Here is a 56,459-nt window from a genome sequence, read left to right on the forward strand (position 1 = left end):
GCGCCCTTCTCGAAGTCACGCAGCACGCCCTGGCCGTCGATGAACATCAGGCCGAAACGGTTGAGGCCAAGCGCCGAACCACCGTCCGCGGCCACCCGGAACAGATCGCCCGCGCGGGTCATGTCGGCCTCTGTACCAAGGCCCAGCTCGAACATGCGGCCAAGGTAGAAGGCGCCGTCCGGCTGCCCCGCCTCGAAGGCCGCGCGGAACTGTTCCGCGGCGGTTTCGAAGTCGCTCTTGTCCAGCGCGGCGACACCCGCCGAGATGTCCGCGAAGGACATGGTTGCAGACCCGAAAAGCACCAGACCGGCAAGCAGCGAACGACCCATTTGAAACCCCTTTTTTCCCAAGGTGGAGAAGACAGCCAAAGCGGCCCCTATCCGAGTCTGAGCGGCTCCGCCAAGCGCAATCTTTTTAAGCCGCACACCCGGTTTCATTTCCCGCGGACAGTGGTGCAAAAAAATCTCAATTGCCTGAATCGATTTTTTTGGTTTACGTCGCGATCATGTGAACTCTTCGCCTGCAGGAACCCTAATTGCGCCCGAATCATATTGCCGTCCGGATCCCGCAGCGCCTTTTGAATAAACTACATGAACTTTTTACTGCATTTTTATGTGCAGTGCTGATCGTCCAGCCGGTGATGACGCAGATGGCCTCCGCACAGGAGGTCGTGATCGACCCGAACGGCAACGTAGGGTTCGCGCCCACGTTGAAGAAGTCAACTCGCCCTCAGGTTGTTGACATCGCCAAGCCGGGCAGCGGCGGTGTTTCCCACAACCAATACACGCGCTTCGACGTGACCTCACAAGGGGTGGTGCTGAACAACTCCACCGGATCGGTCACGACCCAGCTTCAGGGAACCATCGCGGGCAACGCCAACCTCGCCGGGACTCCGGCCACGACCATCGTGAACGAGGTGCGCAACACCACCGCCACGACCAGCCTCGTCGGCCCGGTCGAGGTCGCGGGCACCAAGGCACATGTGGTCATCGCCAACCCGAACGGCCTGACCTGTTCGGGCTGTTCCTTCATCAACGCGGGCGAGGCGACGCTTTCCACCGGCGTGCCGGGCGTCAGCGGATCCACCGTCACCCTGAACGTCACCAAGGGCACCGTCACCGTGGGCCGCAACGGGCTCGACGGGGCGGCGCGGGGCGTGGACACGGTCAACCTCGTTGGCCGATTCGTCGTGGTCGATGGCCGCGTGACCGCGCGCGACCTCGTCAACGTGCAGTCCGGCGCGCTGAGCTATTCCAGCGCCTCGCGCGCCTCCACCGGCGCGCTGACCGGAGCCGGGACCACCCGCGACTACGGCGTCGACGCCACCAGCTTCGGCGCGATGGAGGCCGGGCGCATCACCATCGTCGGCAACGAGACCGGCTTCGGCGTGCGGGCGCAGGGCGCGCTGTCGGCCAGCGCCTCGAACATCGCGGTTTCCTCTCCTTCCGACATCATCGTGCGCTCCGCCACGGCGACCGGCGGGGTCAGCGTCAACGCCTCCTCCGGCAGCGCGACGGTGGAACGGGACGTGGTGTCGACCAACGCCGCCGTCTCCGTCACCGGACGGACCGGGGTCACGCTGTTCGATACCGCCGGCGTCTACGGGCGCACCGGGGTCACCTTCTCCTCCTCCCACGGGGCGGTGGACATCAAGGGCAACATCCAGTCCGACAGCTTCCTGACGGCGACGGCGACGAACCAGACGCTCAGCTTCGGCGGCTATGGCTATGCGCTTGGCAACGCCACCCTGACCGGCAAGGCCGGGCTGTCGGTCGAAGGCGCCACGATCATCGCGGACCGGCTCACCGGCTCCTCCACCAACGGCGAGACGAAGCTGGCCTTCTCCGCGCTGTTCACCGGCAACGATGTCGGCGTGACGACCAGCGGGTTCATGCTGGGGCAGGACGTGGTGGTCGAACCGCTCGCCTCCGGCAGCAGCAAGCTCGTCGTCGCCGCCACCGGCACCTTCCGCAACGCCGGCGACCTGAGGCTCATGCCGACCGCGCAGATCTCATTCGGCAGCAGCTTCGTGAACGAGGCGACCGGCGTGATCGGCGCGGACCGGCTGTCCGCCCTCGCAAACAAGACCGTCACCAACCGGGGCGTAATGACCTCCGACGGGTCCTTCTCGCTTTCGATGACCAGCTTCACCAACGAAGCGACCGGCATCGTGCTCGGCAGCGGCATCACCCTGACCAGCGCCGGGATCCTGCTGAACGACGGGCTGATCTCTGCTTCCGCCGACGCGCGGCTGACCGCGACGACCACGCTGACCCAGAACGGCGCGATCCAGGGCAACGGGGTCTACCTGACCGGTGCCACCGTGGTCGCCAAGGGCGCGTCGGACATCCGGGGCACGGCGACGGTACAGGTCTCCGCCTCCTCCGCCTTCACGCAGCAAGGCACCATCGCGACGCCCGGCACCGTGACCGTGACGGCGCCGACCTTCACCAACACCGGGTCGATCACCAGCCAGAGCACCCTGACCGCCACCGTGAGCGGCACCATCCTGAACGAAGGCGCGCTCGTCTCCTCCACGCAGCTCACGCTGAACGGCACTGGGGCGATCACCAACCGCGGCGTACTGGCCAGCTACCGGCACGCGACGCTGACGTCCTCGGGCACGATCGACAACTCCGGCACGATGCAGGTGGACCAGACGCTGACGGTGAACGGGCCGCGCTTCCAGAACTCCGGCCTCAACGCGCTGGTGCGGGCGAAGAAGGGGCAGATCAACACCGACGTCATCACCAACTCCGGCAGCGTCTACCTGATCGACACGCTTACCCGGTCCAACGTCGACCTGTTCGACAACAACGGGATCTTCGCGACCCAGGGCTCCGTCACCATGACGGGCCGGGATTCCGCCTCGCGCTTCGTGAACGGCGCGGATGGCGTGGTGCTGGCGGGGCTGAACCCCGACACGGCCACCCAGACCCTGACCGCCGGGCGCGGCGTGGTGATGACCTTTGCCGGCATGACCCTTGGCGGCAAGGTGGCGGGCAGCGGCAACATCACCCTCTCCGGCCCCGCCTCCCTGACGCTCACCGGCCTGGTGCAGAGCACCACCGGAACCGTTCGGCTCGACGCCCCGACGCTTCGCATCACCTCCACCGGGAAACTGGTGACCGGAGGCATCGCCGAACTGGGCGCGACGACCTCCTTCCGCAACGACGGGCAGATCACGGCGGGCAACCGTCTGCAGCTGCTGGCCAACTTCGTCAGCATCGACAACCGGGGCGGCATCTACACCGGCACCGGGAACACCAACATCGCGATGTCGGGCGCGTTCACCAGCCCCGGCGCCTTCGTGACCGACGGCACGCTGACGATCAGCGCGGGCAGCATCTCCTCCACCGGCGCGCTGCAGTCCGGCGGGGCGCTGTCGCTGACCTCGCAGGCCGGGCTCAGCCTCGGCGGGTCGGCCGTCACCAACAGCTCCATCACGCTGAACGGCACCTCCATCGGGATCAGCAACGACACGCAGGTCTCGGCCACGCAGCTGAACCTGACCGGCACCAGCTTCTCCAACGGCGGCGATGTCGCGCTGACCGGCACCTCCAACAACACCTGGACGCTGAGCGGCGGACTGACGCAGAGCGGTCTGACCTATGCCGCCGGCGACATCCGGATCACCGCGGCCTCCGCAGGGATCAACGCGGGCAGCCTGCTGTCGTCGAACAAGGCGGTGATCTCCACCACCACCGGAAACACCTCGGTCAACGGACGGGTGTCCGGGGCGACGGTGACACTGGCCTCCTCGACCTTCACCGCCTCCGCCGACTCCGTCATGACGGCCACCGGGAACATCACCGTCACCGGGTCGGCCAAGACGCAGCTTCTCGGCGAGGCCAGCGCCGCGTCGCAGCTGATCGTCACCGGACCAGAGATCATCACCAACGGGCGCGCCTTCGCCAATATCGTCACGCTGAACGCCACCGGTACCAGCGTGCAGACCAAGGGCAGCCTGTTCGCCTATGACCGGATCGCCATCACCGCGGCGTCGAGCCTGACCAACACCGGCCTGATCGAGGCGCAGAACAAGGTCACCGTCAACGCCGCGTCGATCTCCAACTCCACCCCCGGCCAGATCACCACGACCGAGATGATCCTGACCGCATCGGACGGCGTGACCAACACCGGCGGGCTCTACGGGGCGAAGGACATCACCGTCACCGCCGACAGTCTCAACAACGCATCCGGTGCCACGATCGAGGCCGGGTCGCTTGGCTTCACCCTCGCGGGATCCTTCACCAACACCGGCAGCATCGACGTCTTCGGCCTGTTCGGCAAGGCGGGCGGCAGCGCCACGATCAACGGGCTGATCGACGCAGAGACGTACTTCGGCCTCGACGCGGCCAGCCTCACCATGGGGACCAGCGGCACCAACATCGGGCAGATCAAATCCAAGGGCCACGTCTACGCCGGCGTCACCGGCGCGATGAGCCTCGGCGTGTCCAACGTCATCGACTCCAAGGGGGTCGACCTGCGCGTCGGTTCCCTGTCCTCCGCCGGGACGCTGCGCGCGACGGACATCATGGCCGTCACCTCCGCCACCGGGAACATCGCCAACACCGGCGCGATCTACGGCAAGACCATCGCGCTGTCCTCCGCCAAGGACGTGACCAACACCGGCACCATCGGCGCGGTCGGGGTCTCCGGCCAGTCGACCACCACGCTCGCCCAGATCCGGGGCGGCACGGTGTCGACCAACACCACCGCCGTGGTCACCAACTCCGGCACCATCCGGGCCGACGACATCTCCATCCAGACGCAGGGCACCGTGTCCAACAACGCGGGCGCCACGATCCACGCCACCAAAACGGCCGAGGTCAATTCGACCAAGGCGGGCATCGTCAACGTCGGCATGCTGCGCGGCAAGGATGTCGACGTGCTCGGCAAGACCGACTTCGACAACCAGGGCACCACGCTGGCGACCGCCACCGTGCGCGCGCAGGCCGGGACAATCCGCAACCGGGTCATCAACGGCAGCGCGGCGAAGATCCAGGGCGACGTGATCTCGCTCGACGCGGACGCGGGCTGGATGGCGAACGACGGCACCATCGCGGGCACCACCGCTACCGGCATCCGGGCGCGTAACGGGTCGATCACCCTCTCGGCGGGCAGCGTCACCGGGCGCGACATCTCCCTCATCGCGGCGGGTGGAGGCGTCTGGGTTCCGATCAACCTTTCCGCCGCAAACTCGATCTATGCCGAGGGCGAAACCGTCGCCATGCGCGGCACCACAACCGGCACCAATGCGGTCACGCTGGTCTCCACCGCCTACAACGTGATCGTCGACAAGACCATTACGACCAAGAAGCTGATCATCGAGGCCGCCAACGACCTGGAAACCAAGGCCGGGCTCATCCGCGGCACCGAACTGGTCCAGGTCCGCGCCAGCGACATCACCCGCCCCGATACCACGGCCACCAACCGCAAGCTGAGCGTCATCTCCGGCACGCTAAAGGACGTGGTCGTCGAAATCCGCAACGGCGACTTCGGCACCTATACCGAGGCCGACAACTCCGGCTACGAACTCGCGAACCTCACCGCGTCGGGCTCCATCAGCCTCGCCGCGACCGGCGGCAAGGCCTACCTGCGCGGCACGATCAATGCCGCCAACGACGTGGTGATCCTGTCCAGCGGAGAGCTTTTCCTGCGCTCCGCCACCATCACCTCGGGCAAGGTGCTGCACCTGGAAAGCAACAACCGGGTGAAGCCGCAGGGATCGGTCACGCTGAACCCCGGCGACGCGCTGGAAATCATGCAGGGCAGCGGCTGGTTCTATACCAGCGAATGGCTGACCACGCAGAACATCAACTACAACCTCGTCGCCTTCGCCAAACGGATCGTGGTCGACACCGACCAGCGCTTTACCGGCCATGACGTGACCTTCCGCGCGACCGAGAACATCGTGCAGCGCGACCACGTCATCTCCGCCCGCAAGATCCTCTATGCCGCCGCCAACGACATCCTGATCGAATGGGACGGTTTCGACTGGCGCGACGCCAATCCGGGCGTGGCCAACACCGGCGATTACTGGAACGTGGCCGACGCGGGCATCCGCGGCCACACCCTGCTGGCCCAGGCCGCCGGGATGACGCTCTACGCGGGCAACGACATCCACCTGATCTCGGGCAAGATCCACACCGGCGGCGACCTCGCGCTGGTGGCGGGGGGCAATATCCTCTCCGAGCCGTTCTACCTGGAAAGCTACGAAGACAGCCGCCCCGGCGGGATCGGCTGGTCCTTCGACAGCAAGTACAAGGCCGTCCTGTCGGGCCACAACATCAACAACGTCCAGCTGACCGAACTGCGCGCCTACGAAAACATCCTCTCCGCCACCGGCAGCGTATCGATCATGGCGACCGGCAACATCGACCTGATCGGCACCCAGGTCACGGCGACCAACGGCGGCATCACCATCCACTCCGCACAGGGCACCATCACCATGGCCGCCGCGCCGGGGTTCTGGATGTACAACCACCAGACCACGACCACGAAGAAAAGCTGGTTCGGCCTGAAGAAGACCACCATCACCACGACCTACGACGCCTACGACGACCTCTACAAACCCACCACGATCAAGGCGCAGAACGGTCAGGTCTACATCGCCAGCGCTGCCGCGCCCTCGGGTGACTACAACCGGATCATCAGCGCCGGCACCCAGATCGTCGCGAAATCCATGCTGCTGTCGACGCTGAACGGCGGCGCGGGCGGCGGGTCGATCACGCTTGGCACCTATGCGGCGGAATCCCGTGTCTCCACCACGACCAAGTCGAAAAGCACCTTCATCGGGATCACCTACCGCAACCGCACCAACTCCACCGCCAAGACGGCGACCTTCAACTCCGGCAACGACCTGCTGGCGGATGACACGCTCACCATCACCTCGGGCAAGAATCTGACGATCCAGGACGGCAACCTCGCCGCCAAGACGATCACCCTCTCCGCGCTTGGCAACCTGAACATCCTCGCCTCCATCAACTCAGAAAAGAGCCAGAGCTACACCAACAAGCAGAACCTCGTCACGATCACCACGATCCAGGAGGGCTACGACCGCCAGACCGCCTCCCTTCCGCAGATCACCTCGCCCAACCCGGTGGTGTTCTCCATCGGCGGGTCGGCACATATCGCGGCGGCCCCGGCGGTGAGCCTGAACTCGCAGCTGCTGACGATCATCGGCTCGCGGACCTTCGGCACGACGCTGGACCCGCTGCACACCACCGCGGCGCGCACCGCTGCGGCGGCCACGGCGGCAACCGTCACCACCGACTACACCCGCGCCTACGCCCTGCCCGGCGCGACGAACGGGGCGCAATACGCCTACCTCGACCAGCTGATGGACGACTACAACGCGACCTACAGCACCATCATGCTGCGCGACCACAGCTGGTACGACAAGCAGGTCCGCCTGACGCCCGCCTTCCAGGCCCTGCTCTCCATCGCCGTCAGCGCGGTGACGGGTCCGGCCGGGCTCGGCCTCTCGGGCTGGCAGGCGGCGGCGGCGAACGCGCTGATTTCCGGCGGGATCGAGGGCGCCATCACCGGCAACCTCGACCCGTCGCAGGTGCTGCGCAACGCGGTACTCGCGGGCGGCTCGGCCTATATCTCCGGCGTCATCACGACGAACTTCCAGCTTGGCACGGCGCTCGGCCTCTCCGACGCAAGCCCCTTCGCCAGCGGCCTCGGCGCGCAGTTCTCGCCCCAGGCCGTGGTGAACCGCCTGAGCGACCAGATCGTCAACAGGATGGTGACCAACGTCGTCTACGGCCAGCCGGTCTTCTCAGGCTTCGACACGCTCGGCCGCACCTTCCTCGTGACCGAAGCCATGGGCGTCGTCCAGTTCGGCATCGGCAACCTCGGCACCGGCACCGCCAGCTGGGAGGGCTCCCTCCCCCATATCCTCCTGCACGGAGGCGTCGGCTGCGTCGCGATCCTGGCTCTCAACGGGAACTGCGCCAGCGGCTTCTTCGCGGGCGCGAGCCAGGCGGTTCTGGCCGGGTCGGGGCTGAGCAATGAACAGAAGGCGGCGCTGGCGCCGCTGATCGGGGGGCTGGCTGGCTTCCTCTGGGCGGATGGCCTGGCAATCGGCGTGTCCTTCGGGTCCACGATCGCCACGTCGGGGCTTGCAAACAACTACCTCCACCACGCGGAAGCACGGCGCAAGGCAGAGATCGTCGCGGCACTGCAGGTCTGCCAGTCACAGAGCAACTGTACCAACGCACAGATCAACGCGCTCCAGCGTGAGCTTGACGAAATCGAAACGCTCGACCGGGTCCGGGACGCCGCGGCGATGGCGGCGTGCCGCAACCAGATTTCTCAGGCGTGTTTCGAGGCAATCCGCGACGTGAGCGCTGCGGTGGACTCCTATCTCGGCACGTCCGACGGCTTCAACCAACTCTGGGCCGATAACCAGCGGGCCGGTCTGCTGCGCGGAACCATCATGTCCGGGCCGGCGTGGAATCCGGAAGCCTTCGGTCTGGGCATGGTCGCAGGCGCGCTCGCCGTGACCAACGTGATGGCCTTCAACGCCACCATCCGGTATGCCGCCCAGATCTGCGCGCGCGAACCGATTTGTACGGCTGCCGTCGCGGGCGAGATGCTGGGAACCGAGGTTCTTGCGGAATTCTCCGGCACCAATGTGGTCGTAAGCAGCGGAACGAAGCGTCTCGGCACCGTCGATCTCACCGTGCAGCCGATCACCTTAACCCGCGTGACGCCGCCGCAGTCCGAACGCGATACCGTCGCCATGCTCGGCGGGCTGAGCGACGACCTGCGGATACAGGTCAGCTACTTCAACGGTCGCGAAGTCCGCTATGGATACCCCGGAAGCGTCCGGCCCGACATTGTGGTGTGCAACGACATCGCCTGCGAAGTGAAGAACTATGACCTGAGCAACGGATACTCCAACCTGGTGAGAAACGTTGCCGGGCAGGCGGCACAGCGCGAAGTGCATCTTCCCGCCGGCATGGTCCAGCAGGTCTACATCGATATCCGCGGACAGACTGTCACCGCCTCGACCCAGGCGGCCATCCGGGTGTCGATTGAAACGCAGACCAACGGTGTGATACCGGCATCCAGCGTGTTCTTCATCCAGTAAGAGGCAGAATCGGTGGCGGCAGACATCCACCCCGCGGTGCGGCAACTGACGAATACCTTCGGCGTCATCGGTCCCGGCCTTCTTAAGGTCGTCGGAGCGCGCTCGGATGTGCTCGGCTTCTTCCTCCTTCTGGACCGGGTCGCCGCACCCGCGGATTTCCCCCTGATCCGGAGCGATTTCTTCAGGGGCTGGGTGTCGTGCGGGGATGAGGCCACGCTGCAGGCCGAAATCGGTGACATCAGGGCTCTGTTCGCAGGTCTGCCCGCAAAGGACGACCTGCTGGCCGAATGCGAATTCACGGCAGAGTTTCTCGATCATACCGGCCGAGGGACACTGCTCGACATATGCGAGATACATCTCGCCGCAGCAGAGGCCGCGATCGATACGATGACCGAAATGGTCAGGCTCACCGGCCCGCGCGACACCTACCGCATCGGTGCTGGCCCGACTTCCATCGTCGCCAACGCGCGCATGAGCAGACTGCCAAGGGACGCCTATTTTCAGCCCGGCCCGCCGCTGTGGCTGTCATCCGAGGTCTGATACCTCAGCCGTGCGGACAGTGGTGATCTCCGTTCCCGTATCGGCCACCGCAATCGGGGCCTCACGACCGGCCCCGGCCGGGTCCAAATACCGCAGCCGATGACCTACGCCATCGGCCTTGTGGTTCCGCCGCTCATGTTAGGAAATGGAACGATTGTTGACTGACCCTCACACATTTGCATCGCTTGTGTCCGACAACCAATGCAAAAGTCTTCTCAGGGATGCTCAGGAAGCGTTGACCCTGGTCCCAAGCATTCCACCGAAGTTCCTGCAAGAGGCTCGTTCCGCTCTCGACATCGCCGAGAGGGTTGCTGGTGGAGAAACCTCGCTCCTGCCTGAACTCATTCGCACGGTGAACGACGTCGACACCGAAAACGACTTCCCGACATGGGCAGGCCTGGTCGGCCATGACACCGACATCGCTGCCGCTCTCGACATCGGCGGATATGCCTGCGGGTTCGTTGCGCGCATTGTGGCGGAGCGGACGGGTTACGACCTGTTGCCTGACCCGGTTATCGAGGCGCGGCCTGAGTATCGCGATTATTTTGTGGCACAGTTGGAACGACTCCGACTTGCAGCTCGCTGATGCTGACTCAGGCTGCAATCTGCATCAGCCGGGCCGACGTCACCAAGTGCGAACCTGTCCGATGGGTCACTCTCAGAGGAACAACCACCTGAAAACCGAAATCCTCGCCATCACCGCCGCCACCGCCCCCCGCGCCGCCGAGGAAGGCTGGCGGTTGCGCAAGTCCGGGACGCGCTTTTCCCGCGATCTCTGCCCGGGCGTGACTTTGCATGTCGAACCGCGGTTCATCTTCCAGCACCAGGGCCTGATCTGCCTGACTGCCCCTGTCGCCCCGGTTGAAAGCCGGGCCGTGGGCCGGGTGCTGAAACAGGTCTTCGGGACCTCCGGTATCGGTCCGGTCTGCCATGACTTCAACGTCATCAATGCCGATCCCGACCGCCGCTCTCCGGGTCTGAAGGCGCGGTTCGATGCCTCCTCCGTGCACTTCATCGACATGGAGGTCCCCGGCTACGACGACTCCAACGGCCACTACCAGACCGAAACCCTGCCCGACTACCTTGCCGAACTGCGCAAGACCGCACTGACCGTGATGCAGGAGGACTACGACCTCAGTTCCGAAGCCGCGTTCCTGCGCAGCCTGCCGACCCGCCGCACTCCGGGGGATGCGTACTACGGCAATCCCCACACCGCACACGTCTCCTTCGCCGTCACCCGCATCCTGTGCGGAGAGACCGACGCCGTCGCCCGCCTCCGCGCCGACCACCCGGACTGGATCGGCGGACAGGCTGCAAAGCTTCTCGACCGGCTGGAGGCCGCCGCGCCCGAAGTCGCGCCGCTTGCCGACGGGGCCTGAGCGACGCATGGGGGACTGGATGAGCGGCCACCTGAAAACCGAAATCCTCGCGATCACCTCAGCCTCCGCTCCCGGGGCCGAGGCGGACGGGTGGCGATACAGCAAGTCCGGGCCGCGCTTTTCCCGCCTCCTCTACCCGGGCGTGACGCTGCATGTCGAACCGGGGTACACCTTCATCGAAAAGGGGCTCATCTGCCTTGCCCAGCCTCTGGCCTGGGTCCGGAGCGATGCCTTCGCGACCGCGCTGAAGCAGGTGTTCGGCAAGACCGGAACCGGGCCGGCACTCTGTTCCCTGCGGACGCCGGACCGGGATCGTCGCCTGCCTGGTTTTCTCCGGCAGTTTCCGACCCCTTCCGTGCATTTCATCGACATCGATGCGCCCGGCTTCACGCCCGAGAAGGGCTATTTCCAGACCGAAGCCCTGCCGGACTACCTGGCCGGTCTGCGGACCACGCTGGCCGCAATCGCGGCGGAGGACTTCTCGACGTCCTCGGAAGCAGCCTTCCTGCACGGACTGCCCGCGGCCTGCGATCCGGTGACGATCGCCACGCGTTACCACTGCGCACCGCACGGCGCGATGGCCGCCTTCGCCCTGACGCGGATGCTCTGCGGCGAAACCGGCGTGATCGACAGGATCCGGGCCGACCATGGTCAGGCCCTGCACTGGCGTGACGCGCAAACGCTGGAAACGCTGGCCGGCGCGCCTGTTCCCCGCGTAATAACCGCGGAGTGACCCGTTCGATGCCCGCTCCACCGGAAAGTCCAAGGATGCCCGCAGCCCCCCGCGCCCCGCACCCGACCATCGCGGAGCGCGCCGACATGATCGGCTTTTTCCGGCTTCTCGACGCACGCGCGGCGGAGGGCGATTTCCCCCTGACACGGGCGGAGTTCTACCGGGGCTGGGTGGACTGCAGGCAGGCGTCAGCCTTGCATGCAGAGGTCGGGGGCATCGGTGCCGGGCCGACCTCCATCGTCGCCGATGCGCGGATGAGCCAACCGTCGCGCGACGCCTACTTCCAGCCCGGTCCGCCACTCTGGCTGCTGAACGACCCATGGGGGAACGGGATGGGCGGACACCTCAAGGCCGAAATCCTCTCGGCGGCCCCCTCCGGCCGCAGTGACAGGTCTGACATGCCGCCCGTTCCGCCCCGGTCGTTCCGCCAGCGCCTCTCCGCCCTGTTCCGCCCCCGCCCTGCCCTGCCGGAGGTCATCGAACTGGGGCCGGAGACCCGGATCACCTCGCGCCGGACCCTGCTCACCTACCTCCGCGACCAGGGGTGGGAGATCTGGCGGTTCTCCGACGGCTCCGTCGCTGTGCGGGACCTCGGCGACCGGCGGCTCAAGCTCGACGTGCGGGCGGGAGCGTCCACCTACGGTTTTTCCGCCGACCTCTACGCCGCCCTCTCCCGTCCCGACTATGACGACGTCATGCATGCCGTGATGCCCGACCCGTTCGAAAAGCGGATGGTGCCCGCTGTCCTGGGCGGCACCGATTTCCTGCTTCCCCCGCAGCCCGAAATCGACGGCCCGCGCGACATCGACCCGCTTGTCGCAAGGGCCGTGGCATGGGCGAAGGCCCAGGACCCGGTCGCGCAGATCCTGCGGCAGGCCGCCCCGCCGACCCCGCACGCTTTGCCGACCGCACCGAAATCCAGCGCCCCTCTCCGCCTGACAGGAACCCTCCGCCATGTATGACCACGACCAGCTTGTCGAAAAACTCCGCCAGTTCCTCACCGCCCCGACCGAGGCCGGGCAGGACCGGCTGGCGGAGGAGATCAGCGCCAACGTCATCGACCCCGCATGGACCGACCGGATTTTCTACTCCGACGCCCATGTGGATGCGGAGGGGCGGGTGAACTACGACACGCTCGCCGCCGAAATCCTCTCCTACCGGGCGATACGGCTGTGAACGGGGCCACCTGGGACAGTTTCATGACTCTGGACGAAGACGCGCAGGCCCGCTTCCTGATCGCAGAGGCCCGCCGGGCCACCGCGCTCGACCTCGACTGCGACGCGGACATCCCGGTGCTGCTGGACGCAACGCTCGACCTGACGGAAAGGGTGCTTGCCGGGGACACCGCCCTGCTGCCCGATCTGATCCGCTTCCTCGACGATCCGGAGATGGAGCGCGATTTCATGGCCATTTTCAACCGCACAGGGACCGGCACCCGGGCCAGTGCAGCCAATGACCTTGTCGCCTATGCCGCCGGGTTCACCGCCCGGATGATGGCCGAAAGGACCGGTTTCGGCTCTGTTCCCGACCCGGTCAACGAAGCCCGGGCCTGGATCTGGGACTACTACCGTGACCAGTCCGCATTCCTCGGTCTCGCTCAGTCCCAGTAGCGCAGGGACGATCCCGACGGCGGCAGGCGGTTCACGTTCCGCTCAAGGTCCAGCACGTATCCGATGATCTCCGCCACCGCCTGCCAGTGCTCCAGCGGGATTTCCTCGTCGATCTCGGCCACCGCGTGCAGGGCACGGGCCAGCGGACGGTTCTCCACGATCGGCACGTCGTGGTCGCGCGCCACCTTCCGGATCTGCCCGGCCATCAGGTCCGCGCCCTTTGCGACGCAGACCGGGGCCTGATCCTTGCCGTTGTCATAGCGCAGCGCCACGGCATAGTGCGTCGGGTTGGTCAGAACGACGGTCGCGGTCGGCACCGTCGTGGTGATCCGCTGCTGCGCCCGCCGCCGGCGCTGTTCGGCGCGCTTGGCCTTGATCAGCGGGTCGCCTTCCGTTTCCTTGTGTTCGTCGCGGATATCCTGCACCGACATGCGCAGCTTCTTCGCCCACTGGAACCGCTTCCACATCACGTCGACCCCGGCCAGCGCCACCATGATGATGGTGATCGTGATCAGCAGCATGGAGGCGTATTTGCCCACGTAGGGCAGCAGCGCCTCGGGGTTCACCTCCTCCGCCTGCCAGAGACCGCGGATCGACAGCTGCGCGATGTAGATGGAGATCGCGCCAACCACGAGCACCTTGCCGACGCTCTTGGCGAACTCCACCAGCGCGTCGGCGGAATAGATCTTCTTGAACCCCTGGATCGGGTCAAGCTTGGACAGCTTGGGCTTGATGCGTTCGACCGCGACGACCACCTCGCCCTGGATCAGGACGGCGGCGATTGCGGCCAGCACCATGGTGCCCGCGACCGGGGCAAGGATCGTCGCCAGCCCGCCCGACAGCTCCATCGTCACCTGGCCGAGGTCATGGATGCCCTGCACGTCCTCCCCGACCCGGATCTGCCCCGCGTTCTCGAAAATCCGCCGCAGGACCCCGGCCATGACCGGGCCAAGCTGCGGGAAGAACAGGATCGCCACGAGGAACAGCGACAGCACCGACATCAGGTTGCCGACTTCTCGGGATGAGGGAACGTCGCCTTTCTCCCGCGCCTCGCGGAGCTTCTTTGGCGTTGCCTCTTCTGTCTTGTTTGATCTGTCTTCGTTCTCTGCCACGCGCGCCTCCTACAGGGTCAGAAGACCCAGCCACTCCACGAAGTGAGTGAGGAAGGTCCGCAGCGCCGATGGAACGGCCAGAACAAGTACGAAAAGCCCGGCGAAGATCAGCACGGGCGCGGCGACGAAGAACACCGGAAGGCTGGGCAGCATCCGGTTGGTCAGGCCCAGTCCGACGTTCAGGATCACGCCCATGACGTAGAAGGGCGCGGACACCGACAGCCCGATATAGAAGGCCGAGGTCGCCGCCTTGGTCATCTGCTGCGCCAGATCCCCGGTCATGATCCGGCCCGGCGGAAAGACCTCATAGCTGTTGATGATCGCCTCGATGATAAGGTGATGCACGTCGGTGGCAAAGATCACCGCCACCCCGCCCAGCATCAGGGCGGTGGCGATCAGGGTGGACCCCTGGAACGACCCGATGTTGGGCGCGAAGGCGTTGGACAGACCCGAAACAAGGCCGATCTGCGCCCCGGCGACCTGAAGCGAGGTCAGCAGCACCCGCGCCACCAGCCCGATCCAGATGCCGAGCGTGACCTCGATCCCGAAGGCGCGCACAAGGTCGAGCGCCCCCTCCGGTACCGGGCCGCGCGCGACCAGCGGGGTAAGCACCAGCGCCAGCAGCACGGCGGTCACCAGCCGGTGACGCACGAAGATGAAGCTTTCCCCGAACCCCGGCATGAACACCATCGCCGCGCCGATGCGGGCAAAGACCAGCGCCACGCCAAGGAACTGGGTGGTGAGCAGCGCGCCGAGGTCCATCACTCCTTCCCGATCGTCGCCAGCGTCCGCAGGTTGGCGTTGCGGTGGATCTCGTTGTGGGAAATCACCTGCGTCATCGGGCTGACGCGTTCCAGCATGTTGCGGATGAAGCTGCGCGCCTCGGGGGCGACAAGGATTGCCGGCCAACGGTCCTCCGCGGCGTGTTCCTGAATGGTCCGCCGCGCCTCCAGCACGAATTCCTGGATACGCTGCGGCGACATGATGAGATTGCGTTCATCCCCCTGCACGCGCACGGAGTCGAGAAACTCCTGATCCCATTTCGACGACAGGGTGATGACCTGGATATAGCCGTTCTCGTCCGTCAGCGCCTTGCAGATCTGGTTGGACAGACGGCGGCGCACGTGTTCGGTGATCGTGACGACGTTGGACGAGGTCCGCTTGGCCTCCGCGATCGCCTCGACGATCAGCGGCAGGTTGCGGATCGACACGCGTTCCGTCAGCAGACCCTGCAGGACGTGCTGCACAAGGATCGCCGGGGACTGGCCGCCGATCTCTCCGACCAGCTTCTGATAATCGCGGTCCAGCCCCTCGATCAGCCCCTGCACGGCGCCATAGGTCAGCAAGTCCGGCATATGTTCCTTCACCACCTCGGTCAGATGCGTGGTGATGACGCTTTCCGGGTCCACGACGGTATAGCCCTGCCGCTCCGCCTCCGCCGCCTGCCCCGGCTGGATCCACAGCGCGTCGAGCCCGAAGGTCGGGTCCTTCGCCGCCTCGCCCGGCATGTCGAGCGGATGATCGGAGGGGTTCACCACCATCATGCCCTGCGGCCGCACCTCGCCCCGCGCGACCTCCACCCCCTGCACCAGCAGCGCGTAGGTGTTGGTCGGCAGCCCCGGCTCGTCGGTGATCCGGACCGAGGGCAGGACGAACCCGAATTCCCGCGCAAACAGGTTCCTCAGCGACTTGATCTTGCCCGGCAGCGCGGCGTCGGCGGCGGACATCAGCGGCACCAGCGCCTCGCCCATCTCAAGCCGCAGGTCGTCCAGCTTCATGGTCGACTGCATGCTCTCCTCCGAACGCGTCTGCCCGGCGCGCTCTTTCTCGATCTCGGCGCGGCGAAGGGCCTCTGCGGCGCGCTCCTCCTGCTGCTGGATGTACCAGCCAAGCGCGGCCATGCCCCCGGACATGATGAGGAACACCATCAGCGGGAACCCCGGCAGCAGCCCCATGCCCGCCAGCAGGCCGGCGGCCATGTACAGCGCCTTGGGGAACTTCGACAGCTGGCCCAGAACCGCCTCGTTCGCCGCGCCCTCGGTCCCGCCCTTGGTGACGATCAGACCGGCGGCCAGCGACACGATCAGCGCGGGGATCTGGCTGACCAGACCGTCGCCGATGGTCAGCGTGGTATAGCTGTTGGCCGCATCCGACACCGACAGGTCGTATTGCAGCACGCCGATCAGGATGCCGCCGATCACGTTGATCAGGGTGATGATGATCCCGGCGACCGCATCGCCGCGCACGAACTTGGACGCACCGTCCATGGCCCCGTAGAACCCGGTCTCGTCCTCCAGCGCCTTGCGCCGCCGCTTGGCCTCCGTCTCGTCGATCAGACCGGCGCCGAGGTCGGCGTCGATCGCCATCTGCTTGCCGGGCATGGAATCGAGACTGAAGCGGGCGGAAACCTCTGCAATCCGCGTCGAACCCTTGGTGATGACGAGGAAGTTGATGACCACGAGGATCCCGAAGATCACGATCCCGATGACGAAGTTGCCCGACACGATGAACCGGGAAAAGCCCTCGATCACACCCCCCGCCGCGCCCGGCCCGGTATGCCCCTCCGACAGGATCAGCCGGGTGGAGGCGACGTTCAGCGACAGCCGCAGCATGGTGACCACCAGCAGCAGCGTCGGGAAGGAGTTGAAGTCCAGCGGCTTCGGAATCCACAGCGCGACCATCAGCACCAGCACCGACACGGCGAGCGAAATCGCCAGACCGAAGTCGAGTATGATCGGCGGCAGCGGGATGAACAGCACCGACAGGACCAGCGTCACGCCAAGCGCAAAGCCGATGTCGCGGTTCTTCAGGCCGAAGGCGAACATGCCCCCGCCCCGGGTCCCGCCGCCGATGAGATCGCTGTTCGCCATGGCCTACGACCCCCGCATGAAGACGGGCAGGATCGGCTCTATCTCGCCCGGACCGAACAGGCTGCGCCCGCCGCCCCCTGCCCCGCGGCCCAGATCGGCGGTCCAGAACGCCCCGCTCGTCGGCATCCGCGGCTGCGGCGCGACCGCGCGGCCGTCACCCGGCCCGACCATGGCGCGGAAACTGTCGAACCGGGTGTTGGCCACCTGCACGTTCTGCTGCAGCCGGGCAAGGTAGGCGCGCCCCAGTTCCTCCGTCGCGGAATGGTACGACGCCGCCGCCCTTGTCCAGTCGCCCTTGGCCCGGTACAGCCGCGCGAGATAGGCCGCCGCGTAATCCACGTTCCGCGCCGGGTTGAACCCGTCGGCCACGGTGTCGAAGGCGTCCGGATGCCAGTGCAGGTTGATCTGCATGCAGCCCACGTCGATGGAGGTCACGCCCTCCCGCCGCCGCTGGTTCACCCAGTCCACGGCCTCGCCCGCGCTGTCGAAATACTTGCCCTGCCCCTCCGCATTGGCGGTATAGGGCCAGACCGTCAGGTCGCCGTCACGATACAGCCCGCTTTCCTGAAGCCCGATGCCAAGCAGCAGGTTGTCGGGGATCTGGTACCGCATCTGCGCCAGCAGGATCTCGCGGATGCAGGCGCCCTTCATCCCCTCGACCCGCGTCACGGGGGCGGAGGTGGGCCGCGCGGTCGGGGTGTAGAACCCCGTCCACTGCGCCAGCGCGGGCCCGCACCAGGCCAGCAGGATCACCACCAGAAGCCGCCACATCAGACGGACCCGCTGGCGATCAGGTCGAACACCTTGTCCGACAGGCCCTTGACGGTGGAATAGATCAGCGGGGTCGCGATCAGCAGCACGACGAAGATGGCCGCGATCTTGGGCACGAAGGTCAGGGTCATCTCCTGGATCTGCGTCAGCGCCTGGAAGAAGGCGATGATCAGCCCGACCACAAGCGCCACCCCGAGGATCGGCGCGGATCCGATCAGCACCGCGAGAATGGTGTCGGACAGGATGTCATATGCGTCCGCCTCGGTCACCCATGGCTCCTTAGATCGGCATCTGCATGACCTGCTGGTAGGCCTCCACCAGACGGTCGCGGACCGATACGGCCAGCTTCAGGGTGGTTTCCATTTCCAGCGTGGCCTCGACCACCTGCTGCGCCGAGACATCGCCGACCAGTCCGGCCTGCTGGACCTGCTCGGCCTGGCGCACGGTCTGGATGGTGTCGTGTGTCGCGTTCTGCACCATCTCCGCAAAGTTGATGCGCGGGCTCTCCGGTGCCGCCCCGGCAATCGCGCCGGGGCCGCCCGTCAGCTTGCTGGACGACCCGTAGGCAGTGTTGACCAGCCCGGTTGAGATCAGCTTGTCCATTCAGCGCCTCACTTCAGCAGGTCGAGGATCTGGGAACGCATCTTCCGCGCCGCCTCGAACATGTTCATGTTGGCCTCATAGCTGCGTGCCGCCTCGCGCATGTTGGCCATCTCCATCACCGTCGACACGTTCGAAACCTTCACGAAACCGGTCTCGTCCGCGGCCGGGTGCGACGGCTCGTAGCGCATGGAGAAATCGCTGTCGTCGCGGTCGATGCTGGCGACATGCACGGTCGACACGCCGGTGTCGCGGTCCAGCAGCTCCTCGAAGGTGATGGTCTTGCGACGGTACGGGTCCTCGCCCGGCGTCATCGCGGTTGACGAGGCGTTCGCCACGTTCTCGGACACGACCTTCAGCCGTTCGCCCTGCGCCAGCATCCCGCTGGCGGAAATCGTGAGGATTGACTTGAGCGGATCCATGAATAGCCCCCTGCCCTACCTGATGCCCGTCGCTGCCAGCGTCAGCATCTCGTGTCCCTTGCGGTACAGTTGCGCCGCCAGCCGGTAGTTCTCCGTCACCTCGGTCGAGGTGATCGTCTGCTGCTCCAGCGCAACCGTGTTCCCGTCAAGCGACGTCTCGTAGGCCTCGCGGTCGTCCTGGATGGAAATGTCGCCGCTGCCCTTGTTCAGACCCGAAATGTGCTTGCTGTTCGTGGTCATGACCGCGCCGCTCGTCCCGCGCAGCACATCGGCAAAGGCGCTCACGTCCTGCGCCCGATAGCCCGGAGTGTTGGCGTTGGCGATGTTCTGCGCCACGACCTGCTGACGCACGCCCAGCCAGTTCATCCGGCGCGAGGCGAGGTTGAAGAAGGACATGTCACTCAGTCGCACAGCAAGGTTTCCTTTACGGATTGCCAAGGATATACTACTCTCGATGCTAAGATTAGCATGATTAAATCCGCAAGAGCAATGGATAGTTACCATGAAAACGGCATTCTCTGAGCTTTCTACCCTTGCTCGCACCTCCGAAGGCGCAAGGATAGCGGGTGAGGTCTCAGCAATCGTCGGGCTCACCCTGACGGTCGTGGGCCTGAACCGCGCGCTCGGGATCGGGCAGCGGTGCACCATCCACGGCAAGAACGGCCCCGTGCTGGCCGAGGTCGTCGCGGTCGACGGCGGCGGCACCCGCGTCCTGCCCTTCGGCACCTGGACCGGCGTGACCATCGGCGACCGGGTGGAAATCTCCACCGGCGGCGAAAACATCCGCCCCGACCTCAGCTGGATCGGCCGGGTCCTCAACGCCCTCGGCCAGCCGATCGACGGGCAGGGTTCGCTGCACGAAGGTCCGACCCCCTGCCCGCCCCGCAACACCCCGCCGAACGCCTATGCCCGCCGCCGCGTCGGCGACCGCATCGACACCGGTGTCCGGGTCTTCGATGTCTTCACCCCGCTCTGCCGCGGGCAACGCATGGGCATCTTCGCGGGCTCCGGCGTCGGCAAGTCCTCTCTCCTCTCCATGATGGCCCGCCGGGCCGAGGCCGACGTGATCGTCGTCGGTCTGGTCGGCGAACGCGGGCGCGAGGTGCAGGATTTCATCCAGAAGGACCTCGGCCCCGAGGGGCTCGACCGCTCCGTCGTCGTGGTCTCCACCGGGGACGAACCCCCGCTGATGCGCCGCCAGGCCGCCTGGACCGCCACCGCCTGCGCCGAATACTTCCGCGACCAGGGTCTGCAGGTCCTCCTGCTGATCGACTCTGTCACCCGCTTCGCCATGGCGCAGCGCGAGATCGGTCTGGCCGGTGGAGAGCCGCCGACCACCAAGGGTTACCCCCCGACCGTCTTTGCCGAACTGCCGCAGCTTCTGGAACGCGCCGGGCCGGGCACCGGAGAGAAGGGCGACATCACCGCGCTCTACACCGTGCTTGTCGACGGCGACGACCTGAACGAACCGATCTCCGACACCGTGCGCGGGATCATGGACGGGCATGTCGTGCTGGACCGGAACATCGCCGAACAGGGCCGCTTCCCGGCCGTGAACCTGCAGCGCTCCATCTCCCGGATGCTGCCGGACTGCCACAACTCCGGCGAATACGCCGTGCTCAAGGCCGCCCGCCGCGCACTCGCCCGCTATGCCGACATGGAAGAACTGATCCGCATCGGCGCCTACCGCGAAGGCACGGATGCAGAGATCGACGCCGCCATCCGTTTCGCCAAACCGGCAGAACGGTTCCTGACGCAGGCCAAGAAGGAAAGCACCACCTCCGAACAGGCCTTCGCGCGGCTTTTCGAACTGCTCGGCCACGCCGGGATCGAGGTCGAGGTCGAAAAGGAAGGCGACGCCTGACGCCGGAGAGTTGACAGCTGTCAACTTCATGCCGCCCGCCGGGGATCGCCGATCCGGGACAGGGACAACAGCAGGGGGAGTGGTGAGTAATCGCCCTCCCCCGCTTTCCTTGCCAGAGTCCGGAAATAGGCTCCGGGATTGCCGATCGTTCCAATTCTCTGCACCATGGCCGCAACGGTGATCGCCGCGTCCCGCGGACCCATGTTGCGGCAGGCCTCACCCCAGACAGCCGTGTCGAGTCCGATCATGGGCACCACCGGACAGATGGCAGAGGTGAAGCTCTCCCAGTCTGTCACTCTCCTGTCGAGATAGGGCAGGACGTCCGGACAGCTTTCCAGGACAAGCGCAAGGGAAACAGGCTCTGTTCTGCGGTTTTGTCTCTTATCAGAAAGATCTTTATCTGATCTCTGATAGTGCCGCTCATTCCGGGTGTCCCTGCCGCTCACTTCCGCCGTTTCATGCTCTGTTGCGGCTGTTTCGACCCTGATCGGTTGCGGAACGTCCGGTTCGATTTGATCCCTGATCTCCGCCACCAGCGCCTGCATCTCGTCTCGCATGACGGTGAGCTGATCGAGGCCAAGCTTCCGCCGCAGATACCGCCGCGCCAGCTGTGTGCGGTCATCCAGCGCATCCCACATTCCGCCAATGGCCTGCCCATAGGCGACGAGTTTCAGGGCGTCGCGGAGCAGCAGGGAAACCTCCTCTCGCAGCGCATCGATCTGTTCCCGCCGGGCGGTTTCCTCCGCTGCCCTGGTGGCGATTTCGGGCGCCAGGACAAGCAGCGGGCGCAGGTCGAAACCGAAGGCGCGGGTGATCTCACCGCCACGGCCACGACGGGCGTAGCGTTTGCCGTTCGGGCTGTCGTGGCGCAGGATCAGACCGGCGTCGACCAGCGCGGCGATGTGGCGGCGGAGCGTGCTTTCGGGCATCCCGTGGGCGCGGTCACAGATGGCGGCGTTAGAGGCAAAGACCACCATCGGCGTGCCGTCGCGCAGAACCTGATCGGGATGAAAGCTCAGCAGGACCTGAAGGACGGAGAGCGTGCGATCCCCGATGCCATAGTCCTTGGCGATCAGACCGAGCGCATTCAGGACCTGCCATTTGTCCATGCTTCCGATAGCCGGTTCCGCCCGGCCGCGCGCCTGATTTTCCATCAGACCAGCCGTCACCGGCCGCGCCCCGAAGGGCGTCGTTGTCACTGTCCTCATTTTTCTTCACGGAAGGCAAATCTTTCCCGCTCTCCGCGCTCTGGCGGAGTTGACAGCTGTCAACCGAAGGGGCTAGATTCGAGGTGCTAGAACGAAAACGGCCTCTCGGGATGATATGTCTCGGGGGGTCTTTTTTATGGAATTTGCCTCGGGTCGTGCCTCCTTGGTTGCTGCTCTCTGCTTATTCTCCGCGGGCCTTCAGCCAGTCGCGGTGAATCTCCGTCATGTTGTCGATCAGCCAGTCCTCGAACCCGTCCGTATGCGTCGCATCGAAGGTGAGGGTGGTTTTCCGACCCGACTTCTTTGCCTTGGCGAGCGGCTGTTCCGCACTGCCGATCAGGGTCGAAAGAGGGGTTTCGGGTCTGTTTTCGGGCTTGGGAGCGGTCAGCGCGGCAAGCGCGGCCTCAAATCGCTGATCGCTCGGCGCTTCGGACTGGGCCGTCAGTTTTCGGATCATCGTGCGCCGAACGTCGTTGCCCGCCGCGGACAGCCGGTCGGCCAGCGCAAGCCAGCGGTCGCGCCCGGCGGAAGGGGCGGGGCCGATCGCCTCGATCATCGACAGGGGGATGGTGTCGACCACGCTCAGCATGCGCGAGATCACCGTCTTGTCGATGTTGAGCGCGTCGCAGATCACCTTTCGGTCAAATCCGGATTCGCGCATCTGCCGGGCGAAGTTGGCCTTTTCGATGAACGTCAGGTCCCGGCGGGCGGTGTTTTCCTGCCCCTGCGCCACGACAAGATCGTGGTCGGAGAGGTCGCGGACCATCGCCTTGATCGGAATGCCAAGGGTGCGCAGCGCGGCGACGCGGCGCCGGCCGTAGACGATCTGATACCGCCCCTGGGACTGCGGGTCGGGGCGAAGCAGCACCGGTACCTGCTGGCCGTAGGTCCTGAGCGACTCGCGCAGGGACGCCATGCCCTCCGGGTCCTCCTCCAGCCGGTCCTTCAGCCCGCCGGGGTCGATCCGGTCCGCCGTCACCTCGATCAGCGCGCGGCTTTTCAATTCGGCGATGGACTGGCTGACGGCGCCGATGGCGCCCTTGGAATAGCGCGGGCGGGCGGGGGAGGGACCTTCGTTGACAGCTGTCAACTTCGCCTCGTCCTCCGGTGCGCCCATCAACCCCTTGAGAAGATCCTTGCGTGCCATGTCAGCGTCCCCATGCCTGCTGGATCAGCGCCTCGATCTCCCCGTTCACCGCGTCCAGGCTTTCGCGGGCCCTGTCGTAGGTGGTGCGGGTGAAGGCGCTTTTTTCCACTTCGTAGAGTGTCTGCTTGGTGATGCCCGCGTCGGAAATCGCAGTGGATTTCAGTACGGTGTGGTTCAGCACATGTTCCCCGAACATGGAGCGCATGAAGCTGACCATCTGGTTCTGCGGCCCGTCGCCGGGTTCATAGCGGGTCACGACATAGCGCATCCAGTCGTAATCCATGTTGCCGCCGGCGTCGGAAACCACCCCGAGAAGGTTGGAGGTCATCAGCAGGAACTGGCACATCGACATGACGTCGAGCATCTGGGGATGCACGGTGACCAGCACGGCGGTGGCGGCGGACAGGGCGGACATGGTGAGGTATCCAAGCTGCGGCGGGCAGTCGATCACGACCAGATCGTAATCGGCTTCGACCTCCGCCAGCTTGTCGCCGACACGGGTGAAGAAAAGGGAACCGGAGCGTTCGGTCATCACGCGCGGGCTGTCATATTCGAACTCCATGAGGTCGAGATTGCCGGGGATGATGTCGAGATTGGTGAAGTAGCTTTTCTGGATCACGTCCCGAAGCGGGCAGGGGTCTTCGTAGCGGATCGCGTCGTAAAGGGTGCCGCCGTCGAGCAGGTCGAATTCCGGCTGGAACCCGTGCAGGGCAGAGAGCGAGGCCTGCGGGTCGAGGTCGATGGCGAGCACGCGGTACCCGTCGAGCGCGGCCTTCTGGGCGAGATGCGCGGCGGTGGTCGTCTTGCCGGAACCGCCCTTGAAGTTGATGACCGTCACAACCTGAAGGTGATCGCCATCCCGACGACCGGGCCTGTAGGTGCCGGGCACCTTGGCGCCCTTTTCCAGCTGGACCCGCAGCGCCTGAATGTCTTCGGAGGTATAGTACCGGCGGCCGTTGCCGCGCATTTCCACGTCCGGCGCCTTGCCGTCGAGGTGGAGCTTGCGGAGATAGCTGTCCTTCACGCCAAGCAGGTCGGCGACCTCACCGGCGGCGAACTTGCGCATCTCTTTCCGGGCGTTCGGGGGAAAAAGCTGGGCGCGGTGCTGCTGGAGCCGCTCGGAGAGCCGGGCGGCATGTTCACCGACAAGTCTGTCGATCCGTTCGTGACGGCGCATGGCTGCTGGCCCCTCTTACGCATCCGGTTGTTACGGATTTTGCCGTTCTTATCGCTTCTTTGCGTAATTTGATGGGCGAGTTTCCAGATTCGGGCAAGAGGAATCTGCAAGGATTGGTGGTCTATCCTTGGTTTAGACACTTATCTGGGGTCGAATAACCACATTCAGCGGTTCCAGCGGAGGATCGTGAGCTCCTCCATCTCCTGCATTTCGCGTTTTTCCTGGGCGCGGCGTTCTTCACGCAGATCCCGCAGTCGGACCGATTCATAGACCTTCTGTTCGCGGTATAGGTCGCGCAGCCGGTCTTCGTGGCGGCGCAGAACAGGGTCTATTTCGCGCATTTTCGCCTCGATCCGCCGGATCTGCTGCGTCACGGCCTGAACGAAGTCGGCGACGTAGGGCTGGGCTTCGATGCTTGAGACCTCGCGTTCGCGCTGCATCTTCTCGCGCAGTTCGTCGCGGGCCTTGCGGAGTTTTTCCATCTGGGACCGCGCATCCGCCATCTCGCGCGAGACCTGGTCGATGTCGAGCCCGCGGAGCCGTTCCATTAGGGCGAGGGCGCGGCGGCGTTTGGCGGACATCAGTGACCCCCGGCATTCTTTTCCCCGTGCGCGCCGTCGGATGTTTCGCCGCGCTGTTCGAGGATCTTGTTGCGCATCTTCGTCAGGACGTCCTGGGGCAGGGCGACGTAGGATCCGGGCCAGGTCGCGCGGACGGGGGCGAAAGGATCGTCGCCGCCCTCGGGCTTGGACTCCTCGCTGCCGCCGCCCGCTGCGAAAACGGGGCCCGCGAGGGACCCCGATATCGCAATCGCAAGGAGAGTGGCGCGGATCATGCTGCCGGGAGTTCCTTGAGGCTGGCCTCGACCTGATAGAAGTCGGGCTGCATGCGGGAGGGGATGTTGCCGCGGCCGATCTCGATGCAGATGTTGGGCGGGTGGCTGGCGACCATGGCGACAAAGATATCGCGGATGACGTTGTAGATCGCGGCGTCCTCTTCCTCGATCTGGGTGAGGCGGCCGGCGATCGGCTGGACGATACAATAGGCCAGGAACACGCCGAGGAAGGTCCCGACGAGCGCGCCGCCGATCATTGCGCCCAGAACCTCGGGCGGCTGGTCGATGGAGCTCATCGTCTTGATGACGCCGAGAACGGCCGCGACGATCCCGATGGCGGGCAGGCCGTCGGCCATGGCCTGAATGGCGTGGGCGGATTCGAGCGCCTCGTGGTGATGCTTCTTGATCTTGCGGTTGATGACGTCTTCGGTGCCGTACTTGTCGTCGAACTGCATGGAGAGCATGCGGAAGCTGTCGCGGATCAGGTCCAGCGCGAAGTGGTCCTTCTTGATCTTGGGATAGCGGCCGAAGATCTCGGACGCATCCGGGTTCTCGATATGGTCGTCGAGCGCGAGGATCCCCTTGGCCTTGTAGATGCGGGTGAGTTCGAACATCAGCGAGAGGATGTCGCTGTAGTCCTGCGACTTCCACTTGTTGCCCTTGATGACCTTGCCGACGCCGCCGGCCGCCTTCTTGAGGATCGAGAAGGAGTTGGCGATGACCAGCGCGCCGACGGAGGCGCCGATGATCATCATGCCTTCGTAGGGCAGGGCGTGCAGCACGATGTCCATCTTGCCGCCGGACAGCATGAAGCCGCCAAAGACAAGGCCGAAGACCATCGCCAGTCCGAGGAACAACGTCATGTGAGATCACCTGTGCTTGCTGCTGCCCGATTTGTTCGGGATTGTTGGATTTCACCATATGTATAATTGACACGGGATCAAGTATAAACAAGAATAGATGGCGATTGTTTCTTGCTATGGATGGGGCGGTTTGATGCAGCGACCGGACAAACTGGCGTACTTCCTCGAGGCGGATCAACTGGCTGGCGTCTTCGCGGAATGGCCGGACGAGATGAACGTGGTGCTGTGCCTGGACGAGTCGGGCGGCTGCGAGGTCATCGCCTATCACCAGGCCGAGGGGCGCGGGGTGCTGCGCAAGGTCGCCTCGGTCATGGAGCGTCCGCTTGGCAAGTTCATCGTGGTGCCCGAGATCAAGGGCTACCCGACGCGCAAGGTGCTGTTTTCGGAAGAACAGAAGATGCTGTCGCTGGTCGCGGGTCTGTACGACCTGCCGGAAACCGCGACGGATTACGCGATCAACTACCGGTTCGCGCTGGAACAGGGTCTGGATCCGGAGACGATGAAGCGCCCGGAGTCCCGCAAGACGGCGGAGGTCATCACCCCCGCCTTCCGCCATCGCGAGGTCGGAGAGATCACCGCCGCCGCCACGACCTTTGCCACCGCCGCGCCGCTGGTGGCGACCCGTGCCGCCAATGGCGCGCGTCCGGCGTCGGTGCGTCCGCGGCTGCGGCTGTCCATGGGCGGACTGAAGAAGCCCAAGCCCGAGCCGGTGGTCGTCGCCGCCCCCGCGCCGGAGCCGAAGTTCCCGACCGGCTATGTTCCGGCGGACGGTCTGGGGCGGGACGAATGCCATTTCTTCGACGGCCAGCTGTTCGAGCAGGACGACTGCATCCGCATCGTGATCTCGCGCGACCGGATGAGCGTGCGCACGGTGCCCGTGCGGGTGAACGAGGTGCTGTTCCGCGACGACTTCTCGCGCTTCATGATCCCGCGCGAGGTGCTGTCGGGCTGGCGGCCCGGTGATGCCGCGGTGCTGGACGTGCCGGTGGAGCAGTTCCCGGCGTCGCTGGTGCGGCGGTTCCAGCAGTTCGCGCGCCATGGCGAGGTCACTGTGACGGCCAAGGGCGTCTTCATCGCGCCGGGTGGCAAGATCGAAGGGTGGAAGCCGCTGGAGGCGAAACCCAAGCCGCTGCTGCGCCGGGTGGTGACGCCGCTGCGCGCGGCGATGCTGGCGCTGATCGGGGTCGGCGCGATCACCGGAGCGCTGCTGTCCACGGCGCAGGAGAACGGCCAGCAGCTTGGCGCGGACTGGTCGATCTTTGGCGGATCCGAGGCGACGGCGGAGGATCCCGAGGTGACGCGGCGTCTTGGCACGCCGCTTGATCTTCTGGGCACGATGACGCGAGAGGCGGCGCAGGGGGCCAGCCGATGAAATGCGCCGTCATCACGCCGGTCGGTCCGGGGCATGAGGCGCATGTCGCGGGAGTGAGCGGGGCCTCGCTCGGGGTCGCGAAGGCCTATGGCATGGGCCCGTTCACCGAGATCGACCATTACGTGATGGACGACACGAAGGGCGAACACGGCCGGTCCAACCGCCGCAACGATGCGCTGAAGCAGGCGCTCGGGGCGGGGGTGGACTGGGTGTTCTTCCTCGACGCGGACGACCGGATCACCCCGAATGCGTTCGAGGTCTTCGGCAAGGTCATCGCGGCGGAGCCGGATCTGGATGCGGTCTGGGGCCTGATCTGCACCACCCGCGACGACAGGGACATGGACCTGCGCGAGGAGCAGCCCGCGAGCCTGGACACGCGGGACGACCTTCTGGCCTATCCGCCGTATCTTTCGCTGAACATCGGGCATTTCGTGCGTACCGCCTGTGCCGCCGCGGTCGGGTTCGATCCGGAGATGAACGCGGGCGAGGACTTCAAGTATTACTTCGCGCTGTGGCGGGAGTACCGCTGCGCCAAGCGGCCCGAGATTTTCTACATCAACCGGCAGGGCGAACATTCGTCCGGTCCGCGCGGGGCCACCGGGCGGGACTGGTCGGTCAGCGTGACGGATCAGTGGCGCGACGAACTGCGGGGGTCGCGGATCTATGTCGACCTGCGCGACGCCGCCGGCGCGACCGAGGCGCGGATGCGTCTGACCAACCCGACCGACATCATCCAGAGCGAGCATGCGAGCGGGCGGTTCTTCGAGGCCGGGTCGCTGGAGAAGCTGCGCCGCCTGCTGAAGTCCGACAATCCCAGCATCGTGGAGGTCGGCGCGAACATCGGCAATCACGTCGTCTGGTACGGCAAGCACCTGAACCCGGCGCGGATCTATCCGGTCGAGCCGAACCCCGAGGCGCTGGCGATCCTCGAGGACAATATCCAGGTCAACGGCATCGACGGCTATATCGACCGGCGCGGCATGGGGTACGGCGCGGGGCGGGGCAACGGGCGGTTCCGGACGCAGACGGAGAATGCCGACAACCTCGGCGCGACCTTCCTTGTTCAGGACGACGAGGGCGGGATCGAGACACGCAGTCTCGACGAGCTCATGGGTGATGCGCCGGTGGACTTCATCAAGATCGATGCCGAGGGGATGGAGTTCGACGTGCTGGAAGGCGCGGCCGGGGTGATCGAGCGCAACAGGCCGGTTATCTGGGTCGAGGTGAAGCGCGAGAACATGCTCGGCTTTGCGCAGACGTGGTGCAAGCAGGCCGGTTACCGGATCGTGGACAGCACCCCCTACATCAACACCATCGACTATTTCGCAGTGCCGAAGGAGTGACATGACCGATACAGCCCTGTCCCGCAAGGATCGCCGCGTCATGATCGCCAAGGCCGCCAAGGCCTACGGGATCAAGGGGCAGGAATCCCTCGACCTGCACGAGGCCTACCAGGCGCTTGGCCAGAACAACGTCATGAAGGCGGTGCAGCTGGCGCATCCGATCACACTGAGCCATCCGAAGTCCGTGCACGCCTGGATCGTCATGGGCGGCGCGGCGCTTGCACAGCGCGAGGGTGCGACGGCGGAGGCGTTCTTCCAGCGCGCGCTGGACTTCGCGCCCAGTGAATCCGCCGCGCTGGTCGGACTGGCCAAGGCGCATGTGCTGCAGGTCCAGCCGGAACAGGCGGTGCAGGTCGCGGCCCGTGCCTTTGCCGCGGGGGCGACGGAGAAGGGGCTGATCGCGCTCTACATGGAGCTGATGTCGGAGATGGGCCGCATCCAGGCCGCGACGGAGATCGTCGCGCCGGTGATCGCGGACCTGAACGACGCGCATCTGTGTCTGCGGCTGGCGGAAATGCTGATCGACATCGAGGAGACCGGCAAGGCCGCCTACTGGCTGGACCGGGCGTGGCGTCTGTCGCCGGAGCCCGAGATCTATCGCATCGGCCGTCTGCGCGGGCTGGTCTATGGACGCCGCCACGAGGCAGCGGAGCAGCTGGCCGACGAATTGCTGGCGGATCCGAAGACGCAGGATCGCGATACCGTTGCGGTCTACAAGGTGCTGCTGATGCGCCTGACCGGCCGGCCCGAAGCGGCGCTGGAGCTGGCGGAGAGCTATGAATTCGCAAGTGCCGAACGCTATGGCGAGATGCGCGGCGTGGTGGCGAACATCCTGCAGGATCTGGGGCGCGAGCCGGAGGCCGACGCCGCCTATGTCGAGGGCATGCATGTCACCGGCACTCCGCTGAAGGTCGCCAAGGCCTATGGCGCCTACCTGATGCGGCGGGGCGATTTCGCGCAGGGGTCCGAGCAGTTCTCCAACCGGCTGGAGGTCGGGGCGCGACGCTATATTCCCTATGAAAACTCCGCGCCCGAGAACCTGTCCGCGCAGGACAGGATCGTCTGGATCGGCGAGCAGGGGATCGGCGACCAGCTGGCGCTTCTGTCGCTGCTGAAGGTCGCCCCGGTCGATACCGCCAGGGTGGCGATGTCGCTGGTCACGGATGCGCGTCTGGTGAAGGGGCTGGCGGGCAACGGCTTTGGCTTCGACGTGATCGACCGGCGGATCTTTACCTCGGAACCGCAGCAGGTCACGCCGAAGCAGCTGGTCTATATCGGCGACCTCGTCCGCTATATCGACCCGGCGGACCGCGCGGCGCATCAGGGCGGCTGGCTGAGCCCGGACATGGCCCGGATGCAGCACCTGCGCGACAAGTACGACAGGCTGGCGAAAGGCGGGCCGGTGATCGGGGTCGCCTGGGCCTCCGGATCGATGATGGGGCACCTGCGGTCGGTGAAGCTGATGGACCTGCTGGAGTCGGTGCCGGAAGGGGCGCTGGTGGTGAACCTGCAGTACGGCGACTGCAAGGTGGCGATCGAGGCGGCGCAGAAGGCGCGGCCCGGCGTCACCATCCTGCAGGATCCTGAGATCGACCAGATGAAGGATCTTGCCGGGTTCTTCGCGCAGGTCGCGGCCATGGACCGGGTGCTGACCATCGACAACACGACGGCGCATGTCGCCGGTGCGCTTGGCCATCCCGATACTCATGTGCTGATCCCGACCGGGTCGGAATGCATGTGGTACTGGGGGCTGGAAGGCACGCGGGACCCCTGGTACGGCAACCTGACCCTTTACCGGCAGGAGAAGCTGGGCCAGTGGGACAAACCCCTGTCCATGATGCGTCAGACCGTGTGTCCTTGACCTTTCCGCAACAGATCTTGGCCGGGTCATGAAAAAAGCGCAACGTATAACCCCCTTTAACCTTGATGGGCTATTTCTTGCTCAGCACGGCGCGGATCAGCGCGCGACAAGGGACTGATGATGGGACTCCGGCGGATCGGAAGATGGGACGGAAAGGGGATGCTGGCGTGGCTGGCATCGGCTTCTCGTTCGCTGCGCTCTGCCGGGCAGACCGGGTCCGCCCTGCGACCTGCCGTGCGGATCGAAGACAGCGTGACCCCGAATTTCCTGATCTGCCTGGAAACCGGGACACGCCAGGTCCTGCTTAGGCGCCACCTGCTGCAGACGCTGCGGATGACGCCGGAGGAGTACCGGACAAGATGGGGGCTGCCACCCGAATACCCCATGATCGCGGCCAATTACCTGGCACGGCGTCGCGCCGTCCGTCAGGCGCGCCATGGGTAAAGGACAGGACAACAAGAGGGCCGGAGCCGGCGGTTAGACCGGACATGGCCCCTGATGGCAGTGATTGAGGACAGGCATGGCAGACCAATCCAGGAAGGACATGATCGCAACGATCGTCGCGTCCTTCGCGGCGCGACCGGACGCGACTCCGGACGCGATCGTCGACCTTTACAACAAGCTGATGGAAGACGCGGGGGAGGCACCGGTGCCGGCCGCGTCCTCTGCCGCACCCGCGCTTCCGCTTGAGCGCGCGGTCACCGAGGACAAGGTCTACTGCCTGTGCTGCGGGCGGGGCTTCAAGATGCTGAAGCGGCATCTCGGCGCGGAACACGGGCTGACGGAGGCGGAATATCGCACGATGTTCAGCCTGCCCGCCGACTTCCCGCTGGTGGCGCCAAGCTATTCCCGCAAGAAGGCCAGCCACGCCAAGCAGGCCGGTTTCGGCAAGTACGACCGCGCCGTCCAGAAACAGGACAGCGACGAGAGCATGTCCTGACCGGGAGGCCCTGAGCCATGGCAACCAACGCACCGATCGTCATCAAGAAGGTCGAAGAAGTTTCAGGCGGCGGACATCACGGCGGCGGCTGGAAGGTGGCCTACGCGGACTTCATGACCGCGATGATGGCCTTCTTCCTGCTGCTCTGGATCCTCGCCGCGTCGGACGAGGAGGCGCTGCGCGGGCTGGCGGATTACTTCACCCCGTCGCTGTCCCAGTCGGGCGGCCGGGGGCAGGGGATGCTGGACGGCACGGTGATCGCGTCGAACGGGGATCAGGGCGGGTCGAATTCGCCCGAGGGCGACACCCGCCTGCCGACCTTCGGGATGGAGAACCCGCTTGCCGTCTTCGACAGCCGCCTGCGCGACACGGAGACCGAGGCGATCGTCGAGTATGAACAGCAGCCCGACGGCACCATGGTCGAAAAGCAGCAGGAGCAGAAGGAAAGCGAGGCGGAGCGCATCGCCGCGGAGCAGGCCAATATCGAGCAGTACCAGGCCGAGGTGAAAGAGCGGGCGGAGAACATGACCCGGCTGGAGGACGAGATCCGACAGCACATCCAGGAGCGCACCGACCTGTCCGACCTTGGGGAGAACCTGCGGTTCGACCGCACCTCGGACGGGCTGCTGGTGCAGATCATGGACAAGGAGGGGCGGTCGATGTTCACCCGTGGATCGGCCCGCGTCGACACCCGCACCCGCGACCTGCTGCGCATCATCGGCGAGGCGATCATGGACATGGAGAACGACATCGTCATCACCGGCCACACCGACGCCGTGCCCTTCGCCAACAACCTCGGCTATTCCAACTGGGAGCTGTCGGCGGACCGGGCCAATGCGACGCGCCGGGTTCTGATCGACACCGGGGTCGCGCCGGCGCGGATCAAGCGGATTTCGGGCCTCGCCTCGACCGAGCCGCTGAACCCGGCGGATCCGGAGGCGGCGGAGAATCGGCGCATCTCTGTCCTGCTCGCCTATCCGGAGCCGGTGCCGCCGAAAGAGTGATTTGCGAATCGGAAAAGCGTGGATTTGGGGCCGGGCGGGGGTGTCCGGCCCTTTTTCGTGCCGATCTGCCCGATTTCTGACGCCCGGCGCGGGGCGATTTGTCCACAGCGGCAGGGGCGGGCAAGAACGCCGCCCTGCAAAGGGCTTGTCCTGTGGTGCTGATGTGGGATACCGCTAGATATAGCGGCGCACGCAAAAGTTATCCCCACATTTCGGCAAGCCCTGTCCGATAGATTACTTTCAAGATGGCCAACCTAATTGTAGCTTCGACCCACTAGATATTGGGGTACAGGCATGGGCCAGGACAGATTACTGGAAGACATCTGGATGGGCCGCATACGGGCGGCGCGCGGCGGAGAGGCACAAGCTCTGTCGCGCCAACTCCGTGCGCTTCTGCCGGTACACCATGTTCTGCTGACGACGGATGCGGGGGACGACCGGGTCACCGTGCGGATGGACGATGCGGAGATGATGCCCGCCCTGCCGCTTGGCGACGTACTGACGGAGGAACTGGGGCTGGACGTGCCTTACGGCGCGCTGGTGATCCTGCGTGACGGCGGATCCGCCGGTCCGGTGTCCTATGACGCGGGCATGATCCTGGCGGAGATCCTGCTGTCCGTCCTGCGCACCGGGCTGTTCCCGATGGAGCGCGAGACGGACGCGCTGTTCGCCATGGCCGCGTCCTATGACCGGCTGGTGGAGGCGAGCGGGTTCCGCCATTCGGGACTGGACGCGGCGGAGTTCCGGCTTGGCCTCGCCGCGTCGCTTGGCGCCTACTGGTCGGGCGCGCGGCGTGCCGGGGCGGATACCTGCGGGCTGTTCGACAGGCCGGATTTCCTGCGCCGCCCCTCGCTGCTGCGCTACCTGCGCGCGCTGGACGCGAGTTTCACGCTGAACGGGGCCGAAGCGGTGCCCGCGCGGCTGATGCTGGCGCAGGGCGGAACGCGGCCGTTCGACGACTGGATGGAGCATGTCGGGCAGGTGGTTTCCGCCGAAATTGGCCTGTCCCCAAGGATTTCCGATGCAAAGTCCCGGAATTCCCACAAAAACTAGGCTTTTTAACCTTCTGTAAATCAAACAATTCTTCAAAGAATTGTTAAACTGTGCTTTCCTGTCCTTGCTTTTTTGGCAGGGAAAGCCGGCACAATGATGCCCAACACCATGCGGGCGGCGGCACAGGTACCGCTGCTTGCGGCAGACGAGGAACGGGACGCGATCCTGCGCTGGCAGGACCATGGCGACCGCGTGGCGCTGGAGCTTCTGCTTCGGTCGCACGCCCGGCAGGCCTGGTCGATGGCGGCGCGGCGGACGGACAATCCCGCACATCTCGAAGACCTCGCGGCGGAGGGGATCATCGGACTGATCCGGGCCGCCGACAGTTTCGACCGCACGCAGGATGTGCGCTTTGGTACCTATGCGGCGTGGTGGGTTATGAACGGGATCTCGGCGGCTTCTGCGCGCATCAGGACGGTGATCGACGTGCCTCCGCGGGTGGCGGGGGCGCAGCGGCGGGGCGAAGAAGATCACATCGTCCGCATGGCGCTGCAGGGCGTGGTGCCTCTGGATGCGCGGGTCGGCGAGGGCACGGTGATGGACGTGCTGGTGAGCGCCGACCTGACGCCGGAGGAGTCGGCGGCGGCGGAGTCGCAGCATGCGGCGCAGTGCCACCTGATCGACCGGGCGATGGCCGATCTGGACGCGGACGAGGCGGAGGTGATCCGCCGCCGCCGCCTGCAGGCCGTGCCGGAGACGCTGGAGGATCTGGCGGAGGCGATGAACATGACCCGCGACCGGCTGCGGCAGGTGGAACGGCGGGCGATGCAGAGATTGCGGCGGGTACTTTTGGAAAACGGTTTTCACAGGGCGATGTTGGGCTGATGGTTGATATTTTCTCGATAGGGGCCGGGGTGCAGGCCCAGGCGGGCAAGGCGGCCGGCAAGGGTTCGGTCGGGGCGGAGTCGCCCTTTGCCGCGCTTCTGGCGCAGGCGCTCGGGGGTGAGGCCCCGGCGTCGGAAACCGCGGCAGAGGGCAAGGCGGGCAAGCTGGCCGCGCTGATCGGCAAGATCCGGAGCGAGGCGCAGGAGAGCCTGGCAGAGGCCTTTCCCGACGGTGTGATCCAGCCGGGCGCGGTGCTGAACGACTGGGCGCGCGGGGTGCTGACGCAGCTGGACGGCGCGCTGAAGGAGGCGGGGCTGTCGGTGGCGGATCTGATGCAGGTGCTCGGCCCGCTCGATACGGCTGCGCTGGCGGAACCGGGGTCGTTGCTGGTGCAGGCGGCGGGTGTTCTGCTTGAGGATGCGGGCGTGGTGGCCGCGCAGCCGGGTGTCCCGGTCACAGCGCAGGCCGGGATCCCGGGCGCGGTTCCCGTCGCGGGTGACGCGGCAGCGGCGCCGGTCGTTGCGGCGGCGACGCCTGCTGCCGTGCCGGTCGGCGACGCGGTGAAGTCGGTCGAGAAGACCGGGACGCTGGCTGTCGCTGCGGAGGTGGTGACGGATGCTCAGGAGGCGTCCTCGCCCGGTCCGGTACAGACACAGACCCAAGTACAGGCCCAAGTACAGACCCAGGTACAGGCCGCGCCCCTGCCGGATGCGCTGCGCATCGTTCTGGCACAGGTCGTGGCGGCCCCCGGCGACAAGGGCCTGCCGCCCGAGATACAGGCGATCCTGGCCACCCCTCAGTCCGCCGCGCCCGCGCCGCAGATCCACATGGCGCCGGTCGCCCCGGTGCCCGCCCCGTCGCAGACGCCCGACCCGAACCAGGGCCTTGCGCGCAACCTCGCCGGGCAGATCCGGGGCGTGTCCTTCAACGAAGGCACGACGCGTATCGAACTGTCGCCGCAGGGGCTCGGCCGGCTGGAGATCGAGATCGCGCCGGATGAAACCGGCCGCCTGCGGGTCGTGCTGCGCGCCGAGAATCCCGCCGTGCTGAACGCGATGCGGTCGGACCGCGACATGCTGGCCGGGCTGCTGCGGGATGGCGGCGCGTCGGTCGACAACTCTTCCATGAGCTTCGAGGACCTTGGCCAGCGGCGCAATCCGCTGGCGCAGGACCCCGCCGCCCCCTCTGCCCCCCGTGCCGCCGCGCCGGAGGAGGAGGAGCAGCCGCAGCCCGAACAAGAGGTGGTCGAGGACGGCCGCCTGAACATCCTGACCTGAGGAGGCCCCCATGGTCGAAACCGTCAACGGCATCACCTCTGCCACGCAGAGCGCATCGTCGGTCGCGTCGAACAAGCTTCAGAACGACTACAAGAGCTTCCTGACCCTGCTGACCGCGCAGCTGACCAACCAGGACCCGCTGGAACCGATGGACAGTTCGACCTTCGTGACGCAGCTCGCGCAGCTGAGCCAGGTGGAGCAGTCGATCCAGACGAACTCCTACCTCGAGTCGATCGCCTCGCGGCTGTACAATTCGGGGCTGACCAACGACCTGGGCCTGATCGGGCGCGAGGTGTCGGTGCCGGGCAAGCTGTTCGACCTGATCTCGGGCTCCGGCAGCTTCGACTACGTGCTGGACACCGCCGCGCAGGATGTGAAGGCGCTGATCAAGAACAGCGCCGGGGTGACGGTGGCCGAACTGGACGGGTTGGCGACCGATGGCGCGACGCTGCATTCGGTGCCGTGGAACGGGCTGACCTCGGACGGGCAGAAGGCCGAGGACGGTATCTACGAGGTGGAGATCGTCGCGACCGATGCGGAGGGCGAGGCGGTGGAGGCGGAACCCTACACCAAGTCCACGGTCGAACGGCTGACGCTACAGGCCGGGCAGTCCCTGCTGCACCTGTCGAACGGGGAAACCGCGCTGGCGATGCTGGTCGCCTCGGTCGAGTAATCAGCCGCGCGGCACGTCTGTCTTGTAGAGCGACAGGAAGAGGAAATCCTCGACCCCGGCGAATTTCGCGCGCAGGTCCTCTGCCACCCGTGCGGCCAGCTTTTCGCTGTCCACGTCGTCGCCGCGCATCAGCTGGTTTTCGGCGGCCACATGCATGGTCGCGATGATCTGGTCGCGCAGGCGGGCGGCGTTCTGACCGTCGTAATAGTGGCTGGCCTGGTCGAGATCGGTGACGGAGACGCCGAAGTCCGCGACGAAATAGGTGACCTTGGAGGCCTTGTAGACCGGCACGGTCATCCGGCCGAGCTTCACGACGTGATCCGGGGAGGCCTCGATCCGCTTGATCGCATCCGCGGCGATGGCGGCTTCGGTTTCGACGGGCAGGAGCGAGGGATGCGCGGTGGTCTGTTCGCCCTTCGCGTCCATCGCGGCGATCTTTTCGTCCAGCTTGCGGCGGGCCTCGTCCTTCGCCTTGGTCATGGCGAGGTCGGTCCGGTAGGCCTCGATCAGGGCGGGGTCGATGCGGTGCATGCCGGACTGCGGCGCGGCATGGGCCTGCGCGTGGTCTTCGGCGGTGTCCTCATGCGTCATCGCGGCCGGGTAGAACCGTGCGCCATGGCCGTCATCCGGTTCCAGCGCGCCGTGGCGTTCGTTCTGCGAGACCTCCGGCGCGTGAAGCTGTTCCTCTCCGGCGAGGTCGTGCAGGACGCCTTCGGCCGGGCTGAGCGGTTCGGCAACCTGATGCGCCGGGGCGGCGGTGGCCATGTCGCCCTTGAGGAACTGACCGGCGCCAAAACCGCCAAGGCCCCCGATCACGGGGACGGCAGCAAGAATCAGGACGGATTTCTTCATCGTTCGACACCTGGGAGGGTTGCTCTCGGGTGTCGGTATGCATCCGGATCAAGGCGAGACTTTTATCGAACCGGGGCAATAAGTGAGAGTTAATAGGGCAAGACTATGTCAACCACGTCTTCCCCATAGCTCCGCCGCTGCTGGCGGGAGAGGCTGCCTTCGCCGCCGTAGGTGATGCGCGCCTCGGCGATCTTCTCGTAGGGAATGGTGTTGTTCAGCGCGATGTCCTGCGGCCGGATGATGCCGGCGACGCGCAGTTCGCGCAGTTCCTCGTTCACCTTCACCTCCTGCCGGCCCGCGACGACCATGTTGCCGTTCGGGAGCATTTCGACCACCAGCGCGGCGACCTTGAGGTTGATCTTTTCGTTGCGGTTGATCGTGCCGGAACCGCTGGCCTGTGTGCTCGAGGAGGTTTCGACCAGGTTGTCGCCCAGATCGGCGGGGCCGACGCCGGGCAACAGCTTGTGCAGCTTGCCGCCGTAGCCGAAGAACCCCGGCTTGGCGAATTCGCTCGACCCGGAGCGTTCGCGGTCGGAGGCGTTGGCGAGGCGGGCGTTGTCGTCGATTTCGATGTTGATCGTCAGGATGTCGCCGACCTTGGTGGCGCGCTGATCGGCGAAGAACCCGGCGGAATTGCGCTGCCAGAGGGACGACGCCTCACCCCGTTCGGGAATGCGGGGCGCTTCGGGGGGCGGCATGGGGACCTGCACGCGCGCGACCTCGGGCATCGACATGGGCGACATCTCAACGCCCGAGATCTTCGGGTCGCGGTCAAACGGGTTCTGGGCGCAGGCGGCGACCGAAACAAGCGCCAGGGCCGATACGGCGAGGCGGGGCAGGGGGGACTTCAACGGGTGACCTCCACGATCCCGTCACTGACGGCGACGCCGGTGAGGGAGGTATTGCTGACGAGATTGACGATGCGGACTTCCTGCCCCTTGTGGGCATCGTCCAGCGCCTTTCCGGGCGCGGTGAGGGCGAGCAGGCCGTCGTTGTAGCGGATCGAGATGCGCGCGCCGCGACCGATGATGATCGGCTGGCCGATGGACTGGGTCATGACGGGCCGCCCCTGCGTCAGCATGCGGCGCACCTGCATGCCGACAAGGTCTTCGCGGTCGGTGACGGTGAAGCTGCCGATGCGGGCGAGCGGCAGCTCGACGGAGCCGAGGTCCGCCGCGGTGATCTTGTCGCCCGGCTGCATCCGCCGCAGCGGCACCGGCACGTCCAGCGTCGCGATGGCGAGCCCGGCGAGGCGGATGACGCTGCTGTCCTCGGCCACCGCATTGGCGAGGTACTGGCCGGTGTCCTTATCCATCCAGAAGGCCGAGAGCATCACCGCCTGTTCCGGCGTGCCGGCGGGAACGGTGATGTGGAACCCCGCGTCGTCGGGAAGCTCGGGACCGTATTTGTCGCGGGCGCTTTCCTCGATCAGCATCTTCACGTCCTCGGCCAGCACGGCGGCGGGCAGGACAAAGACGATCAGGACGACGGAGAGGTAGTAGAGAAATCTCATGGCTTACCGGATCTGGTTGGCGGTGGACATCATCTGGTCGGCGGTTTCGATGGATTTGGAGTTCATCTCGTAGGCGCGCTGCGCCGAGATCAGGTCGGTGATCTGCTGGATGATGTTGACGTTGGAGTTTTCCAGATAGCCCTGCCGCAGGATGCCGACGGCCGGATCGCCCGGATTGGCCTGGGTCGCGTCGCCCGAGGCAACGGTGGCGGCCAGCAGGTTGTTGCCAAGCGGCTTCATGCCCGCGTCGTTGATGAAGGTGGCGAGGGAGACCTGGCCCAGTTCGACCGGGAAGGGATCATTGCCGATATAGGCGGAGACGATCCCGGTTTCGCTGATCTCGATCTGGGTGGTGTCGGCGGGGACGACCACGCCGGGGTTCACCTCGTAGCCCTGCTGCGTGACGATCTGCCCCTCCGCATTCAGGCGGAAGTTGCCGTCGCGGGTGTAGGAGGTCGTGCCGTCGGGCATGTTGACCATGAAGTAGCCGCGCCCCTCGATCGCGAGGTCGGTCTGGTTCTCCGTCTGGAGCAGCCCGCCCTGCGTGTTCAGCCGGTTGGTCCCGGCTGTGCGCACGCCGAGGCCGATGTCGATGCCGACAGGCAGGTAGGTGCCCTGGGCCGAGGTCGGGGCGCCTTCGCGCTGCTGGTTCTCGTAGAGCAGGTCCTGGAAGGAGGCGCGCGCCGACTTGAACCCCGTGGTGGAGGCGTTGGCGATGTTGTTCGAGATGACGTCGACGTTGGTCTGCTGCGCCATCATGCCGGTTGCGGCGATGCCAAGGGCTTTCATGTCTCTACCTCATCCTATCCTGTTGTGCTGCCGAGACGGCGCAGCAGGTCGCGGCGCAGGTCGTCTTCGGTTGTCATCAGCTTGGTGGCCTGTTCGTAGGCCTTCTGGATCATCATCAGCCGCGTGACCTCGGTGATCGGGGCGACGTTCGACATCTCGATGGAGCCCTGCGCGACCTCCGACCCTTCGGCGATACGGGCCATGCTGGCCTGTCCCGGCGGCGGCACCAGCATGGAGTTGCCGAGCCGCATGTAGGACTGGATGTCGGGCAGGTCGAAGAGGCCGATCTTGCCGATGACGCCGTTTTCCTCGGAGGCGATGGTGCCGTCGACGGAGATGATGATCTTGCCGGAGTTCGCGGGGATCTGGATCTCCGTCCCGCTTTCGTCCAGCAGGCGCGACCCGGCGATGGTGACCAGATAGCCGTCCTTGTCGAGCGCGAGCTGGCCGTCGCGGCCATAGGCGGTCTGACCTTCCGGCGTGGTGTAGGCGAGGAATGCGTCGCCCTTCACCGCGATGTCGAGCGGGTTGTCGGTCTTGGTCAGCGCGCCCTGCGCCTCGTCCAGGTAAGACCCCTGATCGACGACGAAGTTGGTGCCCTCACCGACCTCGGCCCCGTCGTCGGGAAAGAGGTAGGAGGAGAAGATCACCCTCTCGGCCTTGAATCCGGCTGTGTTGGCGTTGGCGATGTTGTTCGCCGTCACGTCGAGGTCGCGCTGCATGGCGCGCGCCAGCGACAAGGCCACATACGTGGTATTGTCCATCTCTGTGGTCCTCTGCCCGGTCCCAGATCGCCGCCTATCCATTTTCTTTTCTTGCGGAAGCGGCGTTTTTCTTGGAAAGATAGAAGCACCTCCAAGAACAGAAGTCAATAATTGCGCCGTTCTCTTTGCATATCCTTTTCCCTGATCTGCACAGTTCTTGCCGATCCGGGTCTTGCAGAGACCCCGCCGGAGCCGGCGCAGGGCACCGCCCCCCCCATGACCATACAGGAGCAAATGGCGCATCTGGCCCCGCCGGTCATGGACTGGACGGTGCCGGCGCAGATGCTCTACCAGCCGCAGAAGCCCGACCGGGACTATGTCGAGCAGCGGCAGGCGATCACGGAGGGGCTGGCGGTGGCGCTTGGCCGGCCTTCGGCCCAGTGGGGCATGAGCGCGGCGACGTCCGACGCGCTGCTGATGCTGGCGCGGCTGCACTACCAGTATGGCATGGCGCCGGAGGGGCTTTCGGTGCTTCAGGGGCTGGACGCGGCGAACCTGTCGGAAACCCAGTCCCTGCGCCGCGCCACGCTGGAACTGGCGCTTGGCATCGTCGACCCGCGCGGGACCCCGCTGACGGCGGCGGCGCAGGCGATGCTGGAACAGGGCTACGCGGAATGGCCCGACCAGATGGTGTTCGTCGCGCTGAAGGCGGTGCAGGAGCGGCGGTTCACCGACAGCGCGGACCTGCTTGGCGTGGTGCGGGACAAGCTGAGCCGCCTGCCCTCGGGCTATCAGGCGGTGGTGCTGCCCGGTCTGCTGGAGGCGGCGATCGCGACGGAGCAGTGGCGCATCGCCCGTGATTTCGCGCTGGAGTTCCGCAAGCATCCCGGCATGGCGCAGGGCAGCGCCTTTCGCTACCTGCTTGGCCGGGCGGCGGAAGCGGGGCACGACATCCTGGCGGCCTTCGACAGCTATGCGCTCGCCGGGGAACAAAACGACCTTTTCGGGCATCGGGCACGCATGGCCATCGTGTCGCTTGGGCTCGCCAACAATCTGCTGACCATTCCCGAGGCGCGCGACCTGCTGGCGCGGGAAAGCAACCTGTGGCGCGGGGACGATTACGCGCTAGCCGTGCTGACCGACCTTGCCGCGCTGGATCAGGCGAGCGGCGACCGGGTGGCGGCCATTCACACCTACGGCACCATCATCGACCGGTTCCCCGCCGCGCCGGAGGCCGGTCTGTCCCGCCAGAAGGCCCGTGCCCTGATCGCCGAGGTCTATGAGGAGGGCGCGACGGGCAAGATGCCGCTGTCCGATTTCCTGACCGCGCATCGCACCATCGCCCCCGACTTCCGGTTCGAACCCGGCTTCGACGCGCAGTCGGAGCGGTTCGCCAACCGTTTCCTTGCCGTCGGGTCCACGCTGGTGGCGGCGCAGGAATACGAGGCGGTGCACGATCATCTTGCCGTGGCGCGCGACCTCGGGCTGGCGGAGGTCGACGATCAGCGGCTGGACGAGCTGCGCCTGAAACAGGCCCGCGCGCTGTCCATGGGCGGGCAGATGGACGTGGCGCTGTCGGTCCTGCGAGAGCCGCTGCTGTCGGCCGATCCGGAACTGGACAACCAGCGCTCGCAGCTTCTGGCGCGGCTGTACAGCGAAACCGGGCAGACCGCGGCGGTGCTTGAGACGCAGATCGCCGACCCGAGCCTGTCCTTCCTGCGCATCAAGGCCAAGGCGCATTTCGACCGGGCCGACTGGGCCGAGGCGCAGGCGACCTATCAGCAGATGTGGGACCTGATCGGCAACGAGCTTCCGATGGAGGACGCGATCCCGCTGCTGCTGTCGGCCTATCGAAACTCCGACCTCTCCACCACCGTCGCGCTGTCGAAGGCCTTCCCCGACCTGACGGAGATCCCGCAGTGGACCGCCATCGCCGAGGGGCTGGTCGACCCGGCGGCAGAGCTGTGGCCGCTGCGGCAGGACACGGCCAAGTTGCGGATCAATTCCGCGTCCGAAGCCATGGATAATGTCGGAACCGTGGTGCCGGGCACGAACTGAGCCAACGATAAAAGGCCCGTCGCGAAGAATAGCGATAGAACCGTCAAGATGGGGCCAAGATGTCACGCCCCTGCAAAATTCGTAATTCTTTAACTCTGCTGAAAAGTCCCGCGCGTAGATTGGTGGTGAGGCAAAACCAAAACCCACCAAAAAAAACCGGGGGCAATAATGAGCATATCACAGGCAATGATGTCTGGAGTCAGCGGTCTTATGGCCAACTCCAAGGCAGTGTCGCGGATTTCCTACAACATCGCGAACTCCGACACCTACGGCTTCCGCCGCAGCTTCGCGCAGATGCTGACGGCCGGGTCGACGATCCCGACCGCGGGCGCACAGGCGTCGGGCGTGCGGGCCGAGGTCACGCATCAGAACACCAAGGACGGCACGCAGCTGGCGACCACCAGTGCGACCAACCTCGCGATTTCCGGCAACGGCTTCTTCGCGGTGACGCGCGGAGTGAACTCCGGCGACGGCGAACCGCAGCACTTCCTGACCCGCGCGGGCGACTTCCAGCCCGACAGCATGGGCTACCTGCGTAACGCAGCGGGGCTTTACCTGGCCGGGTTCCCCTATGACGAGACCGGGTCGCTTGGCGTGATCGACCGCAACCAGTTCTCGGGTCTTGAAACGGTGCGCATCGCCGAGATGTCCATCGCCGGCAACCCGACCACGGCGATGACCCTGTCCGGCAACCTGCCTTCGCAGGAAACCGGGGTGGCGACGCCGGGCGATCCGTTCGTGTCCTCCATCGAATACTTCACCGCGCTCGGCGCGGCGGAGCGGCTGCAGTTCTCGTGGCAGCCGACCTCGACCGCAAACGAATGGACGCTGAACGTCACGGACGCCGAGGGCGCGACCTACGGGTCGCTCACCGCGACCTTCAACGACAGTGGCCCGATGGCCGGGTCGATCAACAGCTATTCCGGCGTGACCTCGACCGCGACGGCCCCGGCGGCCTTTGCCTTCGACACGACGACCGGGCAGGCGACGATCACGATCAACAACGGCACCACGCCCCAGACCATCACCGTCGACATGGGTGCGCCGGGATCGTTCAGCGGGCTCAACCAGTTCGCGGGCGACTACATCCCGCTGGTCGGCAATGCGGACGGCACGCAGTCCGGGTCGCTGGCACGGGCCGAGATCAGCGCGAACGGCACCGTCTACGGCATCTTCGACAACGGGATGCGCCGAGCGCTCTATCAGATCCCGCTGGCCACGGTGCCGAACCCGAACGGGCTGCTCACGGCGGACAACTCCATCTTCCTCGTCGGAGAGGACTCCGGCGCCTTCACCCTGGCGCAGGCAGGCACGGGTGTCGCGGGCGAGATCACCGGCGGAGCCATCGAAAGCTCCAACGTCGACATCGCCGAGGAACTGACCGAACTGATCCAGAAACAGCGCGCCTTCTCGTCCAACGCCAAGATCATCACGACGGCGGACGAGATGCTGGACGAAACCGTCCGCCTGAAACGCTGAACCTGACCGTCCCGCGCCGGGCTGATCCGGCGCGGGGCAGCCGATCCCAGGGGCAAGAGCACCATGAGCATCATCTCCGCGATCCTCTCAAGCCGGTCCGGCCTTCTGGCCAATTCCGCCAAGGCGGAAATCGTGTCCGGGAACATCGCCAACTCCCAGAACGAGAACTACTCGCGACGGGCCCTGCTGACCGCTTCGGCCGTTGGCGGCGGGGTCAACGTGATGGGGATCAACCGGGCCATGGACTACACCATGGACGGGCTCTACCGCACGGAATCCGCCTATGCGGCGAAACAGACGGCGATTGCATCGGCCCTGTCGGTCTATTCCGCGCAGCTTGGCGCCATCGACAGCGAGTCCAGCCTGCCGAACCTGATGTCCAAGTTCCAGAACCAGCTTGGCCTGATGTCGAACGATCCGGGCGATTCAAGCCTGCAACAGGAGGTGCTGCTGGCCGCGAAGGCGCTCACCGCCTCCCTGCGCAGCGCGAATTCGGCCCTGGCCCAGGTGTCCAAGACCGCGCTGAAGGGCGTGGAGACGGATCTCGAGACCGCCAATGCGGCGATGAAGGAAATCGCCCGCATCAACGCCGACATCGGCAAGTCCGTGCCGGGAAGCGCGACCTATGCCAACCTGCAGGACCGCCGTGCCGCGGAGCTGGACAAGCTGGGGCAGGTCATCCAGATCGAGGTGCGCTATGACGGCGACGGGCGGGCCAACGTGCATTCCGCCGGAGGCCAGCCGCTGGTCATCGCCGGGCTGGTCAACGAGCTGAGCTTCGACCGCTCCACCGGCACGCTGATGTCCGGGACCGACGACATCACGCCGGGCAGCGCCGGGCGGCGTGGTGCGGATCAGGGTTCGCTTGCCGGCTATATCGAACTTCTGAACACCACCGTGCCGCAGCAGCAGCTGGAACTGGACGAGATCGCCCGCGCCCTGATCGAGGGGTTCGAGGGATCCGATGCCAGCCTTACCCCCGGCCAGGCCGGCCTGTTCACCGACAACGGCTCTGCCCTGTCGGCGACCTACGCCACCGGCCTCGCGGGCCGGATCAGGGTGAACGCCGCCGCCGATCCGGGGCAGGGCGGGGACCTGACGCTGATCCGGGACGGGCTTGGCGCGGTGACGCCCGGCGCGACCTCGGACAACACGCAGGTTCTGGCCTTCCTGAACTTCTTCTCCTCCTCCGTCGCCTTCGATCCGCAGGCGGGGCAGGGGACCAGCACCACGATGATGGATTTCACCAACGGCATCATCGCGCAGCAGCATGCGCGGCGGGTGGCGTCGGAATCCTCTCTCTCTGCCTATACCGCCAGCGCCGAGACCTACCGGGCGGCGCGGCTCAACGCCAACGGCGTGAACATCGACACGGAACTGCAGAACCTTCAGCTGGTGGAACAGGCCTACAACGCCAATTCCCAGGCCCTGAAGATCGCGACCGAGATGATCGACACGCTTCTGAACCTCGTCTGAAGGGCCTGACACATGATTTCCTACGTCCAGACGGTTTCCACCCTGCAAAGCCTGCTGACACGGCAGCGCACCACGACCGACATGACCAAGCTCATGCTGCAGGCGGAGGTCGAGGTTTCCACCGGTCGCCACGCGGATCCCTATGCCGCGCTCGGGTCACGCTCGATCGAGGCGATGAGCACGCGCGCCGCCTATGAGCGCACGCTCGGCCGGATCGAGTCGAACACCCTGCTGCAGAACCGGCTGGACCTGATGGCGACCTCCCTGTCGAACGTCCGCGAGGCCGCGCAAGAGGTTCTGACCATGGCGATGACGAACCAGGACCCGAGCTCGGCCAGCCCGCAGTACATGAAGGATCTGGCGCGTGACGCCTATGACACGATCGCCTCCTTTCTGAATGCGGGTTATAACGGCAAATCCCTGTTCGGCGGCGTGGCGAGCGACAAGACCCCGGTGAATACCTGGGGCAAGGCGAACGGCACCACCGGCTACAGCCCGGCGGACGTGATGGCCGGCATCGTCGGCGGCGGGATCACCGATGCTGCGGATGCGGCGGCCAAGCTGGCGCAAGTCGACGCGGTCTTCAACGGCACGCCCGGCGATCCGGCCACGGCCTATGAACAGACGTTCTACAGCGGCTCGCCCCTGATGACCGGCGCGACGCCGACCCCGCGACTGAACGCCCAGATCGATGATAATTTCGAGATCAACTATGGTGTGCAGGCCAACGACCAGGGTTTCCGTGACCTGATGCGGGGTCTCGCGATGATCGCGAGCGGTGACCCGGCGACGATTTCCGATCCCGATGCCTACAAGGCCTGGGTCGGCGCGGCGACCAAGGCGCTGAGCTCGGGCGTGTCTGCGGTGCTGTCGGCGGAAAGCCGGACGGGCAGCATGCAGAAGCAGGTGGAGGACGCGACCACGCGGCTGTCGGCCAAGCGCGACGTCTATTCGCTGCACATTTCGGACCTGGAGTCGGTCGATCCCTACGTGGCGGCGACCAAGCTGACTTCGGTCGAAACGCAACTGCAGGCGAGCTATGCCGTCACCGCACGGCTGGCGCAGCTGTCGTTCCTGAACTTCATGTAATGTCTTTGCTGCGTGATCCTCGGGATAGACCGGAGGATCACGTGCTGCACAGCGTGCGGGCAGGGGAGAGATCCCCGGATCGGGTCCGAGGATGACGTCGATCTTGCGGATCGGGGGGTGTCACATCCCGCCGGCGCGGGCCATCGGGGCGGCGGCGACTTCGGGGGCGGGGGCGAACTTGTAGCCGCGCCCGTGCACCGTTTCGATGTAGTTGTGACCGGACTCCGCGGACTGGTCGATCTTCTTGCGGATCTTGCAGATGTAGACGTCGATCACCTTGTCGAAAGGCTGTTCCTCGGACATGCCGTAGACCGCGTCATAGATCGCGCCCTTGGACACGACCCGGCCCGCGTTCAGCACGAGCTGCTGGAAAATCGCGTGTTCGCGGCGCGACAGCTTGACCACCTGGCCCGAGATCTCGGGGTCGCGGCCGTCGAAATAGGCGGTGACCTCTCCGACCTGGACGCTTTCGGCGGCGTGACCGTGAGAGCGGCGGGTGATGGAGTTGATGCGGGACTTGAGCTCGACCGATTTCACCGGGATCACGATGTCGTCGTCGGCGCCCGCGTCCAGTGCGGCAGCGGTATCCCGGGAGTTGCGGAAGTCACGCATCACCAGCACCGGGTTGGAGCATCCGGCGGCCCGGAGCGCGGCGATCTGGTCCAGCAGGTCGGGGTTCTCCGCCAGCAGGAAGGGCCGGTCCTCGTGCCCTCCGCGGTTCAGCAACCCAAGTTCGCCGCGGAAGAAGTTGGCCTGGATCGGCACCGGCTTCATCCGCGCGGAGCGGAGTTCGGCCATGAGTCCATTCAGACGATCCGCGCGCGGCTCGTAAAGATATATATGCATGCTGCTCCCCGATCCTTGTTTTTTGATGATCGGCCTCTGATTTTTCATGTATCTTAGAAACACAGTGGCGTGATGGTCAAGCAATTCCGTGCCGCGCACTTACACTGTTGCAATCTATTCTTGAGTTTGTGACCGACTTGCGGCAATAATCCTTGCAACAAAACATAAAGAATGTTGGACATGCGGGCTTTTCGAGCACTCCTTGCCCTGGTGATCGCCATCTCGCCCGCGCTGGACGCGGCGCGGGCCGACGTGCGCATCAAGGACATCGCCCAGTTCGAGGGCATCCGGGAAAACCAGCTGGTCGGCTATGGCCTCGTGGTCGGGCTGAATGGCACCGGCGACACGCTGCGCAACAGCCCCTTCACGCAGAAGAGCATCGAGGGGATGCTGGAGCGGCTCGGCGTCGGCAACCTGGCCGATGAGCAGATGCGCACCCAGAACACCGCCGCGGTCATGGTGACATCCATGCTGCCGCCCTTTGCGCGGCGCGGGTCGACGATTGACGTGGTCGTGTCCTCGCTTGGCGATGCGTCGTCGCTGCGGGGCGGGACGCTGATGGTGACGCCGCTGTCCGGCGCGGATGGTGAGGTCTATGCCGTGGCGCAAGGGCCGATCGCGGTGGCGGGCTATGCGGCGCAGGGGGCGAATGCCTCCATCGTCGAGGGCGTGCCGACCGTGGCGCGGATCGAAAACGGCGCGACGGTCGAGAACGAAATCGACTTCAACCTCAACTCCCTCCGCTCCTTCAGGGTGGCTCTGCGCACGCCCGACATCACCACGGCGAACCGGGTGGCGGACAAGATCAACCAGTCGCTTGGCCCGCGCACCGCGCAGGTGCTGGACGCGACGACGATCGAGGTGATGAGCAACGACAAGGGCGCCACGGCCGAGATGATGGCGGCGGTGGAAAACCTGATGGTGCAGCCGGATTCGGTCGCGAAGGTGGTGATCGACGCGCGGTCCGGGACCATCGTCATCGGGTCGAACGTGCGGGTGGACAAGGTCGCGGTATCGCAGGGCGGTCTGACCGTCATCGTGCGCGAGGACATCCAGGTCAGCCAGCCCGAACCGATCACCATTGGCGGCACCACGGTTGTCGTGCCGCAGACCGAGGTGCAGGCCCAGGAAGCGGAAGCGCATTTCACCATCCTCGAAGGCGACGTGAGCCTGCAACGGCTGGTGGACGGGCTTAACGCCATCGGTGTGACGGCCAGCCAGACCATTTCGATCCTTCAGGCCATCAAGGCCGCCGGCGCCCTGCACGCCGACCTGGAAATCATCTGAGGAGCGCGCGCCATGGAGATCCCCTCCACCAACTTCGTGGCGATGGCGCAGGGCCAGGCGCAGCTGACCCGCAACGGGCAGGCGACGGATCCGGCCAAGACCACGGCGCGGGAATTCGAGGCGGTGTTCCTGACGCAGGTGATGGAAGAGATGCTGAAGACCGTGAGCATGGGCACGATGGACGGCGGCTTTGCCGAGGAGACCTGGCGCAGCTTCCTTGCCCGGGCCTATGCGGATCAGCTGGCGCTTCAGGGCACGACGGGCATTGCACAGAGCGTTGAGGCCAGCATCGGCGCCTACCGCGCCGCGATGGTGAAACAGGGGTAAGGGGGACACGGACATGGCAAACATGGCGCAGGCATTATCGGTCGTGGACCGGCTGTCGCGGCTGCTGCGGGACGAGATCGCGGCGATCACCGGCGGGCGGCTGGCCGAGGTGACGGAGATCTATCCCAAGAAGACGGCGTTGCTGGCCGAGGTGGAGGAGGCCTTTGCCACCCCCCGCGCGCTGCTGACCGATCATCCGCAGTCGGCAGAGCTGCGCGGCAAGCTGGTGGAGCTGCGCGAACTGATCGCCCAGGACCATGCCCTGCTGGAGAAAATGACCCAGGCGACAGGCGCGATCATCGACGAACTGGACCGCATCCGCGACCGCCATTCGCTATCGGGAACCTACGGGCCGGACGGGGAAAAACGCGCGCGCAGCACCGTGGCCTCGCAACATTTCGACCAGTCCCTGTAAACTTCCTTAATTTCGCCTCAAATGGAGTGTTGATTAACCGCACGGGCAGGCCCGTTTTCGGAAGAAATCCGATGACTCGATAAAAAAAATGTATCGGAGCAGAAGATGTCTTCCATTCTTACGAACCACAGCGCGATGACCGCGCTGTCTACCCTGCGCAGCATCAACAGCAACCTGAGCTCGACGCAGAGCCGTATCTCCACCGGTCTCAAGATCGAATCCGGCAAGGACAACGCAGCCTATTTCTCCATCTCCAAGACGATGGCCGGTGACTCCGGCATGTTCAAGGCGATCGACGAGAACCTGACGCTGCAGAAGAACGCCGTCTCCACCGCGCGCCTCGGCGCCGAGACCCTGGTCGACCTTGCCAAGGAATTCGCCGAGCGCGTTGCCTTCGCACAGGGCGGCACCCAGGAAGTCCGCGACGACGTGCAGGCCGAACTGGACGAACTTGCCGCCCGGATGGCCACCACGATTTCCCAGTCGACCTTCAACGGCACCGACTACGTGAACGGTACCGCGAGCGTTTCCGTCGTGACCGGCATCAGCCGTGGCGCCGGCGGCACCGTGTCGACCACTTCCATGTCGTTCCTGCAGCAGGACCTTGGCGCGATCCAGTCCGTTCTGGCAAACCTCGACCTGTCCGCAGCGGCGTCCGCCGGTGCACAGGCGACGATCCTGCAGTCGGCCGAAGCGCAGCTGGCCGCCGCCGTTGCCTCCGCGACCGCGCTCGGCATCGCCGAGAAGTCGATCGAGACCCAGAAAGAATTCCTGGGCGCCCTGACCGACCGTCTGGACAGCGGCATCGGGTCGATGATCGACGCCAACATGGAAGAGGAGGCCGCGCGTCTCCAGGCCCTTCAGGTGCAGCAGCAGCTCGCCACGCAGTCGCTGTCGATTGCCAACGCAGCGCCGCAGAACATCCTGAGCCTGTTCCGCTAACCGCGGCACTCGCCTTAAGGTAGGAAAGGCCGCGGGATCCGCGGCCTTTTTTCGTGTCGGAAAAACGCCTGCCTCAATCTTGCCACATTTCGCCGGGGCGGTCCGCGGAGCGGCGCGGAAAACTGCTGTATACCTCTGGCGAACAAGGCTTTTTCAGAAAAAACCAATAAACCGGGATCTTGCCTAACTGTTTCTTAATTTCGCCCGAAACGGGGTGTTATCTGCACTCACGGGCAGGCCCGGTTTCGGAAGAAATCCGATGAAGCAAGAAAAAGAATATCGGAGCAGAATATGTCTTCTATCCTGACGAACCACAGCGCGATGACTGCGCTGTCGACCCTGCGCAACATCAACAGCGACCTGAACTCGACCCAGAGCCGTATCTCGACCGGCCTGAAGATCGAGTCCGGCAAGGACAACGCAGCCTACTTCTCCATCTCCAAGACGATGGCCGGCGACTCCGGCATGTTCAAGGCGATCGACGAGAACCTGACGCTGCAGAAGAACGCTGTCTCCACCGCGCGCCTCGGCGCCGAGACCCTGGTCGACCTGGCCAAGCAGTTCACCGAGCGCGTCGCCTTCGCGCAGGGCGGCACCCAGGAAGTCCGTGACGACGTGCAGGCCGAACTGGACGAGCTGGCGGCACGTATGCTGACCACCATCAACCAGTCGACCTTCAACGGCACCGACTATGTCAGCGCCGCCGCAACGATCACCGTCGTGACCGGTATCTCCCGCTCCTCCACGGGGTCGGTGAGCACCACCAGCATGACCTTCATGTCGCAGAACCTGGCCGCGATCCAGACCGCGCTCGACGCCGTCTCGATCACCTCCGCCACCACCGCGACGCTGCAGGAAGCCGCGCTGACCGCCGCCGAAGCCGAACTTGGCAAGGCGATTGCATCGGCCACCGCGCTCGGCATCGCCGAGAAGTCGATCGAGACCCAGAAGGAATTCCTGGGTGCCCTGACCGACCGTCTGGACAGCGGCATCGGGTCGATGATCGACGCCAACATGGAAGAGGAGGCCGCGCGTCTCCAGGCCCTTCAGGTGCAGCAGCAGCTGGCAACGCAGTCCCTGTCGATTGCGAACTCGTCGCCGCAGAACATCCTGAGCCTGTTCCGCTAACCGCGGAATAGCACATGAACAACCTTGAGGGGCTGCGGTTTACCGTGGCCCCTTGAGAGCATCCGGGTCCCCGCCAGCAGAGGACGATGCGAGGCGATTTGCGCTATCGCACTGATGGGATTGCAAAGTTTTCGCTCCGTCACAGCCGCCGAAAATTTGGCAAAAGCGTGACGGCGCCGCAACAGTCCCGGTGATTGCGCAGAATTGCTTACACATCGTCAACTATGAGTGGTAGTGTATAACCACGGGCAGGCCCGTTTTCGGCAGAAGTCGACGACGCGATAAAAATAAATCGGAGCAGTACGATGTCATCTATCCTTACGAACCACAGCGCCATGACGGCGCTGGCCACCTTGCGACAAATCAACACCAACCTGACCGATACGCAGGGCCGTATCTCCAGCGGGTTGAAGATTGAATCCGGCAAGGACAACGCAGCCTATTTCTCCATCTCCAAGACGATGTCGGGCGACTCCGGCATGTTCAAGGCGATCGACGAAACCCTGACGCTGCAGAAGAACGCCGTCTCCACCGCGCGCCTCGGCGCCGAGACGCTGGTCGACCTCGCCAAGTCCTTTGCGGAGCGCGTCGCGTTCGCCCAGGGCGGCACCGAAGAGGTGCGGGCCGATGTGCAGGCCGAACTGAACGCGCTGACCGCGCGGATGACGACCACGATCTCGCAGTCGACCTTCAACGGCACCGACTACGTGAACGCCACGACCTCGGTCACGCTGGTCACCGGGATCAGCCGCGCCGCCGGCGGGACGATCTCCACCACCACGATGTCGTTCCTGCAGCAGGATCTTGGCGCCATCGCCTCCATCCTGGCCGCGATCGACCTGACCGCCGCGGATTCCGCCGGCGCCCAGGTGGCCGCGCTGCAGAGTGCCGAAGCCCAGCTTTCCGCGGCCGTCGCCGCCGCAACCTCTCTCGGCATCGCCGAGAAGTCCATCGAGACGCAGAAAGTCTTCCTCGCGGAACTGACCGACCGTCTCGACAGCGGCATCGGGTCGATGATCGACGCGGACATGGAAGAAGAGGCCGCACGCCTTCAGGCGCAGCAGGTCCAGCAGCAGCTTGCCACGCAGTCGCTGTCAATTGCCAACGCAACGCCACAAAATATCCTAAGTCTCTTCCAATAATAGGCGCGCGTTGATCGACAACCACGGGGGGCCGTCAGAGCAAGCGGCCTTTCGAAGAGTGCCCACCCCGGATCAACCGGGGGGACATCCAGCCAAAAACAAACCGCACAAGCGGAAATGAGGACAGGTCAAAATGAGTATCGCGGCGTACAAGCGCACGATTCGTGAGAGCGAGAGCCCCCGTCAGATCGAACGGCGGGTCTTTGTCCGGGTCACCGGCGAGCTTGAAAAACACAGCACGGTCTATGACACGACCCGGTCCCGCCCGGACCGGGTGGCCATCCTGGCCCAGGGCCTGCGTGCGCAGCTTGCCGACAACCTGAAGCTCTGGTCGACCATCAAGCATGACCTGTCCCATCCGGAAAACGGCCTGCCCCTGCCGCTAAAAGCCGGTCTCATTTCCCTTGCGCTGTTCGTCGAACGCCAGTCCGCCCAGGTGCTGGGCGGGGAGGCGGGGCTGGGTGTCCTCGTCACCATCAACCAGAGCCTGATCTCCGGGCTCTCCGGCGCGATGCCGGGACCGCGGGGGTAGGGCGCATGGCACTCCAGCTGACCCTGAAGCCCTTCGAGCGGATCGTGATCAACGGTTGCGTGGTGCGGAACTCCGCCCGCAAGTCAACCATCGTAATCGAGACCAAGGCCGATGTCGTGCGCGGCCAGGACCTGCTGAGCCGCAAGGCCGCCGTCACCCCCGTCAACCAGGCCTATTTCCTGGTGCAGACTGCACTGACCGACCCGGCGTTGCAGGACAAGCTGCGCTCGCCGATCCAGAAACAGCTGGCCGCACTGGCCACCACCTTTGGCCCGCCGACCGTGCATTCGGTCTTCGAGGCCGCCAACTTCGTCAGCCAGGGCGACTTCTACAAGGCGCTCCGTGCCCTCCGTCCGCTGATGAAACGCGAGGCTGAAATCCTCGGCGCGAACGTTCCGCGCCCGGCCAGCCTGCGCGGTGACATTGTGTCTGAGGAAGAGGAGCCGGCGTTAAGCCGTGATGCAGGATGATACCCATTTCAGGACTGTCGTCGATCAACGGGCTGAACATCGTTGATGCGACACGCGACAAGCAGCTCGACCTGATCCGCAACTCGGCCCAGCACAAGCGGGAGATCGAGTATTTCAAGGCGAACATCAAGGATGTCGAAAACGTCGACCAGCTGGTCGACGACAGCCGCCTCTACAGCTTCGTGATGCGCGCCTTCGATCTTGAGGATCAGATCTTCGGCAAGGCGATGATCAAGAAGGTCCTGAAAAGCAACATCGAGGAATCCGATGCGCTGGTGAACCGTCTCACGGACCCGCGTTTCCGCGAGATGTATCAGGAAATGGGCTTCGGCACCGACGGCGAAGGCAACCTGAACACCATCCTCACGCGCTGGCAGGACCGTATGGTGAACCGTTACGTCGAACGGCAGTTCATCAACTTCCAGGACGAACAGAACGCCACCGTCGGAACCGCGCTGGAGTTCCGGCGCAACGCGGGCGACATCGAATCCGCCTTCGACATCCTGAAAAACACGCAGATGACGGAGTTCTTCCAGACCGCGCTTGGCCTGCCGTCCTCGCTCTCGGGGCTGGACATCGACAAGCAGGCCGAGATCATCAACAAGAAGTTCGATCTGGAAACGCTGAGCGATCCCGAGGTGGTCGAAAAGCTGATCCGCAAGTACGTCGCGATCTCCGACGCGCTGAACGGATCCGCCACGGCGAACAACGGCGCGCTTCAGATGCTGACGGCGACATCGAACGCGGCGGCAGCCTCCATCATCTCCATCACGATGAGCATCGACCGCGTCGGATACTCCGCCTCCCGGCTCTACAGCTGAGCGGGGCGGCGCCGACCGCTATCAGATGAATTCCTCGTCGTCCGCCATCGGCAGGGCGATGACCTCCTCGTCCGCAAGTTCCTTGGCGTAGTCGAGCAGACCGGCCTGCGCCTCGCGGACATCCTTGCCGCGGACGGGACCCATGGTGTTCATCTCTTCCTCAAGCATGTCGCGCGACCGGCCCGGAAGGGCGGCGAGGAACACGTCGCGGACCTCTTTCTTCGCGCCGCGCAGGGCGATCGGCAGCGCGTTGCCCGGTGCACCGCGCATGACGCGGGCAAGGTCCATCGCGTTGAGGTTGGCGAGATCGTCAAAGGTGAACATCTTGGACTTGATCGCGCTGAACGTCTCGGGGATGCGCTGCTCCAGGTCCTCGGACAGCTGCTGGAAGGACACGACGTCGAGCTTGTTGAACAGGTCCGCCATCTTCTGCTGAAGCTCGCCGGATGTTGGCTGAGCGGGGGCGGAGATGATGTCGGTCTGCAGCGTTTCCTCGATCTGCTTCATCATGTGATGGGGCACCGCCTCCATCCGGATCATGCGTTCGACCACGTCGTGCATCTTTTCCTGACCAAGCAGGGGCAGGACCTTGGCGGCGACGTCGTTCTTCACGTTGGACAGGATCGCGGCGCAGGTCTGTTCGTGTTCGTTGCGCAGGTAGTTGGCGATGACGTTCTCCGACAGGGAGGAGAAGCGCGTCCAGAGATCCTTTTCCATCAGCGGGCCGCGGATGTCCTTGAGGATACCGTCGACCTGGTCGGAGGGGAGGAAGGAGCGCAGCATGTCCTCTGCCACGGTGAAGGACCCGACGACGCCGCCGCCGTTGGCGATGCCCTCCACGAAATCCGACATGACCTGTTCGACCTGGTCCGCCTCGATCACGCCGAGCCCGGCCATGGCGCGGGTCATGATCTGAATCTCCTCGTCCGTCAGCTTCTGCATCAGGGCCGACCCGCGCTGTTCGCCGAGGCAGAGGAACAGGATCGCGGCCTTCTCGGGCCCGCGCAGCGCGCGCTTCTGGGGCAGGCGGCGTTCGGTCTGCTTGCGTTGCGCTTCCATTACGGCCATGTCGCGTTTCCTTTTCTTATCCGCCGCCGACCGCGGGGAGGTAGCTTTCCATCAGCGACCCGGCCAGCATGTACCAGCCGTCGATGAGGACGAAGAAGATCACCTTGAACGGCAGGGAGATCAGCACGGGCGGCAGCATCATCATGCCAGCCGACATCAGGATTGAGGCAATGATGAGGTCGATCGCCACGAAGGGCAGATAGATCAGGAAACCGATCGAGAATGCCCGGCGGAGTTCCGACATCATGAAGGCCGGCACCAGCGCGCGCCAGGCGGGCAGGCCGTCCTCCGTCACCTGTTCGTTGAGCGGCCCGGTCTCGCCCGCGCTGCGCGCCGCGATGTCCTGGAAAAGCGCCAGGTCCTTGTCGCGGGTATTGGCGGCCATGAAGACGCGGAAGGGTTCGGCGGTGCGGTAGAGCGCCTGTTCCTCGGTGATCGCGTTGTTCATCAGCGGCTGGATCCCGCCCGTCCAGGCATCGTCGAAGACCGGCTGCATCACGAAAAAGGTCATGAACAGCGCCATGGAGGACAGCACCATGTTCGGCGGCGTCTGGTTCAGACCAAGCGCGGAGCGGAGCATCGAGAAGACGATCACGAAGCGGGTGAAGGAGGTCATCACCACCAACAGACCCGGCGCGATGGACAGCACCGTCATCGCCGCGATCAGCTGCAGGATGCGGCCCGACAGGGTGGCGCGTTCGTCCGACCCCGGTGCCGCATCGCTCAGCGCATCGGTGATGCCCGACAGGAAGGACCCGCCATCCTGCGCCACCGCATGCGAGGCGCAGAGCATCAGCCCGGCCGCGACGAGCGCCGGGATCGACAGGCGGACGGCTGATCCCGTCCGCTTCATTCACTTCTCCGACACGTAGTCTTTGACAATCTCGATCAGCGACACGCCGACCCGCTCCTCGTCAAGCTTGACGAGGTCGCCGC

The 56,459-nt window shown here is 65.3% G+C and carries 56 protein-coding genes (2 of these 56 cut by a window edge); 32 read left to right on the forward strand and 24 right to left on the reverse strand.

Features of this window, described 5'->3' with window-relative positions:
* Positions 1 to 329 carry the start of a tetratricopeptide repeat protein gene (locus IEV87_RS20885; RefSeq protein WP_188479667.1) on the reverse strand. The gene continues 520 nt to the left of window position 1, outside the view, so the window shows 329 of its 849 coding nt (coding positions 1–329); it begins with the start codon at positions 327 to 329; its stop codon lies off the left edge, out of view.
* A gap of 320 nt (positions 330 to 649) precedes the next feature.
* Between IEV87_RS20885 and IEV87_RS20890 the strand changes: the two genes are divergently transcribed.
* The 8 genes from IEV87_RS20890 (at position 650) to IEV87_RS20925 (ending at position 13,368) form a co-directional block, all read left to right on the forward strand.
* Positions 650 to 9,106: a beta strand repeat-containing protein gene (locus tag IEV87_RS20890; protein WP_188479668.1), complete on the forward strand. Its 8,457-nt coding sequence runs from the start codon at positions 650 to 652 to the stop codon at positions 9,104 to 9,106.
* A 12-nt stretch (positions 9,107 to 9,118) separates the two neighbouring features.
* The gene (locus IEV87_RS20895; RefSeq protein ID WP_188479669.1) at positions 9,119 to 9,646 is read left to right on the forward strand and encodes a hypothetical protein; all 528 of its coding nucleotides are present in this window, start codon (positions 9,119 to 9,121) and stop codon (positions 9,644 to 9,646) included.
* 145 nt (positions 9,647 to 9,791) lie between these two features.
* On the forward strand, positions 9,792 to 10,232 hold the full coding sequence (locus IEV87_RS20900; protein ID WP_188479670.1) for a hypothetical protein: 441 nt from the start codon (positions 9,792 to 9,794) through the stop codon (positions 10,230 to 10,232).
* Between the two features lie 61 nt (positions 10,233 to 10,293).
* Positions 10,294 to 11,025, forward strand: coding sequence for a hypothetical protein (locus IEV87_RS20905; RefSeq protein ID WP_188479671.1), 732 nt, complete (start codon positions 10,294 to 10,296; stop codon positions 11,023 to 11,025).
* Positions 11,026 to 11,044: 19 nt separating this feature from the next.
* On the forward strand, positions 11,045 to 11,758 hold the full coding sequence (locus IEV87_RS20910) for a hypothetical protein (RefSeq protein WP_188479672.1): 714 nt from the start codon (positions 11,045 to 11,047) through the stop codon (positions 11,756 to 11,758).
* A 35-nt stretch (positions 11,759 to 11,793) separates the two neighbouring features.
* The gene (locus tag IEV87_RS20915; RefSeq protein WP_188479673.1) at positions 11,794 to 12,720 is read left to right on the forward strand and encodes a hypothetical protein; all 927 of its coding nucleotides are present in this window, start codon (positions 11,794 to 11,796) and stop codon (positions 12,718 to 12,720) included.
* Positions 12,713 to 12,934 (forward strand): hypothetical protein, encoded by a 222-nt coding sequence (locus IEV87_RS20920; RefSeq protein WP_188479674.1) that lies wholly within the window; start codon positions 12,713 to 12,715, stop codon positions 12,932 to 12,934. Before IEV87_RS20915 ends, IEV87_RS20920 begins: the two co-directional genes overlap by 8 nt.
* A 23-nt stretch (positions 12,935 to 12,957) precedes the next feature.
* Positions 12,958 to 13,368, forward strand: a complete 411-nt coding sequence (locus IEV87_RS20925) for a hypothetical protein (RefSeq protein ID WP_188479675.1) — start codon at positions 12,958 to 12,960, stop codon at positions 13,366 to 13,368.
* Here the strand turns inward: IEV87_RS20925 and flhB are convergent.
* The 8 genes from flhB to flgB are packed head-to-tail and all read right to left on the reverse strand — an operon-like array spanning position 13,356 to position 19,554.
* On the reverse strand, positions 13,356 to 14,480 hold the full coding sequence (gene flhB, locus IEV87_RS20930; protein WP_188479676.1) for a flagellar biosynthesis protein FlhB: 1,125 nt from the start codon (positions 14,478 to 14,480) through the stop codon (positions 13,356 to 13,358). The genes IEV87_RS20925 and flhB overlap by 13 nt on opposite strands.
* 9 nt (positions 14,481 to 14,489) lie before the next feature.
* Positions 14,490 to 15,242: a flagellar biosynthetic protein FliR gene (locus IEV87_RS20935; RefSeq protein WP_188479677.1), complete on the reverse strand. Its 753-nt coding sequence runs from the start codon at positions 15,240 to 15,242 to the stop codon at positions 14,490 to 14,492.
* Complete coding sequence (gene flhA, locus IEV87_RS20940) at positions 15,242 to 17,350, reverse strand: flagellar biosynthesis protein FlhA (protein ID WP_188479678.1); 2,109 nt, start codon at positions 17,348 to 17,350, stop codon at positions 15,242 to 15,244. The genes IEV87_RS20935 and flhA overlap by 1 nt, the downstream gene beginning before the upstream one ends.
* A 3-nt stretch (positions 17,351 to 17,353) precedes the next feature.
* Positions 17,354 to 18,121 (reverse strand): lytic transglycosylase domain-containing protein, encoded by a 768-nt coding sequence (locus IEV87_RS20945; protein ID WP_188479679.1) that lies wholly within the window; start codon positions 18,119 to 18,121, stop codon positions 17,354 to 17,356.
* Positions 18,121 to 18,390, reverse strand: coding sequence for a flagellar biosynthetic protein FliQ (locus IEV87_RS20950; RefSeq protein ID WP_188479680.1), 270 nt, complete (start codon positions 18,388 to 18,390; stop codon positions 18,121 to 18,123). Before IEV87_RS20950 ends, IEV87_RS20945 begins: the two co-directional genes overlap by 1 nt.
* A gap of 10 nt (positions 18,391 to 18,400) precedes the next feature.
* A complete protein-coding gene (locus IEV87_RS20955) occupies positions 18,401 to 18,724 on the reverse strand; it encodes a flagellar hook-basal body complex protein FliE (RefSeq protein ID WP_188479681.1) in 324 nt (107 codons plus the stop codon).
* 8 nt (positions 18,725 to 18,732) lie between these two features.
* Complete coding sequence (flgC, locus tag IEV87_RS20960) at positions 18,733 to 19,143, reverse strand: flagellar basal body rod protein FlgC (protein ID WP_188479682.1); 411 nt, start codon at positions 19,141 to 19,143, stop codon at positions 18,733 to 18,735.
* A 15-nt stretch (positions 19,144 to 19,158) separates the two neighbouring features.
* Positions 19,159 to 19,554 (reverse strand): flagellar basal body rod protein FlgB, encoded by a 396-nt coding sequence (flgB, locus tag IEV87_RS20965; protein WP_188479683.1) that lies wholly within the window; start codon positions 19,552 to 19,554, stop codon positions 19,159 to 19,161.
* Between the two features lie 91 nt (positions 19,555 to 19,645).
* Between flgB and fliI the strand changes: the two genes are divergently transcribed.
* On the forward strand, positions 19,646 to 21,007 hold the full coding sequence (fliI, locus tag IEV87_RS20970; protein ID WP_188479684.1) for a flagellar protein export ATPase FliI: 1,362 nt from the start codon (positions 19,646 to 19,648) through the stop codon (positions 21,005 to 21,007).
* Between the two features lie 26 nt (positions 21,008 to 21,033).
* On the opposite strand, the gene repC is transcribed toward fliI, so the two are convergent.
* From repC to motA, 6 genes are all read right to left on the reverse strand, one after another.
* Positions 21,034 to 22,215 carry a plasmid replication protein RepC gene (gene repC, locus IEV87_RS20975; RefSeq protein ID WP_188479685.1) on the reverse strand — a complete coding sequence of 394 codons (1,182 nt, stop codon included), beginning with the start codon at positions 22,213 to 22,215 and terminating at the stop codon, positions 21,034 to 21,036.
* A gap of 181 nt (positions 22,216 to 22,396) precedes the next feature.
* Positions 22,397 to 23,362, reverse strand: a complete 966-nt coding sequence (gene repB, locus IEV87_RS20980) for a plasmid partitioning protein RepB (protein WP_188479686.1) — start codon at positions 23,360 to 23,362, stop codon at positions 22,397 to 22,399.
* A gap of 1 nt (position 23,363) precedes the next feature.
* Complete coding sequence (gene repA, locus IEV87_RS20985) at positions 23,364 to 24,539, reverse strand: plasmid partitioning protein RepA (protein ID WP_188479687.1); 1,176 nt, start codon at positions 24,537 to 24,539, stop codon at positions 23,364 to 23,366.
* Between the two features lie 164 nt (positions 24,540 to 24,703).
* The gene (locus IEV87_RS20990; RefSeq protein ID WP_188479688.1) at positions 24,704 to 25,120 is read right to left on the reverse strand and encodes a flagellar FliJ family protein; all 417 of its coding nucleotides are present in this window, start codon (positions 25,118 to 25,120) and stop codon (positions 24,704 to 24,706) included.
* Complete coding sequence (locus IEV87_RS20995) at positions 25,120 to 25,374, reverse strand: hypothetical protein (RefSeq protein ID WP_188479689.1); 255 nt, start codon at positions 25,372 to 25,374, stop codon at positions 25,120 to 25,122. Before IEV87_RS20995 ends, IEV87_RS20990 begins: the two co-directional genes overlap by 1 nt.
* Positions 25,371 to 26,237: a flagellar motor stator protein MotA gene (gene motA / locus IEV87_RS21000; RefSeq protein ID WP_188479690.1), complete on the reverse strand. Its 867-nt coding sequence runs from the start codon at positions 26,235 to 26,237 to the stop codon at positions 25,371 to 25,373. The genes IEV87_RS20995 and motA overlap by 4 nt, the downstream gene beginning before the upstream one ends.
* A 133-nt stretch (positions 26,238 to 26,370) precedes the next feature.
* On the opposite strand from motA, the gene IEV87_RS21005 reads away from it, so the two are divergent.
* From IEV87_RS21005 to IEV87_RS21050, 10 genes are all read left to right on the forward strand, one after another.
* A complete protein-coding gene (locus tag IEV87_RS21005; protein WP_188479691.1) occupies positions 26,371 to 27,609 on the forward strand; it encodes a hypothetical protein in 1,239 nt (412 codons plus the stop codon).
* Positions 27,606 to 28,952: an FkbM family methyltransferase gene (locus tag IEV87_RS21010; RefSeq protein WP_188479692.1), complete on the forward strand. Its 1,347-nt coding sequence runs from the start codon at positions 27,606 to 27,608 to the stop codon at positions 28,950 to 28,952. The genes IEV87_RS21005 and IEV87_RS21010 overlap by 4 nt, the downstream gene beginning before the upstream one ends.
* A gap of 1 nt (position 28,953) precedes the next feature.
* Complete coding sequence (locus IEV87_RS21015; RefSeq protein ID WP_188479693.1) at positions 28,954 to 30,813, forward strand: tetratricopeptide repeat protein; 1,860 nt, start codon at positions 28,954 to 28,956, stop codon at positions 30,811 to 30,813.
* A gap of 117 nt (positions 30,814 to 30,930) precedes the next feature.
* A complete protein-coding gene (locus tag IEV87_RS21020) occupies positions 30,931 to 31,257 on the forward strand; it encodes a MucR family transcriptional regulator (RefSeq protein WP_188479694.1) in 327 nt (108 codons plus the stop codon).
* Positions 31,258 to 31,333: 76 nt separating this feature from the next.
* Positions 31,334 to 31,753 carry a MucR family transcriptional regulator gene (locus tag IEV87_RS21025; protein WP_188479695.1) on the forward strand — a complete coding sequence of 140 codons (420 nt, stop codon included), beginning with the start codon at positions 31,334 to 31,336 and terminating at the stop codon, positions 31,751 to 31,753.
* A gap of 17 nt (positions 31,754 to 31,770) precedes the next feature.
* Complete coding sequence (locus IEV87_RS21030) at positions 31,771 to 32,757, forward strand: flagellar motor protein MotB (protein WP_188479696.1); 987 nt, start codon at positions 31,771 to 31,773, stop codon at positions 32,755 to 32,757.
* 294 nt (positions 32,758 to 33,051) lie between these two features.
* The gene (locus IEV87_RS21035) at positions 33,052 to 33,810 is read left to right on the forward strand and encodes a hypothetical protein (RefSeq protein WP_188479697.1); all 759 of its coding nucleotides are present in this window, start codon (positions 33,052 to 33,054) and stop codon (positions 33,808 to 33,810) included.
* 93 nt (positions 33,811 to 33,903) lie between these two features.
* Positions 33,904 to 34,635: a sigma-70 family RNA polymerase sigma factor gene (locus IEV87_RS21040; RefSeq protein ID WP_188479698.1), complete on the forward strand. Its 732-nt coding sequence runs from the start codon at positions 33,904 to 33,906 to the stop codon at positions 34,633 to 34,635.
* A complete protein-coding gene (locus tag IEV87_RS21045; protein ID WP_188479699.1) occupies positions 34,635 to 35,912 on the forward strand; it encodes a flagellar hook-length control protein FliK in 1,278 nt (425 codons plus the stop codon). Before IEV87_RS21040 ends, IEV87_RS21045 begins: the two co-directional genes overlap by 1 nt.
* A gap of 10 nt (positions 35,913 to 35,922) precedes the next feature.
* Positions 35,923 to 36,585 (forward strand): flagellar hook assembly protein FlgD, encoded by a 663-nt coding sequence (locus tag IEV87_RS21050; RefSeq protein WP_188479700.1) that lies wholly within the window; start codon positions 35,923 to 35,925, stop codon positions 36,583 to 36,585.
* On the opposite strand, the gene IEV87_RS21055 is transcribed toward IEV87_RS21050, so the two are convergent.
* The 5 genes from IEV87_RS21055 to flgF all read right to left on the reverse strand — a co-directional run bounded on the left by IEV87_RS21055 (position 36,586) and on the right by flgF (position 40,503).
* Positions 36,586 to 37,437, reverse strand: coding sequence for a hypothetical protein (locus IEV87_RS21055; protein ID WP_188479701.1), 852 nt, complete (start codon positions 37,435 to 37,437; stop codon positions 36,586 to 36,588).
* An 89-nt stretch (positions 37,438 to 37,526) separates the two neighbouring features.
* On the reverse strand, positions 37,527 to 38,288 hold the full coding sequence (locus IEV87_RS21060) for a flagellar basal body L-ring protein FlgH (RefSeq protein WP_229737754.1): 762 nt from the start codon (positions 38,286 to 38,288) through the stop codon (positions 37,527 to 37,529).
* Positions 38,285 to 38,950, reverse strand: coding sequence for a flagellar basal body P-ring formation chaperone FlgA (flgA, locus tag IEV87_RS21065; protein WP_188479702.1), 666 nt, complete (start codon positions 38,948 to 38,950; stop codon positions 38,285 to 38,287). The genes IEV87_RS21060 and flgA overlap by 4 nt, the downstream gene beginning before the upstream one ends.
* A 3-nt stretch (positions 38,951 to 38,953) precedes the next feature.
* Positions 38,954 to 39,739, reverse strand: coding sequence for a flagellar basal-body rod protein FlgG (gene flgG / locus IEV87_RS21070; RefSeq protein ID WP_188479703.1), 786 nt, complete (start codon positions 39,737 to 39,739; stop codon positions 38,954 to 38,956).
* 14 nt (positions 39,740 to 39,753) lie between these two features.
* Positions 39,754 to 40,503 (reverse strand): flagellar basal-body rod protein FlgF, encoded by a 750-nt coding sequence (gene flgF / locus IEV87_RS21075; RefSeq protein WP_188479704.1) that lies wholly within the window; start codon positions 40,501 to 40,503, stop codon positions 39,754 to 39,756.
* A 234-nt stretch (positions 40,504 to 40,737) separates the two neighbouring features.
* Here flgF and IEV87_RS21080 point away from each other — a divergent pair, with 234 nt between their 5' ends.
* From IEV87_RS21080 to IEV87_RS21095, 4 genes are all read left to right on the forward strand, one after another.
* Positions 40,738 to 42,501, forward strand: coding sequence for a hypothetical protein (locus IEV87_RS21080; protein ID WP_188479705.1), 1,764 nt, complete (start codon positions 40,738 to 40,740; stop codon positions 42,499 to 42,501).
* A gap of 168 nt (positions 42,502 to 42,669) precedes the next feature.
* Positions 42,670 to 43,980: a flagellar hook protein FlgE gene (locus tag IEV87_RS21085; RefSeq protein ID WP_188479706.1), complete on the forward strand. Its 1,311-nt coding sequence runs from the start codon at positions 42,670 to 42,672 to the stop codon at positions 43,978 to 43,980.
* Between the two features lie 63 nt (positions 43,981 to 44,043).
* A complete protein-coding gene (gene flgK, locus IEV87_RS21090) occupies positions 44,044 to 45,456 on the forward strand; it encodes a flagellar hook-associated protein FlgK (protein WP_188479707.1) in 1,413 nt (470 codons plus the stop codon).
* A gap of 12 nt (positions 45,457 to 45,468) precedes the next feature.
* The gene (locus tag IEV87_RS21095) at positions 45,469 to 46,545 is read left to right on the forward strand and encodes a flagellin (RefSeq protein ID WP_188479708.1); all 1,077 of its coding nucleotides are present in this window, start codon (positions 45,469 to 45,471) and stop codon (positions 46,543 to 46,545) included.
* A 120-nt stretch (positions 46,546 to 46,665) separates the two neighbouring features.
* Here the strand turns inward: IEV87_RS21095 and IEV87_RS21100 are convergent, their stop codons facing one another.
* Positions 46,666 to 47,391 carry a response regulator transcription factor gene (locus IEV87_RS21100; protein ID WP_188479709.1) on the reverse strand — a complete coding sequence of 242 codons (726 nt, stop codon included), beginning with the start codon at positions 47,389 to 47,391 and terminating at the stop codon, positions 46,666 to 46,668.
* Positions 47,392 to 47,571: 180 nt separating this feature from the next.
* Between IEV87_RS21100 and IEV87_RS21105 the strand changes: the two genes are divergently transcribed.
* The 9 genes from IEV87_RS21105 (at position 47,572) to IEV87_RS21145 (ending at position 54,455) form a co-directional block, all read left to right on the forward strand.
* On the forward strand, positions 47,572 to 48,678 hold the full coding sequence (locus tag IEV87_RS21105; RefSeq protein WP_188479710.1) for a flagellar basal body P-ring protein FlgI: 1,107 nt from the start codon (positions 47,572 to 47,574) through the stop codon (positions 48,676 to 48,678).
* 12 nt (positions 48,679 to 48,690) lie between these two features.
* Positions 48,691 to 49,005 (forward strand): rod-binding protein, encoded by a 315-nt coding sequence (locus tag IEV87_RS21110; RefSeq protein WP_188479711.1) that lies wholly within the window; start codon positions 48,691 to 48,693, stop codon positions 49,003 to 49,005.
* 13 nt (positions 49,006 to 49,018) lie between these two features.
* The gene (locus tag IEV87_RS21115) at positions 49,019 to 49,420 is read left to right on the forward strand and encodes a hypothetical protein (protein WP_188479712.1); all 402 of its coding nucleotides are present in this window, start codon (positions 49,019 to 49,021) and stop codon (positions 49,418 to 49,420) included.
* 105 nt (positions 49,421 to 49,525) lie between these two features.
* Positions 49,526 to 50,362 carry a flagellin N-terminal helical domain-containing protein gene (locus IEV87_RS21120; protein ID WP_188479713.1) on the forward strand — a complete coding sequence of 279 codons (837 nt, stop codon included), beginning with the start codon at positions 49,526 to 49,528 and terminating at the stop codon, positions 50,360 to 50,362.
* Positions 50,363 to 50,653: 291 nt separating this feature from the next.
* Complete coding sequence (locus tag IEV87_RS21125) at positions 50,654 to 51,490, forward strand: flagellin N-terminal helical domain-containing protein (RefSeq protein ID WP_188479714.1); 837 nt, start codon at positions 50,654 to 50,656, stop codon at positions 51,488 to 51,490.
* Between the two features lie 305 nt (positions 51,491 to 51,795).
* A complete protein-coding gene (locus IEV87_RS21130) occupies positions 51,796 to 52,632 on the forward strand; it encodes a flagellin N-terminal helical domain-containing protein (protein WP_188479715.1) in 837 nt (278 codons plus the stop codon).
* Positions 52,633 to 52,765: 133 nt separating this feature from the next.
* Positions 52,766 to 53,164 carry a flagellar biosynthesis regulator FlaF gene (locus tag IEV87_RS21135; protein ID WP_188479716.1) on the forward strand — a complete coding sequence of 133 codons (399 nt, stop codon included), beginning with the start codon at positions 52,766 to 52,768 and terminating at the stop codon, positions 53,162 to 53,164.
* 5 nt (positions 53,165 to 53,169) lie between these two features.
* Positions 53,170 to 53,634, forward strand: coding sequence for a flagellar biosynthesis repressor FlbT (locus tag IEV87_RS21140; protein ID WP_188479717.1), 465 nt, complete (start codon positions 53,170 to 53,172; stop codon positions 53,632 to 53,634).
* A complete protein-coding gene (locus IEV87_RS21145; protein WP_188479718.1) occupies positions 53,631 to 54,455 on the forward strand; it encodes a DUF1217 domain-containing protein in 825 nt (274 codons plus the stop codon). Before IEV87_RS21140 ends, IEV87_RS21145 begins: the two co-directional genes overlap by 4 nt.
* A gap of 21 nt (positions 54,456 to 54,476) precedes the next feature.
* Here IEV87_RS21145 and IEV87_RS21150 read toward each other — a convergent pair whose 3' ends face one another.
* The 3 genes in view from IEV87_RS21150 to IEV87_RS21160 are tightly spaced (at most 16 nt apart) and all read right to left on the reverse strand, a layout consistent with a single transcriptional unit that may run on beyond the window.
* Positions 54,477 to 55,523, reverse strand: a complete 1,047-nt coding sequence (locus IEV87_RS21150; protein ID WP_188479719.1) for a flagellar motor switch protein FliG — start codon at positions 55,521 to 55,523, stop codon at positions 54,477 to 54,479.
* Positions 55,524 to 55,539: 16 nt separating this feature from the next.
* The gene (gene fliP, locus IEV87_RS21155) at positions 55,540 to 56,376 is read right to left on the reverse strand and encodes a flagellar type III secretion system pore protein FliP (RefSeq protein WP_188479720.1); all 837 of its coding nucleotides are present in this window, start codon (positions 56,374 to 56,376) and stop codon (positions 55,540 to 55,542) included.
* A protein-coding gene (locus IEV87_RS21160) for a FliM/FliN family flagellar motor switch protein (RefSeq protein ID WP_229737755.1) crosses the window boundary here: on the reverse strand, positions 56,377 to 56,459 show its 3' end. 295 nt of this gene lie beyond the right edge of the window; only the last 83 of its 378 coding nucleotides appear in the window; the start codon falls outside the window, past its right edge; the stop codon is at positions 56,377 to 56,379.

Origin of the sequence: Primorskyibacter flagellatus (assembly GCF_014638275.1) — a bacterium.
GTDB classification, from domain to species: domain Bacteria; phylum Pseudomonadota; class Alphaproteobacteria; order Rhodobacterales; family Rhodobacteraceae; genus Pseudooceanicola; species Pseudooceanicola flagellatus_A.

Bases quoted from the DNA above. Each gene is read 5' to 3' on its own strand.
- IEV87_RS20890 (WP_188479668.1), top strand. From the start codon at position 650: ATGGCCTCCGCACAGGAGGTCGTGATCGACCCGAACGGCAACGTAGGG.
- IEV87_RS20900 (WP_188479670.1), top strand. From the start codon at position 9,792: ATGGAACGATTGTTGACTGACCCTCACACATTTGCATCGCTTGTGTCC.
- IEV87_RS20905 (WP_188479671.1), top strand. From the start codon at position 10,294: ATGGGTCACTCTCAGAGGAACAACCACCTGAAAACCGAAATCCTCGCC.
- IEV87_RS20910 (WP_188479672.1), top strand. From the start codon at position 11,045: ATGAGCGGCCACCTGAAAACCGAAATCCTCGCGATCACCTCAGCCTCC.
- IEV87_RS20915 (WP_188479673.1), top strand. From the start codon at position 11,794: ATGCCCGCAGCCCCCCGCGCCCCGCACCCGACCATCGCGGAGCGCGCC.
- IEV87_RS20920 (WP_188479674.1), top strand. From the start codon at position 12,713: ATGTATGACCACGACCAGCTTGTCGAAAAACTCCGCCAGTTCCTCACC.
- IEV87_RS20925 (WP_188479675.1), top strand. From the start codon at position 12,958: ATGACTCTGGACGAAGACGCGCAGGCCCGCTTCCTGATCGCAGAGGCC.
- IEV87_RS20935 (WP_188479677.1), bottom strand. From the start codon at position 15,242: ATGGACCTCGGCGCGCTGCTCACCACCCAGTTCCTTGGCGTGGCGCTG.
- flhA (WP_188479678.1), bottom strand. From the start codon at position 17,350: ATGGCGAACAGCGATCTCATCGGCGGCGGGACCCGGGGCGGGGGCATG.
- IEV87_RS20945 (WP_188479679.1), bottom strand. From the start codon at position 18,121: ATGTGGCGGCTTCTGGTGGTGATCCTGCTGGCCTGGTGCGGGCCCGCG.
- IEV87_RS20955 (WP_188479681.1), bottom strand. From the start codon at position 18,724: ATGGACAAGCTGATCTCAACCGGGCTGGTCAACACTGCCTACGGGTCG.
- flgC (WP_188479682.1), bottom strand. From the start codon at position 19,143: ATGGATCCGCTCAAGTCAATCCTCACGATTTCCGCCAGCGGGATGCTG.
- fliI (WP_188479684.1), top strand. From the start codon at position 19,646: ATGAAAACGGCATTCTCTGAGCTTTCTACCCTTGCTCGCACCTCCGAA.
- repC (WP_188479685.1), bottom strand. From the start codon at position 22,215: ATGAGGACAGTGACAACGACGCCCTTCGGGGCGCGGCCGGTGACGGCT.
- repB (WP_188479686.1), bottom strand. From the start codon at position 23,362: ATGGCACGCAAGGATCTTCTCAAGGGGTTGATGGGCGCACCGGAGGAC.
- repA (WP_188479687.1), bottom strand. From the start codon at position 24,539: ATGCGCCGTCACGAACGGATCGACAGACTTGTCGGTGAACATGCCGCC.
- IEV87_RS20990 (WP_188479688.1), bottom strand. From the start codon at position 25,120: ATGTCCGCCAAACGCCGCCGCGCCCTCGCCCTAATGGAACGGCTCCGC.
- IEV87_RS20995 (WP_188479689.1), bottom strand. From the start codon at position 25,374: ATGATCCGCGCCACTCTCCTTGCGATTGCGATATCGGGGTCCCTCGCG.
- motA (WP_188479690.1), bottom strand. From the start codon at position 26,237: ATGACGTTGTTCCTCGGACTGGCGATGGTCTTCGGCCTTGTCTTTGGC.
- IEV87_RS21005 (WP_188479691.1), top strand. From the start codon at position 26,371: ATGCAGCGACCGGACAAACTGGCGTACTTCCTCGAGGCGGATCAACTG.
- IEV87_RS21010 (WP_188479692.1), top strand. From the start codon at position 27,606: ATGAAATGCGCCGTCATCACGCCGGTCGGTCCGGGGCATGAGGCGCAT.
- IEV87_RS21015 (WP_188479693.1), top strand. From the start codon at position 28,954: ATGACCGATACAGCCCTGTCCCGCAAGGATCGCCGCGTCATGATCGCC.
- IEV87_RS21020 (WP_188479694.1), top strand. From the start codon at position 30,931: ATGATGGGACTCCGGCGGATCGGAAGATGGGACGGAAAGGGGATGCTG.
- IEV87_RS21025 (WP_188479695.1), top strand. From the start codon at position 31,334: ATGGCAGACCAATCCAGGAAGGACATGATCGCAACGATCGTCGCGTCC.
- IEV87_RS21030 (WP_188479696.1), top strand. From the start codon at position 31,771: ATGGCAACCAACGCACCGATCGTCATCAAGAAGGTCGAAGAAGTTTCA.
- IEV87_RS21035 (WP_188479697.1), top strand. From the start codon at position 33,052: ATGGGCCAGGACAGATTACTGGAAGACATCTGGATGGGCCGCATACGG.
- IEV87_RS21040 (WP_188479698.1), top strand. From the start codon at position 33,904: ATGATGCCCAACACCATGCGGGCGGCGGCACAGGTACCGCTGCTTGCG.
- IEV87_RS21045 (WP_188479699.1), top strand. From the start codon at position 34,635: ATGGTTGATATTTTCTCGATAGGGGCCGGGGTGCAGGCCCAGGCGGGC.
- IEV87_RS21050 (WP_188479700.1), top strand. From the start codon at position 35,923: ATGGTCGAAACCGTCAACGGCATCACCTCTGCCACGCAGAGCGCATCG.
- IEV87_RS21055 (WP_188479701.1), bottom strand. From the start codon at position 37,437: ATGAAGAAATCCGTCCTGATTCTTGCTGCCGTCCCCGTGATCGGGGGC.
- flgA (WP_188479702.1), bottom strand. From the start codon at position 38,950: ATGAGATTTCTCTACTACCTCTCCGTCGTCCTGATCGTCTTTGTCCTG.
- flgG (WP_188479703.1), bottom strand. From the start codon at position 39,739: ATGAAAGCCCTTGGCATCGCCGCAACCGGCATGATGGCGCAGCAGACC.
- flgF (WP_188479704.1), bottom strand. From the start codon at position 40,503: ATGGACAATACCACGTATGTGGCCTTGTCGCTGGCGCGCGCCATGCAG.
- IEV87_RS21080 (WP_188479705.1), top strand. From the start codon at position 40,738: ATGGCGCATCTGGCCCCGCCGGTCATGGACTGGACGGTGCCGGCGCAG.
- IEV87_RS21085 (WP_188479706.1), top strand. From the start codon at position 42,670: ATGAGCATATCACAGGCAATGATGTCTGGAGTCAGCGGTCTTATGGCC.
- flgK (WP_188479707.1), top strand. From the start codon at position 44,044: ATGAGCATCATCTCCGCGATCCTCTCAAGCCGGTCCGGCCTTCTGGCC.
- IEV87_RS21095 (WP_188479708.1), top strand. From the start codon at position 45,469: ATGATTTCCTACGTCCAGACGGTTTCCACCCTGCAAAGCCTGCTGACA.
- IEV87_RS21100 (WP_188479709.1), bottom strand. From the start codon at position 47,391: ATGCATATATATCTTTACGAGCCGCGCGCGGATCGTCTGAATGGACTC.
- IEV87_RS21105 (WP_188479710.1), top strand. From the start codon at position 47,572: ATGCGGGCTTTTCGAGCACTCCTTGCCCTGGTGATCGCCATCTCGCCC.
- IEV87_RS21110 (WP_188479711.1), top strand. From the start codon at position 48,691: ATGGAGATCCCCTCCACCAACTTCGTGGCGATGGCGCAGGGCCAGGCG.
- IEV87_RS21115 (WP_188479712.1), top strand. From the start codon at position 49,019: ATGGCAAACATGGCGCAGGCATTATCGGTCGTGGACCGGCTGTCGCGG.
- IEV87_RS21120 (WP_188479713.1), top strand. From the start codon at position 49,526: ATGTCTTCCATTCTTACGAACCACAGCGCGATGACCGCGCTGTCTACC.
- IEV87_RS21125 (WP_188479714.1), top strand. From the start codon at position 50,654: ATGTCTTCTATCCTGACGAACCACAGCGCGATGACTGCGCTGTCGACC.
- IEV87_RS21130 (WP_188479715.1), top strand. From the start codon at position 51,796: ATGTCATCTATCCTTACGAACCACAGCGCCATGACGGCGCTGGCCACC.
- IEV87_RS21135 (WP_188479716.1), top strand. From the start codon at position 52,766: ATGAGTATCGCGGCGTACAAGCGCACGATTCGTGAGAGCGAGAGCCCC.
- IEV87_RS21140 (WP_188479717.1), top strand. From the start codon at position 53,170: ATGGCACTCCAGCTGACCCTGAAGCCCTTCGAGCGGATCGTGATCAAC.
- IEV87_RS21145 (WP_188479718.1), top strand. From the start codon at position 53,631: ATGATACCCATTTCAGGACTGTCGTCGATCAACGGGCTGAACATCGTT.
- IEV87_RS21150 (WP_188479719.1), bottom strand. From the start codon at position 55,523: ATGGCCGTAATGGAAGCGCAACGCAAGCAGACCGAACGCCGCCTGCCC.
- fliP (WP_188479720.1), bottom strand. From the start codon at position 56,376: ATGAAGCGGACGGGATCAGCCGTCCGCCTGTCGATCCCGGCGCTCGTC.